This is a genomic window from Streptomyces sp. NPDC006435 (assembly GCF_040612315.1).
Taxonomy (GTDB): domain Bacteria; phylum Actinomycetota; class Actinomycetes; order Streptomycetales; family Streptomycetaceae; genus Streptomyces.
This window is the reverse complement of the sequence record NZ_JBEXPY010000010.1, coordinates 1-57,671: the sequence shown is the minus strand read 5'-3', so window position 1 is coordinate 57,671 and position 57,671 is coordinate 1. Positions and strand designations below refer to the sequence as shown.

42 protein-coding genes, 1 pseudogene and 1 riboswitch (1 of these 44 running past the window's edge) are annotated in these 57,671 nt (G+C 72.7%); of the genes and pseudogenes, 15 read left to right on the top strand and 28 right to left on the bottom strand.

The features are described from left to right. The 4 genes from ABZZ04_RS13360 to ABZZ04_RS13345 form a co-directional block, all read right to left on the bottom strand. Positions 1-654, bottom strand: the 5' portion of a protein-coding gene (locus ABZZ04_RS13360; RefSeq protein ID WP_356932322.1) for a radical SAM protein. Its footprint begins 723 nt before the window's first position; 654 of the gene's 1,377 nt are visible here — the first part of the coding sequence; its start codon is at positions 652-654; the stop codon falls past the left edge of the window. 137 nt (positions 655-791) lie between these two features. After that, positions 792-1,781, bottom strand: coding sequence for a malate dehydrogenase (locus ABZZ04_RS13355; RefSeq protein WP_356932321.1), 990 nt, complete (start codon positions 1,779-1,781; stop codon positions 792-794). Between the two features lie 651 nt (positions 1,782-2,432). After that, the gene (locus ABZZ04_RS13350) at positions 2,433-3,152 is read right to left on the bottom strand and encodes a DUF3017 domain-containing protein (protein WP_356932320.1); all 720 of its coding nucleotides are present in this window, start codon (positions 3,150-3,152) and stop codon (positions 2,433-2,435) included. Between the two features lie 30 nt (positions 3,153-3,182). Further along, on the bottom strand, positions 3,183-4,046 hold the full coding sequence (locus ABZZ04_RS13345; RefSeq protein ID WP_148838793.1) for a bifunctional methylenetetrahydrofolate dehydrogenase/methenyltetrahydrofolate cyclohydrolase: 864 nt from the start codon (positions 4,044-4,046) through the stop codon (positions 3,183-3,185). 228 nt (positions 4,047-4,274) lie between these two features. Between ABZZ04_RS13345 and ABZZ04_RS13340 the strand changes: the two genes are divergently transcribed. Beyond that, positions 4,275-4,997, top strand: coding sequence for an RDD family protein (locus ABZZ04_RS13340; RefSeq protein ID WP_356932319.1), 723 nt, complete (start codon positions 4,275-4,277; stop codon positions 4,995-4,997). A gap of 124 nt (positions 4,998-5,121) precedes the next feature. Here ABZZ04_RS13340 and purH read toward each other — a convergent pair whose 3' ends face one another. Together purH and purN are read right to left on the bottom strand one after the other, a co-directional pair. Continuing rightward, on the bottom strand, positions 5,122-6,675 hold the full coding sequence (gene purH, locus ABZZ04_RS13335; RefSeq protein ID WP_356932318.1) for a bifunctional phosphoribosylaminoimidazolecarboxamide formyltransferase/IMP cyclohydrolase: 1,554 nt from the start codon (positions 6,673-6,675) through the stop codon (positions 5,122-5,124). After that, the gene (purN, locus tag ABZZ04_RS13330) at positions 6,662-7,318 is read right to left on the bottom strand and encodes a phosphoribosylglycinamide formyltransferase (RefSeq protein WP_148838790.1); all 657 of its coding nucleotides are present in this window, start codon (positions 7,316-7,318) and stop codon (positions 6,662-6,664) included. The genes purH and purN overlap by 14 nt, the downstream gene beginning before the upstream one ends. Positions 7,319-7,625: 307 nt before the next feature. Between purN and ABZZ04_RS13325 the strand changes: the two genes are divergently transcribed. Further along, positions 7,626-8,537 (top strand): hypothetical protein, encoded by a 912-nt coding sequence (locus ABZZ04_RS13325; RefSeq protein WP_356932317.1) that lies wholly within the window; start codon positions 7,626-7,628, stop codon positions 8,535-8,537. A 74-nt stretch (positions 8,538-8,611) separates the two neighbouring features. Here ABZZ04_RS13325 and ABZZ04_RS13320 read toward each other — a convergent pair whose 3' ends face one another. Together ABZZ04_RS13320 and ABZZ04_RS13315 are read right to left on the bottom strand one after the other, a co-directional pair. Further along, positions 8,612-9,439: a hypothetical protein gene (locus ABZZ04_RS13320; protein WP_356932316.1), complete on the bottom strand. Its 828-nt coding sequence runs from the start codon at positions 9,437-9,439 to the stop codon at positions 8,612-8,614. A 283-nt stretch (positions 9,440-9,722) separates the two neighbouring features. Beyond that, positions 9,723-11,423 carry a DUF6350 family protein gene (locus ABZZ04_RS13315; RefSeq protein ID WP_356932315.1) on the bottom strand — a complete coding sequence of 567 codons (1,701 nt, stop codon included), beginning with the start codon at positions 11,421-11,423 and terminating at the stop codon, positions 9,723-9,725. 125 nt (positions 11,424-11,548) lie between these two features. On the opposite strand from ABZZ04_RS13315, the gene ABZZ04_RS13310 reads away from it, so the two are divergent. After that, positions 11,549-13,135 (top strand): sigma factor-like helix-turn-helix DNA-binding protein, encoded by a 1,587-nt coding sequence (locus ABZZ04_RS13310; RefSeq protein WP_356932314.1) that lies wholly within the window; start codon positions 11,549-11,551, stop codon positions 13,133-13,135. A gap of 107 nt (positions 13,136-13,242) precedes the next feature. Here ABZZ04_RS13310 and sucD read toward each other — a convergent pair whose 3' ends face one another. The 6 genes from sucD to ABZZ04_RS13280 form a co-directional block, all read right to left on the bottom strand. Beyond that, positions 13,243-14,127 (bottom strand): succinate--CoA ligase subunit alpha, encoded by an 885-nt coding sequence (sucD, locus tag ABZZ04_RS13305; RefSeq protein ID WP_356932313.1) that lies wholly within the window; start codon positions 14,125-14,127, stop codon positions 13,243-13,245. A 21-nt stretch (positions 14,128-14,148) separates the two neighbouring features. Continuing rightward, positions 14,149-15,330 carry an ADP-forming succinate--CoA ligase subunit beta gene (sucC, locus tag ABZZ04_RS13300; RefSeq protein ID WP_356932312.1) on the bottom strand — a complete coding sequence of 394 codons (1,182 nt, stop codon included), beginning with the start codon at positions 15,328-15,330 and terminating at the stop codon, positions 14,149-14,151. Between the two features lie 231 nt (positions 15,331-15,561). Next, positions 15,562-16,776, bottom strand: a complete 1,215-nt coding sequence (locus tag ABZZ04_RS13295; protein ID WP_356932311.1) for a VWA domain-containing protein — start codon at positions 16,774-16,776, stop codon at positions 15,562-15,564. Then, positions 16,773-19,247, bottom strand: a complete 2,475-nt coding sequence (locus ABZZ04_RS13290; RefSeq protein ID WP_356932310.1) for a DUF5682 family protein — start codon at positions 19,245-19,247, stop codon at positions 16,773-16,775. The genes ABZZ04_RS13295 and ABZZ04_RS13290 overlap by 4 nt, the downstream gene beginning before the upstream one ends. Beyond that, a complete protein-coding gene (locus ABZZ04_RS13285; protein WP_148838785.1) occupies positions 19,244-20,356 on the bottom strand; it encodes an AAA family ATPase in 1,113 nt (370 codons plus the stop codon). The genes ABZZ04_RS13290 and ABZZ04_RS13285 overlap by 4 nt, the downstream gene beginning before the upstream one ends. A 96-nt stretch (positions 20,357-20,452) precedes the next feature. Then, positions 20,453-20,917: a hypothetical protein gene (locus tag ABZZ04_RS13280; protein ID WP_356932309.1), complete on the bottom strand. Its 465-nt coding sequence runs from the start codon at positions 20,915-20,917 to the stop codon at positions 20,453-20,455. A gap of 143 nt (positions 20,918-21,060) precedes the next feature. Here ABZZ04_RS13280 and ABZZ04_RS13275 point away from each other — a divergent pair, with 143 nt between their 5' ends. Next, complete coding sequence (locus tag ABZZ04_RS13275; RefSeq protein ID WP_356932308.1) at positions 21,061-22,608, top strand: SWIM zinc finger family protein; 1,548 nt, start codon at positions 21,061-21,063, stop codon at positions 22,606-22,608. Between the two features lie 29 nt (positions 22,609-22,637). Next, complete coding sequence (locus ABZZ04_RS13270) at positions 22,638-24,263, top strand: DUF5691 domain-containing protein (protein WP_356932307.1); 1,626 nt, start codon at positions 22,638-22,640, stop codon at positions 24,261-24,263. Positions 24,264-24,373: 110 nt separating this feature from the next. On the opposite strand, the gene ABZZ04_RS13265 is transcribed toward ABZZ04_RS13270, so the two are convergent. After that, positions 24,374-24,787 (bottom strand): cobalamin B12-binding domain-containing protein, encoded by a 414-nt coding sequence (locus ABZZ04_RS13265; RefSeq protein ID WP_356932306.1) that lies wholly within the window; start codon positions 24,785-24,787, stop codon positions 24,374-24,376. Positions 24,788-25,207: 420 nt separating this feature from the next. On the opposite strand from ABZZ04_RS13265, the gene ABZZ04_RS13260 reads away from it, so the two are divergent. Continuing rightward, positions 25,208-26,281 carry an alpha/beta fold hydrolase gene (locus tag ABZZ04_RS13260; RefSeq protein WP_356932305.1) on the top strand — a complete coding sequence of 358 codons (1,074 nt, stop codon included), beginning with the start codon at positions 25,208-25,210 and terminating at the stop codon, positions 26,279-26,281. A 270-nt stretch (positions 26,282-26,551) separates the two neighbouring features. After that, positions 26,552-28,207, top strand: coding sequence for a M23 family metallopeptidase (locus ABZZ04_RS13255; RefSeq protein WP_356932304.1), 1,656 nt, complete (start codon positions 26,552-26,554; stop codon positions 28,205-28,207). Between the two features lie 94 nt (positions 28,208-28,301). Here ABZZ04_RS13255 and pcrA read toward each other — a convergent pair whose 3' ends face one another. Continuing rightward, positions 28,302-30,782 (bottom strand): DNA helicase PcrA, encoded by a 2,481-nt coding sequence (gene pcrA / locus ABZZ04_RS13250; protein WP_356932303.1) that lies wholly within the window; start codon positions 30,780-30,782, stop codon positions 28,302-28,304. A gap of 266 nt (positions 30,783-31,048) precedes the next feature. Beyond that, a riboswitch (cyclic di-AMP (ydaO/yuaA leader) is annotated at positions 31,049-31,218 on the top strand. Here pcrA and ABZZ04_RS13245 point away from each other — a divergent pair. Then, positions 31,217-32,380 carry an NlpC/P60 family protein gene (locus ABZZ04_RS13245; protein ID WP_356932302.1) on the top strand — a complete coding sequence of 388 codons (1,164 nt, stop codon included), beginning with the start codon at positions 31,217-31,219 and terminating at the stop codon, positions 32,378-32,380. (Overlaps the previous riboswitch by 2 nt.) A gap of 163 nt (positions 32,381-32,543) precedes the next feature. On the opposite strand, the gene ABZZ04_RS13240 is transcribed toward ABZZ04_RS13245, so the two are convergent. Beyond that, positions 32,544-32,897 carry a hypothetical protein gene (locus ABZZ04_RS13240; protein ID WP_356932301.1) on the bottom strand — a complete coding sequence of 118 codons (354 nt, stop codon included), beginning with the start codon at positions 32,895-32,897 and terminating at the stop codon, positions 32,544-32,546. Positions 32,898-33,254: 357 nt separating this feature from the next. On the opposite strand from ABZZ04_RS13240, the gene ABZZ04_RS13235 reads away from it, so the two are divergent. Beyond that, entirely contained in the window at positions 33,255-34,319 is a 1,065-nt protein-coding gene (locus tag ABZZ04_RS13235) for an NlpC/P60 family protein (protein WP_356932300.1), read from the top strand. Positions 34,320-34,441: 122 nt separating this feature from the next. Then, positions 34,442-35,206 carry a GNAT family N-acetyltransferase gene (locus ABZZ04_RS13230; protein ID WP_356932299.1) on the top strand — a complete coding sequence of 255 codons (765 nt, stop codon included), beginning with the start codon at positions 34,442-34,444 and terminating at the stop codon, positions 35,204-35,206. A gap of 73 nt (positions 35,207-35,279) precedes the next feature. Here the strand turns inward: ABZZ04_RS13230 and ABZZ04_RS13225 are convergent, their stop codons facing one another. Both ABZZ04_RS13225 and ABZZ04_RS13220 read right to left on the bottom strand, forming a co-directional pair. Then, a complete protein-coding gene (locus ABZZ04_RS13225; RefSeq protein ID WP_148838773.1) occupies positions 35,280-35,975 on the bottom strand; it encodes a response regulator transcription factor in 696 nt (231 codons plus the stop codon). Beyond that, positions 35,959-37,257, bottom strand: a complete 1,299-nt coding sequence (locus ABZZ04_RS13220) for a PspC domain-containing protein (protein WP_356932298.1) — start codon at positions 37,255-37,257, stop codon at positions 35,959-35,961. The genes ABZZ04_RS13225 and ABZZ04_RS13220 overlap by 17 nt, the downstream gene beginning before the upstream one ends. Positions 37,258-37,497: 240 nt before the next feature. On the opposite strand from ABZZ04_RS13220, the gene ABZZ04_RS13215 reads away from it, so the two are divergent. The 3 genes from ABZZ04_RS13215 to ABZZ04_RS13205 all read left to right on the top strand — a co-directional run bounded on the left by ABZZ04_RS13215 (position 37,498) and on the right by ABZZ04_RS13205 (position 40,446). Next, complete coding sequence (locus tag ABZZ04_RS13215) at positions 37,498-38,871, top strand: PspC domain-containing protein (RefSeq protein ID WP_356932297.1); 1,374 nt, start codon at positions 37,498-37,500, stop codon at positions 38,869-38,871. Continuing rightward, a complete protein-coding gene (locus ABZZ04_RS13210) occupies positions 38,858-39,121 on the top strand; it encodes a hypothetical protein (protein WP_356932296.1) in 264 nt (87 codons plus the stop codon). The genes ABZZ04_RS13215 and ABZZ04_RS13210 overlap by 14 nt, the downstream gene beginning before the upstream one ends. 737 nt (positions 39,122-39,858) lie before the next feature. Next, positions 39,859-40,446 (top strand): XRE family transcriptional regulator, encoded by a 588-nt coding sequence (locus ABZZ04_RS13205; protein WP_356932295.1) that lies wholly within the window; start codon positions 39,859-39,861, stop codon positions 40,444-40,446. Positions 40,447-40,464: 18 nt separating this feature from the next. On the opposite strand, the gene ABZZ04_RS13200 is transcribed toward ABZZ04_RS13205, so the two are convergent. The 4 genes from ABZZ04_RS13200 to guaA all read right to left on the bottom strand — a co-directional run bounded on the left by ABZZ04_RS13200 (position 40,465) and on the right by guaA (position 45,092). Next, positions 40,465-41,004, bottom strand: coding sequence for a DoxX family protein (locus ABZZ04_RS13200; protein ID WP_356932294.1), 540 nt, complete (start codon positions 41,002-41,004; stop codon positions 40,465-40,467). A 111-nt stretch (positions 41,005-41,115) separates the two neighbouring features. Beyond that, a complete protein-coding gene (locus tag ABZZ04_RS13195; RefSeq protein ID WP_356932293.1) occupies positions 41,116-42,384 on the bottom strand; it encodes a hypothetical protein in 1,269 nt (422 codons plus the stop codon). Between the two features lie 113 nt (positions 42,385-42,497). Beyond that, positions 42,498-43,298, bottom strand: coding sequence for a class II aldolase/adducin family protein (locus tag ABZZ04_RS13190; protein WP_356932292.1), 801 nt, complete (start codon positions 43,296-43,298; stop codon positions 42,498-42,500). Positions 43,299-43,505: 207 nt separating this feature from the next. After that, positions 43,506-45,092 (bottom strand): glutamine-hydrolyzing GMP synthase, encoded by a 1,587-nt coding sequence (gene guaA, locus ABZZ04_RS13185; RefSeq protein ID WP_148838766.1) that lies wholly within the window; start codon positions 45,090-45,092, stop codon positions 43,506-43,508. Between the two features lie 381 nt (positions 45,093-45,473). On the opposite strand from guaA, the gene ABZZ04_RS13180 reads away from it, so the two are divergent. Further along, complete coding sequence (locus ABZZ04_RS13180; protein WP_356932291.1) at positions 45,474-45,827, top strand: chorismate mutase; 354 nt, start codon at positions 45,474-45,476, stop codon at positions 45,825-45,827. Between the two features lie 681 nt (positions 45,828-46,508). Beyond that, on the top strand, positions 46,509-47,573 hold the full coding sequence (locus ABZZ04_RS13175; protein WP_356932290.1) for an LAETG motif-containing sortase-dependent surface protein: 1,065 nt from the start codon (positions 46,509-46,511) through the stop codon (positions 47,571-47,573). A 109-nt stretch (positions 47,574-47,682) separates the two neighbouring features. On the opposite strand, the gene ABZZ04_RS13170 is transcribed toward ABZZ04_RS13175, so the two are convergent. The 5 genes and pseudogenes from ABZZ04_RS13170 to ABZZ04_RS13150 form a co-directional block, all read right to left on the bottom strand. Continuing rightward, positions 47,683-49,515, bottom strand: a complete 1,833-nt coding sequence (locus ABZZ04_RS13170) for a GMC family oxidoreductase (RefSeq protein ID WP_356932289.1) — start codon at positions 49,513-49,515, stop codon at positions 47,683-47,685. Positions 49,516-49,611: 96 nt separating this feature from the next. After that, positions 49,612-51,240 carry a succinic semialdehyde dehydrogenase gene (locus ABZZ04_RS13165; protein ID WP_356932288.1) on the bottom strand — a complete coding sequence of 543 codons (1,629 nt, stop codon included), beginning with the start codon at positions 51,238-51,240 and terminating at the stop codon, positions 49,612-49,614. A gap of 237 nt (positions 51,241-51,477) precedes the next feature. Continuing rightward, positions 51,478-53,163 carry a serine/threonine-protein kinase gene (locus tag ABZZ04_RS13160; RefSeq protein ID WP_356932287.1) on the bottom strand — a complete coding sequence of 562 codons (1,686 nt, stop codon included), beginning with the start codon at positions 53,161-53,163 and terminating at the stop codon, positions 51,478-51,480. Positions 53,164-53,306: 143 nt separating this feature from the next. Beyond that, the gene (locus tag ABZZ04_RS13155; protein WP_356932286.1) at positions 53,307-56,507 is read right to left on the bottom strand and encodes a protein kinase; all 3,201 of its coding nucleotides are present in this window, start codon (positions 56,505-56,507) and stop codon (positions 53,307-53,309) included. 313 nt (positions 56,508-56,820) lie between these two features. Continuing rightward, a pseudogene (locus tag ABZZ04_RS13150) lies at positions 56,821-57,671 on the bottom strand (serine/threonine protein kinase); the annotation flags it as partial.

Here is a 57,671-nt window from a genome sequence, read left to right as displayed (position 1 = left end):
CAGGTGGTCGTCGAGGAAGTACAGGTGCCTGCCGGGCAGCCGCTCGATCTCGGCGAGCGCGTCGTCCACGGCCTGGGTGTAGAAGGACTTCCCGCCCTCGAAGAAGGCGTCCTTGTAACAGAAGTCGCAGTGGTGCGGACAGCCCCGCGAGACGACGATCGAGTTCGGCACCAGGTACAGATGACGTTTGATCAGGTCCCGGCGCACGGGCGGGAGCCCGGCCAGGGTGCGCAGCTTCGAGTCGTAGCGGCGGCCCGGCGCCCCGGCCCGGAACTCCTTGAGGAACAGCGGCCAGGTGTCCTCGCCCGGCCCGGTGAAGATCGTGTCGGCGTGCGCGGCGGCCTCGTCCGGCAGCGAGGTCACGTGCAGGCCGCCCATGGCGACGTGGACGCCCCGGGCGCGGAAGTGGTCGGCGATCTCGTAGCCGCGCCGCGCGGAGGTGATGTACGGCTGGACGACCAGGAGGTCGGGGCTGTCGAGCGCCTCGATGTCCACCCGTTCGACGTGCTCGTCGAGGAGCGTCACCTCGTCGTCCGGGTCGAGGTACCCGGCGAGGGTCGCCAGGCCCAACGGCGGGAAGAGCGAGTACTTGATGGGCCGGAACAGCGGGCTGGTCGCCTCGGTCAGTGCCGGGAGGATCATCGTCACGCGCATGAAAGCCCAGACTCGGGAAGCCGCGCAATCAGTTCCCGGCCGGGGCCGGGTTGTCCCCGGGCCCTTCCGTCACGCACGTCGCCCCCGGCAGCGGGTGCTGCCGGGGGCGACGGGGTACGCGCGAAGGGGCGTACGGATCAGATCAGGCCGAGCTCGCGAACCGCGTCGCGCTCCTCGGTGAGCTCCTTCACCGAGGCGTCGATGCGCTTGCGGGAGAACTCGTTGATGTCCAGGCCCTGGACGATCTCGTACGTGCCGTTCTTCGTGGTGACCGGGAAGGACGAGATGATGCCCTCGGGCACGCCGTAGGAGCCGTCCGACGGGATGCCCATGGAGGTCCAGTCGCCCTCGGCGGTGCCGTTGACCCAGGTGTGCACGTGGTCGATGGCGGCGTTGGCGGCGGAGGCGGCGGAGGACGCGCCACGGGCCTCGATGATCGCGGCGCCGCGCTTGGCGACGGTCGGGATGAAGGTGTCGGCCAGCCACACCTCGTCGTTGACGACCTCGGCGGCGTTCTTGCCCGCGATCTCCGCGTGGAAGATGTCCGGGTACTGGGTCGCCGAGTGGTTGCCCCAGATCGTCAGCTTCTTGATGTCGGAGACCGTGGTGCCGGTCTTCTTCGCCAGCTGCGTCAGCGCCCGGTTGTGGTCCAGCCGGGTCATCGCGGTGAAGCGCTCGGCCGGTACGTCCGGGGCGGCGGCCTGCGCGATGAGCGCGTTGGTGTTGGCCGGGTTGCCGACGACGAGGACCTTGATGTCGTCCGCGGCGTTGTCGTTGATGGCCTTGCCCTGCGGCTTGAAGATGCCACCGTTGGCGGAGAGCAGGTCACCGCGCTCCATGCCCTTGGTGCGCGGGCGGGCGCCGACCAGCAGGGCGACGTTGGCACCGTCGAACGCCTTGTTGGCGTCGTCGGTGATCTCGATGCCGCGCAGCAGCGGGAAGGCGCAGTCGTCGAGCTCCATCGCGGTGCCCTCGGCGGCCTTCAGGGCCGGGGTGATCTCCAGGAGGCGCAGGTTGACCGGCACGTCCGGGCCGAGCAGGTGGCCGGAGGCGATGCGGAAGAGCAGCGCGTAGCCGATCTGGCCGGCTGCGCCGGTCACGGTGACATTCACGGGAGTGCGGGTCATGGCGATCTCCGTTAGACAGCTGGCGGTGGGGGTCCCTGCCCCTGGTGCTGGACATCCCCGGTCTGAATCTTGACGTGAAGAGATATCCAGCGGTCAGGCTATCCGACCCGGAACCTTCCGGCGGCCCGGCCCCCTGTGGCACCGCACACAACCCGTCACACAGCGCTCACCCGGACGAATCCGGTCACTCGGAGGAGACCGGGGAAAGGCCGGGGGGAGGTTGGGGGAAGAGAGGGCGGGGAACGGGGCGCGCGGGAGTGCGCGAAACCAGGTGCATGCCCGCCGCGCACCCTTGTTCGCCACTCCGTTGCCGGACGATCACACCTTGGCGGAATGGTCACTTCCGTGCCACAGGCCCCAGCCGTCCCTTGAACCCCTTCACCCCGTCGACCAGGCTGAACGCAGGACAGGGGCAAGGCCGATCAAGTCGCCGTGGTCCGGGACGGAAGCGTTGCGGACCGGGTCTCGCCCCGGGTGTCCGTCCCTTCTCGGGGGAGGGGACGGGCACCGTCCCGAACCGCGCGACCGCCCGTACGGGCCGGGCCCGGCGGCCGGGCGAACCGGAACACCGCGACCGGCCGGTCGTGAACCGGCCGACCGCGGATCGCGGATCGGTGAGTCGGTGGATCAGCGGGTCGGTGAGTCGGTGAATCAGCGAATCGTGAAGTGGACGGCCTGTTCGAGGAACGGGATGTCCAGCCACGGCTCGGGCTGGGCCACCAGCGCCAGCATCACGATGAGGAAGCCGAGCACTCCGTAGGTCACCAGGTCGGTGAAGCGGGAACGGACCGCCAGCATGCCGACCGACCGGACCGTCATCCGCAGCACCGCGCCGCCGATGAGGGCCGCGCCGATCAGCATCGTGCCGACCCGGAACGCTTCGGCGAAGGGGTCGACGGCCACGATCAGCAGGCCGATCCCCGCCGTGCAGAGCACGGCGAGCAGCGGCCACTGCCGGGCCGGGGCGGGCGCGTCCCCGGGCGCGGCCCGGCCGCCGCCCTCGGGGCGCGCGGTGTCCTTGGTGAACAGGGGGAACCTCCGGGACGTCCGCGGAGCGGGGCCGGAGCCCCCGGCCCGGGTGCTGCCGGAGGCGACGGGCGCGTCCGCACCCGAGCCCGTACCCGCGTCGGCACCGGCGTCCGGCCGCGCCTCGCCACCGGCATCGCCGTTGGCATCGGCACCGCCGTCACCGTCACCGTCACCGGCGGCTTCGGCTCCGGCACCGGCGTCCTTCTCGGACTCCGGGCCGGTCCTCTTCCCCGGGCCCGTTCCGGTCTCCGCCCCGGTCTCCGCACCCGCGCCCGTCGCCGGGGTCTCGTCCGTACACGCGTCCTCGGCGGTCGGGTCGGCCGGACTCGTACCAGCACCCATGGGGTTCCTTCCGGATTCGGGTCGGCCGGCTCAGACGGCGGCGGCCGCGTTGCGCTCGGCCGCCTCGACCACGTTGACGAGCAGCTGCGCGCGGGTCATCGGGCCGACACCGCCCGGGTTCGGGGAGATCCAGGCGGCGACCTCGGCCACGCCCGGGTGGACGTCCCCGACGATCTTGCCGTTCTCGTCCCGGCTGACGCCGACGTCGAGCACGGCGGCGCCCGGCTTCACGTCCTCGGGCTTGATGATGTGCGGCACACCGGCGGCGGCGACGATGATGTCGGCCTGCTTGAGGTGGGCGGAGAGGTCACGCGTGCCGGTGTGGCACTGGGTGACGGTGGCGTTCTCGGACCTGCGGGTCAGCAGCAGCGGCATCGGGCGGCCGATCGTGACGCCCCGGCCCACGACCACGACGTTCGCCCCGTTGATCTCCACGCCGTGGTGACGGAGCAGCTGGACGACGCCCTGCGGGGTGCAGGGCAGCGGGCCCGTCTCGTTGAGCACCAGGCGGCCGAGGTTCATCGGGTGCAGGCCGTCGGCGTCCTTGGCCGGGTCCATCAGCTCCAGGACGCGGTTGGTGTCGATCCCCTTGGGCAGGGGGAGCTGCACGATGTAACCCGTGCAGTCGGGGTTCTCGTTGAGCTCCCGCACGACCGCCTCGATCTCCTCCTGGGTGGCGGTGTCGGGGAGTTCACGCTGAATGGAGCCGATGCCGACCTGCGCGCAGTCGCGGTGCTTGCCGTTCACGTACCAGCGGCTGCCCGGGTCGTCCCCGACCAGCAGGGTTCCCAGGCCGGGGGTGATGCCCCGTTCCTTGAGGGCCGCCACGCGGACGGTGAGATCGGACTTGATCGCGGCTGCGGTGGCCTTGCCATCGAGAATCTGGGCAGTCATGTCCCCATACTCGCGGATGACCCCGCCCCCATACCAATTCCAGGTGCCGTGAGCGGCCACGATGTTGCACTTGGGCAACATCCACCGGCCGCGACTGGACAAACTTACTTTTCATTTATAACGATTAACACCGCAGTGCCGCAGTAGTACCCGGGGGGCGGACCACTGAACTCTTCTTTCCTCCGTGCGGCCGCATCGTCCCCGCATGCACGTTGGAGGAACGCCCACATGAGTTTCGGCGCCCCGAACCCGGACCCGAACAATCCGTACGGCCAGCAGCCCCCGCAGGGCCAGCCCGGCTACGGCTACCCGCAGCAGCCCCCGCAGGGTCAGCCGGGTTACGGCTACCCGCAGCAGCCGCCGCAGGGCCAGCCGGGTTACGGCTACCCGCCCCAGGCCCCGGGCACGCTCCAGGCCAACAACGGCTACATCAACGTCCCGGTCCTCGGCACGGTCCAGGTCGCCTCGATGGGCCGCCGCTTCGGCGCGCGCCTCCTCGACGGCCTGATCATCGGTGTCCTCTACGGCATCCTCACCGCGGTCGGCGTGGCCGGTGCCCTGGGTCTCGCGGAGAGCGCCGACGACTGCGGTTCCGCCCTGGACCCGGGCTACCAGTCCTGTGTCAACGAGGCGAGCAGCGGCATCATCGTCACCATGCTCGGCATGATCGCCCTCTTCGGTCTGATCACGCTGCTCTACGAGTGGCTGATGATCGCGCTGGCCGGCGCGACCCTCGGCAAGATGGCCCTCGGCCTGAAGGTCGTCAAGGAGAACACCGGTCAGAACCCGGGCCTCGGCGGCGGCTTCATCCGCTGGATCATCCCGATCGTCGGTGCGTTCCTCTGCTACATCGGCGCCATCCTGGTCTACCTGTCGCCGTTCTTCGACAACTCCGGCAAGCTCCAGGGCTGGCACGACCGCGCCGCCGGAACCATCGTCGTCAAGAAGTAACGCGACGCCTTTTCCGTTCCACAACACGAAGGGCCGGAACTCCTCCCGGAGTTCCGGCCCTTCGTGTTGTGCGTCAGTGTTGTGCATCGATGTCGCGGAACGGTGTTGTGAACCGTCGGCGAAATCAGTGGAAGAAGTGGCGCGTGCCCGTGAAGTACATCGTCACGCCGGCCTTCTTCGCGGCCTCGACGACCAGTTCGTCACGGACCGAACCGCCCGGCTGGGCAACTGCCTTCACACCGGCCGCGGTCAGGATCTCCAGCCCGTCCGGGAACGGGAAGAACGCGTCGGAGGCGGCGTACGAACCGCGGGCGCGCTCCTCGCCGGCCCGCTCGACGGCCAGCTTCGCGGAGTCGACGCGGTTGACCTGGCCCATGCCGACGCCGACCGAGGCGCCGTCCTTGGCGAGCAGGATCGCGTTGGACTTGACCGCGCGGCACGCCTTCCACGCGAAGGCGAGCTCCTTCAGCTCGTCGGCGGTCAGGGCCTCACCGGTGGCGAGGGTCCAGTTGGCCGGGTCGTCGCCGTCGGCCTGGAGGCGGTCGGTGACCTGGAGCAGCGCACCACCGTCGATCGGCTTGACCTCGACCTCGGCGGTCGGGGCGTCGGGGCAGCGCAGCACGCGGATGTTCTTCTTGCGGGCCAGCACCTCGACGGCGCCGTCCTCGTACGCCGGGGCGACGATGACCTCGGTGAAGATCTCCGCGACCTGCTCGGCCATCGCGACGGTCACCGGGCGGTTGACGGCGATGACGCCGCCGAAGGCGGAGAGCGGGTCGCAGGCGTGGGCCTTGCGGTGGGCCTCGGCGACGTCGTCGGCGATCGCGATGCCGCACGGGTTGGCGTGCTTGATGATCGCGACGCACGGCTCGGCGTGGTCGTACGCGGCCCGGCGCGCGGCGTCGGTGTCCGTGTAGTTGTTGTACGACATCTCCTTGCCGTGCAGCTGCTCGGCCCCGGCCAGGCCGCCGGCGCCGGTGGTGTAGAGCGCGGCGGGCTGGTGCGGGTTCTCCCCGTACCGCAGGACGTTGCTGCGCTCGTACGTCGTGCCGAAGAAGTCGGGGAAGCCCGAGTCGTCGGCGGCGGCGTAGTCGTCCGCGAACCAGGACGCCACGGCGACGTCGTACGCGGCGGTGTGCTGGAACGCCTCGGCGGCCAGCCGCTTGCGGGCGGTCAGGTCGAAACCGCCCGCCCTGACGGCCGCGAGGACGTCGGCGTAGCGCCCGGGGCTGGTCACGACCGCCACGGACGGGTGGTTCTTGGCGGCGGCGCGGACCATGGACGGGCCGCCGATGTCGATCTGCTCCACGCACTCGTCGGCGGAGGCGCCGGAGGCGACGGTCTCCTTGAACGGGTAGAGGTTGACGACCACCAGGTCGAACGGCTCCACGCCCAGCTCGGCGAGCTGCTCGCGGTGGGCGTCCAGGCGCAGGTCCGCGAGGATGCCGGCGTGGACGCGCGGGTGCAGCGTCTTCACGCGGCCGTCGAGGCACTCGGGGAAGCCGGTGAGCTCCTCGACCTTGGTGACCGGGACTCCGGCGGCGGCGATCCTTCCGGCGGTGGAGCCGGTGGAGACCAGCTCGACACCCGCCTCGTGCAGACCGCGGGCGAGGTCTTCGAGCCCCGTCTTGTCGTAGACACTGACCAGGGCGCGGCGGATGGGCTTATTCACCGACATGACCGAGATGAACCTTTCGTCCCTCAATGCGATAGCCGTCGCGGGCGAGCCGGCCGACGGCCTCGACGAGCAGCTTGCGCTCGACTTGTTTGATGCGTTCGTGGAGGGCCTCTTCGCCCTCCGCCGTGTCCTCTTCGGTCACCTCGACCACGCCCTGCGCGATGATCGGGCCGGTGTCGACGCCGTCGTCGACGAAGTGGACGGTGCACCCGGTGACCTTCACGCCGTACGCGAGGGCGTCGCGCACCCCGTGGGCACCGGGAAAGCTGGGGAGCAGGGCGGGGTGGGTGTTGACGAACCGGCCGCCGAACCGGGCGAGGAACTCCTTGCCCACGATCTTCATGAATCCCGCGGACACCACGAGGTCCGGGCGGTGCTCGGCGGTCGCGGCCGCGAGCGCCGCGTCCCACTCCTCGCGGGTGGCGTGGTCCTTGACCCGGCACACGAAGGTCGGCAGTCCGGCGCGCTCCGCCCGTTCGAGACCGGCGATGCCGGAGCGGTCGGCGCCGACCGCGACGACCTGCGCGCCGAAGCCCTCGGGGTCGTCGCCGATGGCGTCGAGCAGCGCCTGGAGGTTCGTGCCCGAGCCGGAGACCAGTACGACCAGACGTGCCGGGGCGGCGGAGGGGGGCGGGGAGGCCACGGCTGGGCCCTTTCTCGCGTGATGAAGCAGAGCGGTGCTGATTTGTATGGTCGTACGAAAGAACCGAGCCCCTCGATACGGGGAACTCTACGAACAAGTCGACCGCCAGCAACGATACCGGCACCGCGGGGAACCCCCACGGGACGGGGTCGCGGGCCCCCGGACCCGCGGTGCGCGTCCGGGTGACGGATATCGGCCGTCCGCGCTCCGCTCCCCGCTTTCGGCGGCTCCTGGCCGGGAGGTAGCGTCAGGGGACAGCGATCCGTCCACAGGGCGGAAATGACGAGATGGGGAAGACGTTCACCACATGCCGGACCCACGCCGCAGCACCGCCTTCCGCCGCCCGTCGCCCGGGCGGACCTCACTGCTGATGCGGGAGGGCCAGTCCTCCACGGACTCCTCCTCCTCTTCCTCCGGCACCCCGGGGTCCGCCGGGACGCCCGGCCCCGCGAACGACAACCCGTTCGCCGCACCGCCCGAGAACCGGCCCGACCAGCCCTGGCAGCCCCGCCTCCCCTCGAACACCGGCAACGGCGGCGGGAACGGCGAGGGGTCGTCCGGGGACGGCTCCTCCGACGACCGGTCGGGCCGGGGCAGCCGGTGGAGCAGCCGGCAGCCGGGCCGCCAGGGCGGCGGCTTCGGCGGGCGTCCCGGGGGCCAGGGCGGGCCGAACGGCCAGGGCGGGTCCGAGGGCAACCCCGGCGGCCTGCGCTGGGACCCGACCGACCCCGCCCAGCGCCGGGCCCGCTACTCGCTGCTCTGCGGCATGTGGGCCTTCTTCTTCGCGATCTTCGACTTCCCGGAGATCGCCCTGCTGCTCGGCGCGCTCGCCGTGTACTGGTCGATCAGCTCGCTCCGGTCCAAGCCGGACGCGGCCACCGGGTCGGCCACCGGCCGGGCAGGCTCCGTCCCGGCCCCGGGCGCCCCGGCCGGCGGGCCGCTCCAGGGCTCCGGCTCCGGACACGTCCCGGCGGCAGCGACCGGCGCCCCCGGTGCCCCGGCGGCCCAGGGCGGCGGCAGGCAGCAGACCACGGCCGCGATCAGCGGCCTGGTGACGGCGCTGATCGCGCTCTCGATCGTCGCGACGACGTTCACGGTGCAGCTGGTCTACCGCGACTACTACACCTGCGTGAACGACGCCCTGACCAAGTCCGCCCAGCTGGCCTGCAACGACCAGCTGCCGAAGCCGCTGGAGCCGTTCTTCGGCGTGAAGAACTAGTCGCCTCGGCCGATCGCATCGGAAGATCCGTGCGACGGTGCCCGGTCGGCGGGCACCGTCGCACGGAGATGCGTTCACGACGACGTGCAGAGCGCCTCTGCGGTGACCTTCTGGGCCGTGCCCGTCGTGTTCTCGGCGGTGATCTGCCATCCGGTGCCGTCGGCGAGTGCGCGGGAGGCCCCGATGAATGCCTGGCCACTGGGGAAGGAGCCACCACCGCTGGCGACTTGGCCGGGGTCGCAATTGGCCGTCGCAACCGCCTCGTCGCCGGGCTGGACGGTGATCTGGGCGCCGAGGCGGGGCTCATGGGCGACCGCCGAGCACAGGGCGACCGCGTTGAAGTTCTGCACCGCGTTCGAGTCGTTGAACACCACTACGTTGTACGACTGGGTCGCGCCGGAGAACCGCAGGCCGACGACGTCGGTGCCGGTCGCCTCCCACCCTCCGCCGGTGGGTACCTGGCTGCCGGGGCAGCGGATGAAGCTGCTGACGCTCTGCGAGTGGGCGGGGACCGTCAGGGGGGTGTCGGCCACGCGCGTGTGGGACTGGGCCGTGCAGACGACGAAGGCCGCACCCCGCCGCTCCACGCCCGATTTGTTGCTGAACTCGACTTCCCACGCGTTGCCTCGGGGTGCGGAGCCGGTCAGGAAGAGCCCTTTGCCGGATCTCACCCCGCCGCCGCCGCTTGGTTCACGGCCGGCTGGGCACGACGCGACGGCCGTTCTGGCCTGACCTGCCGGCACGATCACCTCGGCGCCCTGGCTCCCGGTGTGGTCCGTGGGGGCCGCGACCCCGGGGCCGGAGGCGGGCGCACCGCTTGTCCGGCCGACGGCATCGGCCATTCCCGCGGTGAGGGTCAGGGCGGCGACCGCCACCATCACAGGCATCCTGTTCCACTTCACTTCGTCCTCCTGGGTGCTGTTGCTGTCGGAGGCCATGAATGCCCGACAGCCCCGGGACGAACCAGAAAGCCACTCCCCTGGAGTCGGCAGGACCCAAGAACTTCACTCGCGTGAACGGACGCCCCGGGCCGTGTCCCGGATGCGGCCACAAGAACTGGCGGATCAGGGCGAGTTGGGCTGTCGCCCCGTGGCGGACGACAGGCTTCCCGGACCCGTGGCCACGCCGCGAGCGTGCTTCGGGAAGCCCGATCCGGCCGGTCCCCCGCGCGGTGGGGCCGCTCGTTCACGGGTTTCCGGACGGTCCGCCCTCTCCCGGCCGGGCCGTCCGCTCGTGCCACGGGTCGGTCGGCAGGAAGTCGTACGGTTCGAAGCCGTCGTCCTCGTCCTCGCCCGGTCCGGGCGCGACGGCCGGGCCCGGCACCCGGGCGGAGGCGGCGGGTGCGGGGGCGGGCGCGGGGGCGGGCGCGGACACAGCCGCCCCACCGGTACCACCGGCACCGACACCGGCGTTCGACTTCGACTTCGGTGCGGGAGCCGGGGCGGCCACGGACACGGCATCCGGTACGGGCGGCTCGGCCCCGGCCGCCCCGCCGTCACCCCGACGGCCGCGCCACGGCCACCACCGCCACCCCAAGCCGTCCTCTTCCTGCTGCTCCTGCCGCTCCCGCCGCTCCCGGGCCGGCTGTTCCCCGGCCCCCTCCCCGGCCCCGTCCTCGCCCTCGTCGTGCTCCCGCAGCCGCCAGGTCCTCAGCAGCAGCGCTCCCGGAACGCCGACGAGCATCGCCCATGCCAGGGCCGCCGCCCCCGTCATCCACCACACCGGCCCGAACTCCGCCAGGGTCCGGGTCCCGAGCGGCCCTCCCGACGCAGCCGCCAGCACCGCCGCGCCGACCCCGCACCCCACCGCACCCAGGGCGGCCGTCAGCGCGGTCTCCCGCAGGCTCCACGCCTCCTCCCGCGCCGCGTGCGCGGGCGCGGCCCGGCGCACCGTGAACCAGGCGATCGTCACCCCCGCCGCGACCGGCACCGCCCCGGCCGCCCAGTTCGGGGCCGTGCCGGGGCCCTCGGCCGGTACCGCGGCGAGCAGCGGGAAGGCGGGCAGCGCCGGGCTCCCCGAGAAGGCGAACGGGGTGACCGTGGACGCCGTACCGAGCGCGAAGCCCGGCCCGAGCCCGTACGCCGCGGCCCAGACCGCCGCGTTCGGCACCAGCACCAGCGCGAGCAGCAGGACCGCGACCTGCCCCGCCCCGTCGTCCGAGAGCCGGACGAACGACTGCTGTGCGGACTCCGAGTGCCGGATCAGCGCCACCGCGACGAGCAGCGCACCGCCGCCGAGCAGCGCCGCCGTCCCGGCCGCGGCCGAGCGGCATGCCGTCCTCACCCGTTCCCCGAACCGGTCGCGCGCCAGCGCCTCGTGCAGCCGCACCGGCGCCCAGGACGGCGGCGGTCCGACCGGGCGTCCGGCCGCCGTCCAGACCCCGGCCGCCGCGGCGCCCGTCACTACGACGGCCGAGGGGAGGAGCAGCGACATCGGGCGCACGGACAGCGTGCCGCCGCCCCGCGCGTAGACCGCGACGGCCGCCCCCACCAGCAGGTACCCGCCGACGACCATGAGGAAGGCGAGCGTCGTCGAGGACACCGGGCGCTCCTCGTCCGCCAGCGCGTCCCGGACCGCCCGGTGCACGAGCCACACCGGCACCACCCCGAGCAGCAGCGGAACGAGGCCGACCGGAGCAGGGACCCCGCTGAGCGTGTCGGTCCTGATCAGCTCGGCGCCGTGCGCGAGCAGCCAGAGCCCGGCCGCCGTGTGGAGGGCGCCGCCGGGGCTGCTGTCGGGGTCCGGGGAACAGATCCACAGCACCAGGACGAGCACGGTCAGCGAGCCCAGTCCCAGCCCGGCCGCGATCGCTCCGCGCAGGAGGGCGAAGAGCGGTGCGGCGGACCGGTTGGACTCCGCCGACGACGACGGACTGCGTTCGGTCATTCGGGTCACACCGCAATGCTCCCAACGACACGCTCTTATTTCGTGTAACAGGCGAACGGCCGCTGTGTCGCTCAATATACGTTTATGTTCTTTTTCACCCGGTGTCGCTCCAACGGGGGTTCTACATGACGCGTAGTCCGGCCGACCCGGCCGCCGCCCATCCACTCCCCTCCCCCAAGGAGCGACGCAGACTGCGCGAGGCGAAGTCACTGAGTGAGGAGCAGGTGGCGACGGCCGTGGGCGTCACCCGGGCCACGGTCCGGTCCTGGGAGACGGGACGCAGTTCTCCCCGGGGGCGGAAGCGCGAGGCATACGCCAGGCTGATCGACGGAGGCAGGACGGGCCCGCAGGCCCCGCCTCCGAACTCACGGACGAAGACGGCCGCCGCGAACACCCGGCCGAAGGCCGCCGCCAAACGGGCCGCCCGGCCGACGTCGCCGACGACGGTCGCGAGACTGGCCAAACCGGTGGTGTCCACGAAGCCGGGGCCGTCCGCGCAGCCGTCGTCCCGTCCGCCGAACCCCGTCGAAGCCACCGGGAGCACCGCCATGGCCCCGACCGAGCCCGGCATCACCCCCGATCCGCCCGGCACGCCCACCACCCGCCGCGCACCCGCGGCCAAACGCGTGTCGGTCACCAAACGCACCTCCACCACCAGACGCACGTCCACCACCGAACGCGCGTCGGTCGCCGAACGCGCGCCCACGGCACCGCCCGCGGCGCCCAGGACACCCGCAGCACCCGCGGCCCCCGCGGCCCCCGCGGCGTCCTCGGCACCCGTGATGCCCTCCGCGTCCCCGGAGAACGGGACGGTCGAGGACCGGGCCGACGGGCCCTCCCCCGCCGAGGCGTTCGACGCCCTGTACCGGCACTGCGCCGAGGCCCTCTTCCGGCAGGCCTTCCTGCTGACCGGGCGCCGGGCCCTGGCCCGGGAGTCCGTCGCGCAGGCCTTCGCCCTGGCCTGGGACCGCTGGCCCGAGGTCGCGGTGGACCGGGACCCGGTGGGCTGGGTACGGGCCGCGGCGTACGAGTACGCCGTGTCGCCGTGGCACCGGCTGCGCCGCGCCCACCGCCACCCCGACCCGCCGCAGGCCGAGCCCGGTGCGCGGGCCCTGCTCGACGCGCTGCTCGAACTGCCGCCGTCGTACCGGCGCACCCTGCTGCTCCATGACGGGGTCGGCCTGGACCTGCCGGACACGGCGGCGGAGACGGAGGCGAGCACCCCGGCGGCGGCGAGCCGGCTGATGAACGCCCGCGCCGCGATCGCCGAGCGGCTCTCCGCGCCGACGGAACCCGGCACCGATGCCGCCTCCGACTCCGGGCATTCCGGGGCCGATTCCGGGCAGTCCGGGACCGAGGCGTCCGCGGACCGGGCGGCGCTCCTGCACGAACGGCTCGGCGCGCTCGCCCTGGCCCAGCCCTGCGGCTCGCTGCTTCCGCCCGCCATGGTCCGTGAGGGCAGCGAGCGCAAGGCCCAGCTGTGGACCAGGGCGGCCGTCTCCTTCACGGTGCTGATCATCGGCCTGACGCTGTTCACCCTGGCGACGGCCACGGCACGGTACGAGGCCCCGGCGTCACCCGCCCGGCAGGTCGACGGGGTGCCGCCGCACGGCGGTCCGGAGAAGCTGACACCGCAGGACCTGAAGCTGCGGAAGAAGCTGCACGGCGAACTCGTGCAGGGCCCGGCACGGCTGGTCCCCGGCGCCGACTGAGCCGGCGGTACGGACCGGACGGAACCGACAGAACGGCGCGGGCCCGTACCCCTTGACCGGGGTACGGGCCCGCGCCGTCCGTGCGGTGCCGCGATGCGATCGGGCGATCAGGCGCCGAGGATCTCGCGCGCCAGCTTGGCCGTCTCGGTCGGCGTCTTGCCGACCTTGACGCCAGCGGCCTCGAGGGCCTCCTTCTTCGCCTGGGCGGTGCCGGAGGAGCCGGAGACGATGGCGCCCGCGTGGCCCATGGTCTTGCCCTCGGGAGCGGTGAAGCCCGCGACGTAACCGACGACCGGCTTGGTGACGTTGGCCTTGATGAAGTCGGCCGCACGCTCCTCGGCGTCGCCGCCGATCTCGCCGATCATCACGATCAGGTCGGTCTCCGGGTCGGCCTCGAACGCCGCGAGGGCGTCGATGTGCGTCGTGCCGATGACCGGGTCGCCACCGATGCCGACGGCGGACGAGAAGCCGATGTCGCGGAGCTCGTACATCATCTGGTAGGTCAGCGTGCCGGACTTGGACACGAGACCGATGCGGCCGGGCTTGGTGATGTCGCCCGGGATGATGCCGGCGTTGGACTGGCCGGGGGTGATCAGGCCGGGGCAGTTCGGACCGATGATCCGGGTCTTGTTGCCCTTCGACGTCGCGTACGCCCAGAAGGCGGCCGAGTCGTGGACGGCGATGCCCTCGGTGATCACGACGGCGAGCGGGATCTCGGCGTCGATCGCCTCGACGACGGCGGCCTTGGCGAAGGCCGGCGGCACGAAGAGGACGGACACGTCCGCGCCGGTCTTCTCCATCGCCTCCGCGACGGAGCCGAAGACGGGTACCTCGGTGCCGTCGAAGTCGACGGACGTACCGGCCTTGCGCGGGTTCACGCCGCCGACGATGTTGGTGCCGTCACCGAGCATGAGCTTGGTGTGCTTCATACCGGTGGCGCCGGTCATCCCCTGGACGATGACCTTGCTGTCCTTGGTGAGGAAGATAGCCATGGTGTTGGAGTCCCTCGTCCCTTACTTCGCAGCCGCGGCGAGCTCGGCGGCCTTGTCGGCCGCGCCGTCCATGGTGTCCACACGCTGAACGAGCGGGTGGTTCGCGTCGGAGAGGATCTTGCGACCCAGCTCCGCGTTGTTGCCGTCGAGGCGCACGACCAGCGGCTTGGTGACTTCCTCGCCCTTGGACTCGAGGAGTGCGAGCGCCTGGACGATGCCGTTGGCGACCTCGTCGCAGGCGGTGATGCCACCGAAGACGTTGACGAAGACGGACTTGACGTCCGTGTCGCCGAGGATGATCTCCAGGCCGTTCGCCATGACCTCGGCGGAGGCGCCGCCACCGATGTCGAGGAAGTTGGCGGGCTTCACGTTGCCGTGGTTCTCACCGGCGTACGCGACGACGTCCAGGGTCGACATGACCAGACCGGCACCGTTGCCGATGATGCCGACCTCGCCGTCGAGCTTGACGTAGTTGAGGTTCTTGGCCTTGGCCGCGGCCTCGAGGGGGTTGGCCGCGGCCTTGTCCTCGAGGGCCTCGTGCTCGGGCTGGCGGAAGTCGGCGTTCTCGTCGAGCGAGACCTTGCCGTCCAGGGCCAGGATGCGGCCGTCCTTGGTCTTGACCAGCGGGTTGACCTCGACGAGGAGGGCGTCCTCGGCGACGAAGGTGTCCCAGAGCGTCACCAGGACCTCGGCGACCTTCTCGGCCACCTCCGCCGGGAACGCGGCCTGGGCGACGATCTCGCGGGCCTTCTCGATCGTGACGCCGTCGACGGCGTTGACCGGGACCTTCGCGAGGGCCTCGGGGGTCTTCTCCGCGACCTCCTCGATGTCCATGCCGCCCTGCACCGAGGCCATGGCCAGGAAGGTGCGGTTGGTGCGGTCGAGGAGGTACGAGACGTAGTACTCCGCCTCGATCTCCGGAGACAGCTCGGCGATCATCACCTTGTGGACCGTGTGGCCCTTGATGTCCATGCCGAGGATGTCGGTCGCGCGGGCAACCGCCTCGTCGGGGGTGGCGGCCAGCTTGACGCCACCGGCCTTGCCACGGCCGCCGACCTTCACCTGCGCCTTGACGACCGACTTGCCGCCCAGCCGCTCGGTCGCCTCGCGGGCTGCCTCAGGCGTGTCGATGACTTCACCGGCCAGCACCGGTACACCGTGCTTGGCGAAGAGGTCCCTCGCCTGGTACTCGAACAGGTCCACGCGCGTCCGTCCCTTAATCAATGGTCTCGCGGTTGGTTTTCTGCGTGGGCGTGCCGCGAGGGGCAAAACGTGACTGCTCTGTCACCAGGAAGGCGCACACGGTGAGCCCGGTACGCGGCATGTCCATCTCGCAGGTTATCCCCGCGTCCCGCAGGACCCTAAATCACAGATACCGACGGAGCGGTGATTACGGTCACAGATCACGCCGGTGGCCGGGTCGCCGTGGTGCGACTACCGGTCCGGCTCCCTGTCCGGCACGGGGAGCGGCCGCTTCTCGATGGCCGCCGCCATCACTTCGGGGAACAGGTCCGGGGTGCACGCGAACGCCGGTGCGCCCAGGGCGCCGAGCGCCGCCGCGTGCTCGCGGTCGTAGGCGGGCGCGCCCTCGTCGGACAGCGCGAGCAGGGCCACGAACTGCACACCGGACGCCTTCATCGCGGCGACCCGTTTCAGCATCTCGTCGCGTATGCCGCCCTCGTAGAGGTCGCTGATGAGAACGACGACGGTGTCCGCCGGACGGGTGATGTGCGACTGGCAGTGGGCGAGCGCCCGGTTGATGTCGGTGCCGCCGCCGAGCTGGGTGCCGAAGAGGACGTCGACGGGGTCGTCGAGCTGGTCGGTGAGATCGACCACCGCAGTGTCGAAGACCACGAGCCTGGTCCGCAGGGTGCGCATGGAGGCGAGCACCGCGCCGAAGACGGAGGCGTGGACCACGGAGGCGGCCATCGACCCCGACTGGTCGATGCAGAGGATCACGTCCTTCTTCACGGACCGGTCGGCCCGTCCGTGGCCGATGAGCCGTTCGGGGACGACGGTGCCGTGCTCGGGGAGGTAGTTCTTGAGGTTGGCCCGGATGGTGCGGTCCCAGTCGATGTCGCGGTGACGGGGCCGGCTGATCTTCGTCGAACGGTCCAGCGCGCCGGTGAGGGTCGCCCGGGTGCGGGTGGCGAGCCGCTTCTCCAGGTCCTCGACGACTTTGCGCACCACCGCCCTCGCGGTCTCCTTCGTCGTCTCGGGCATGGCCTTGTTGAGCGAGAGGAGCGTCCCGACGAGGTGGACGTCCGCCTCGACGGCCTCCAGCATCTCCGGTTCGAGGAGCAGCGCGGAGAGACCGAGCCGGTCGATCGCGTCGCGCTGCATGATCTGGACGACGGAGCTGGGGAAGTACGTGCGGATGTCGCCGAGCCAGCGGGCCACGGAGGGCGCGGAGGCCCCGAGCCCGGCCGAGCGGCTGCCCCTGCCCCGGTCGCCGGGCCTGCCCCCGCCGTACAGCGCGGTCAGCGCACCGTCCATCGCGGCGTCGCGCCCGGTGAGTGCGTGACCGGTGCCCTCGGCGCTGTCCCCGCCCAGCACCAGCCGCCACCGCCGCAGCCGCTCCCCGTCCGCCGGCCCGGCCGTACCCGTGGTGCGGGCCGTGTGCGTGGTGCGGGCCGTGTGCGTGGTCATCCCGTTGCCCCCAGCGGTTCCTCGACGTGCTCGGCGTTCTCGACGTGCTCGGTGCTTTCGGTACTTTCGGTGCTCTCGACGGTCTCCGCCGTTCCCGCGTCCCCCGTGGTGGTGCCCGCGTGCGGGGCGGCGGGCAGGCCGAGCAGGAGGCGCAGCACCGGCTCCACCGCGTCGGCCCTGGCCCCGTCCGGCACGGGGCCGAAACCGGGTGCCGTCGCACCGCCGACGGCCGCCGGGCCGCCCGCGGCCGGGCCGCGCCGCACGAGCTCGCCCAGCGTGCGCCGTACGCCCGCCTCGTACGCCGAGAACGTCCGGCGCAGCAGGGGCAGCACGTCGACGAAGGTGTCGGCGGGGACGCCGGTGAGCCAGGCGTCGACCAGGCCCAGCAGCCGCTCGTCGTGGACGAGCAGCATCCCTCCCCCGGCGGCTCCTCCGACGAACCCCTCGATCCACGCGGCGGCGTCGGCCGGGGGCGTACCGGGCGAGAGCGCCAGGCCCATCAGCCGTGCCGCGTCGTCCTCCCCGAGCCGCCCCTCGTCGAGCAGCAGCCGGGCGGCGCGGCCCCTGACGACCCCCGCGACCGTGTCCCGGGCGGCGAGCCGGTGCAGTACGGCCGCCCAGCGCTCGCGCAGCCCGTCCGCGTCCGCCACCGCCCGCGCGGTCCCGGAGAGCAGTCCGATCGCGGTGTGCACGCCGTCCACCCGGCGGCGCATCTCCTCGGCGCCGTCGGCGTCGAGCCCGGTGCAGGCGGGCGGCAGCCCGACCCGGATCCGTTCGGCGAGCCCGGCCGCGACCTCGCCGAGCGCCGTCGTGTCCGTGGACCGCACGTCGCCGTAGCGCAGGGTGCGGGCCAGCGCGGGCAGGGCGTCGGCGAGGTGGCCGACGTCGGAGTCGAGCGCGGCCCGGTCGGCGAGGGCCCGCATCACGACGGGCAGGGCCCCGGGCAGCTCCGCGAGGAGGCACTGCTCGGCGAGCGCCGTGACCTCGGCGAGCGTGGTGGCCGCCTCGGCCAGCGCCCCTGCCCTGGCCGTCGCGGCGGAGAGCACGGTGGTGCCCCAGGTCCCGGCCTCGGCGACCTGTACGTACAGCTCGGGTTCCCAGCGCAGCAGCCAGCTCTCCCGGAAGGTGCCGGTGCTCGCCCGGCCGGCCACGGGCTCGCCCCAGCCGACGGCGAGGACGCGCAGCCGGTGGAGCAGCCGGCTGCGGGCCGCGTCGTTGTCCTTGCGCAGGTCGAGCTCCAGCTCCCGCTCCTGCGCCTCCGGTTTGAGCCGGAGCGTGCGCTGCCGGCGGGTGAGGTCGCGCTGCAGGGGGACGGCGGGGGCGGTGTCCGGGACCTCGCCGAGGGTCTCGCCGACGACGAGCCGGTCCCGGACGAGGGCCAGCGGCACGTCGGAGCCCTCGCACATCACGGCCCTGATCGCGTCGGTCGTCTCGCTCAGCCCGGCGAGCGGACGGCCGCGCAGGGCGGCGAGGGTTTCGGCGAGCCGGACGGCCTCGATGACGTGGGCGGAGGACACGAACCGGTCCTCGTCGCGCATGAGTCCGGCGACCTTGGTCATCCACCGCTCGACCGGGCGGTCGGCGGCCTCGAAGAGGTGCCCGTACCAGCCGGGCGAGTCGATGCCCGCCCCGTATCCGCTGTGCCGGGCGAGCCTGCGGTGCGACCAGGGCACCCAGGTCATCTCGGTCCTGACCTTGGGCAGCCCCTTGAGCAGGGCGCGGTCGGCGGTGAGCGTGGTCGCCGCGCCGAGGGCGGGGACGTGCCAGGCACCGCAGACGACCGCGATGCCGTCGCCGAACTCCTTGACGGCCTTGCGCAGTTGGATGCGCATGTACGCCTCGCGGACGGTGTCGCGCGGGTGGCCGCCGTCCCCGTACACCTCGCGCAGGGCGGTCATCGCCTCGGCGAGCACGGCGAAGGGGGCCAGCGGGTCGGCGGGTCCGCCGTCCTGGGCGCGGTGTTCGACGACGTCCTCCCACCAGCGCTCCGGGTCGTCGTGGCCCGCCGCCCCGGCGAGCACGGCGACGGGATCGACCGGTGCCCGCGCGGTCCCGCCCTCCGTCCCGTCGCCGCTGTCACCGTCGCCCCCGCCCTCGTCGCCGTCGGCCGCCACCTGTTCCGCGGCTCGTGTCATGGCCAGGGAGTGCGCCGCGGGCAGGTCGATGAAGCGGACCGGGACGTCGTGTTCGAGGGCCCAGCGGATCGCGACCCATTCCGGCGAGAACGCGGCCAGCGGCCAGAACGCCGCCTGCCCGGGGTCGTCCACGGCGTGTGCGAGGAGCGCGACCGGTGGCCGCATCCCCTCGTCGGCGGCCAGCGGCAGCAGCGCGTCGCCCTCCGGCGGCCCCTCGACGAGCACGGCCCCCGGGCGTGCGGCGTCCAGGGCGGCGCGGACGGCCCGCGCCGAGCCGGGGCCGTGGTGCCGCACCCCCAGCAGCAGCGGCCCCGCGGGGCGCTCGGCCCGGGTCATGCGGATACCTCGCGGCAGGCGCGGTAGAAGTCCTTCCACCCGTCCCGCTCCCGGACCACCGTCTCCAGGTACTCCTGCCAGACCACCCGGTCGGCCGCGGGGTCGCGGACGACCGCGCCGAGGATGCCGGCCGCCACGTCGCCGGGGCGCAGCACTCCGTCGCCGAAGTGCGCGGCCAGGGCCAGGCCGTTGGTGACGACGGAGATCGCCTCGGCCGTCGACAGCGTCCCCGAGGGGGACTTGAGCTTGGTGCGGCCGTCGGTGGTGACGCCGTCGCGCAGCTCGCGGAAGACCGTGACGACGCGCCGGATCTCGGCCATGCCGTCGGGAGCGGCCGGGAGGTCGAGGGAACGCCCTATCTGGTCGACGCGCCGGGACACGATGTCCACCTCGGCGTCGGGGGTGGCCGGCAGCGGGAGCACGACGGTGTTGAACCGGCGGCGCAGCGCGCTGGACAGTTCGTTGACCCCGCGGTCGCGGTCGTTGGCGGTGGCGATGACGTTGAACCCGCGGACCGCCTGGACCTCCTGGCCCAGTTCGGGGACGGGGAGCGTCTTCTCCGACAGGATCGTGATGAGCGAGTCCTGGACGTCGGCGGGGATCCGGGTCAGTTCCTCGATGCGGGCGGTCATGCCGCCGGACATGGCGCGCATGAGCGGGCTGGGCACCAGTGCGTCGCGGCTGGGGCCGTGCGCGAGCAGCTGCGCGTAGTTCCACCCGTAGCGGACGGCCTCCTCGGGGGTGCCCGCCGTGCCCTGGACGAGCAGGGTCGAATCACCGCTGACGGCCGCCGCGAGGTGCTCCGAGACCCAGGTCTTGGCGGTGCCGGGAACGCCGAGGAGCAGGAGGGCCCGGTCGGTGGCGAGCGTGGTCACCGCGACCTCGACGAGGCGGCGCGGGCCCACGTACTTGGGTGTGATGACCGTGCCGTCGGGCAGGGTGCCGCCGAGCAGGTAGGTGGCGACGGCCCACGGCGAGAGCTGCCAACGGGCGGGCCGCGGGCGGTCGTCGGCCGCGGCGAGGGCCTTCAGCTCGTGGGCGAAGGCGTCCTCGGCGTGCGGGCGCAGTGCCTGCGCGCCGGTGGCGGCGGTGGTTTCGGGCACGGTCATGGATCCCCCTCCAGATCGGTCGACCTGATGTGATCCCACCGTGCACCACGGCACTGACAATCGGCCCCGCCCGCAGGTCGGAGGCCGATTCACCCGTCACGGACGCGGGGGCAGCTCCTGTATCGGGGAGCTGATCTCGCAGCCGCCCGACTTGAGCATGCCCATGCCCTCACGCTTCTTGACGATCTTGCCCTTGTACGTGATCGAGCAGCTGATTTCGAGGGTGGACCCGTCCTTCGGGAACGGCATGACGGCAGGCCGCACGGCCCCGCGCAGCGTGACGGTCTTCCGCCACGGCAGCGTGGGCGACTCGACCGTCTCGAGCTCCGGCTTCTCCGCCTCGCCCCTGCCGCCGGTGAACTGGATCTCGTCGACGTCCTTGCCGATGACCTCGTAGGTGACCTCGTACGGTTCGTCGACGGCCTGGTCGGCCGGGCCGGCGTCGCCGGAGCAGGCGGTGAGGCCCGGGCCGAGACCGAGGACCGCGGCCGCGCAGAAGGCGGTACGGATGGTGCGGAAGCGACGGACGGCGTGGATGGTGCGAGCGGTGTGACTGCTCATCGGTTGGTCCCCCCGGATCCATGGGCCTGCCGCTCGCGGCGAATCGCGAAGAACAAGCGCGGACAAGTCACGTCAAAATGTGTGCCGGACACTGAAACAGCAGGTCAGGGCGATTGTCAGTGGCGCACTTTACCGTCGTTCCCATGCTGCTATCTCACGGGGGAGAACCTTCGCGCACCGCCGCTCCGGTGGCGCGCTGGACGGTGGAGCAGGTACTGGCCCTCGCTCCTGACGACGCGTCGCGCAAGGCGGGGAGCAAGCTCGGTTCGGCGGGTCCGTGGTCGGGCGGCGGGTGCGACGGCTCGGGTGCGGTGTGGGGGCTGTGCAAGGGCAGCGGGAGCAAGCCGTACCGGACGGTCGTGGACGTCACGGGCCCCGCGTACAAGTGCAGTTGTCCGAGTCGGAAGTTCCCGTGCAAGCACGCCGTGGGGCTGCTGCTGGTCTGGGCGTCGGACGGGGCGGCGCTGCCCGGCGGCGAGGCGCCGGACTGGGCCGGGGAGTGGCTGACGGGCCGTCGCGTGCGGGCGGCCGGGAAGGCGGGGGCGGCGGGTGAGGGCGCGCCGGGCGGTGGGGCGGCGTCCGGTCCGGCCGATCCGGAGGCCGCCCGGCGCCGGGCGGAGCGGCGGGCCGAGCGGATCACCGGCGGTGCGCAGGAGTTGGAGGAGCGGCTCGCGGACCTGCTGCGCGGCGGGCTCGCGGCGGCCGGTCAGGCGGGGTACGGGCTCTGGGAGGAGACGGCGGCCCGCATGGTCGACGCCCAGGCGCCCGGGCTGGCGGCCAGGGTGCGGGAGCTGGGGTCCGTCCCGGGGTCCGGCCAGGGGTGGCCGGCTCGGCTGCTGGAGGAGTGCGCACTGCTCCATCTGCTGGACAGCGCCTGGCTGGGCATCGACCGGCTGCCGGAGCCGCTGGCGGCCACGGTCCGCACCCGGGTGGGGCTGACGGCCCACGCCGAGGGCGCGCCGGTCCGCGACCACTGGCTGGTCCTCGCCCAGTACGACACCCCGGACGGCCGAATCGTCGCACGCCGCGTCTGGCTGCACGGCAGGAGGACGGGCCGCACGGCGCTGCTGCTGTCCTTCGGTGCGGCCGGGCGCTCCCCCGCCCTGGCGCTGCCGGTGGGCGTCACGATCGACGCCGAGATCACGCCCTATCCGGGCGCCGGCCAGCTGCGGGCGGAGCTGGGCGAGCAGTTCGGGACGCCGTCGCCGGTCGGCACCCCGCCGCCCGGCGGCACCGCGGCCGATGCGATCGGGGCGTACGGACGGGCCCTGCGGGACGATCCCTGGCTGGACTCCTGGCCGGTGACGCTGGGCGAGGTCATACCCGTGCCGTCCGGGGACGGCTGGCAGTTGGTGGACGCGGCGGGCGGGGCGGCCCTGCCCGTCGCCCCGGCGGCGCTGTCCCGGCCCGGTCTGTGGAAGCTCGTCGCGCTCTCCGGCGGCGCCCCGGTCACCGTCTTCGGCGAGTGCGGCCACCGCGGCTTCGACCCGCTCGCGGCCTGGTCCACCGACGCCGAAACCGGGACAGGGACCGGGACGGGGACGGGGAACGGGACCGGAACCTGGACGGGGAACGGGACCGGGGCCGATACCGGTGCGGACACGGGTCCGGGCACGGGCGGCGCGGGCGGTACCGAGGGGCTCGGGGCCGATCCCGCCGACGCGACGTACGGGACCGTACCGCTCATCTGACGTCGGATTCGAAGTACGAAGGGGGAGCAATGCCTCGCACGATTACACCCGCGGCCTGGGAGGAGCTCGTCACCACGGCGCTCCTGGGCACCGACCGACGCCCGGCGGGGGCCGACGGGCCGACCGGCCTGCTGGACACGGCGGCGCTGCACACCGTGCGCCGCCGGGCGGGGCTGCTGCCCGCGGCCCCTGCGGCCCGGCCCGCCCCGGCCCCCTCCGACCCCCGGCCACCGCTGCCGCCGGCCGCGCGGCGCAGACTCGCGCAGCTGCTCGCGGACCGGTCGGCGTCGGGCGGCTCCGGCGGCCGCCGCGGCACGGCCCCCGACCTCACCGAGCTGATCCCTCAGTGGCTGGCCGTCGCCAACCGGTACGGTTTCCGGGCCCCGGCCCCACTGCTCCCGGCCCTGCTGGACGCGGCCCGGGCCCGCACCGATCTGCGGCCGCAGGCCCTGGCCTTCGCCGGACCGCGCGGGCTGTGGCTGGCCGGGCTGAACCCCGAGTGGAAGTTCGCGCTGCGCGGCTCGTCGGGCGGTTCGTCGCTGCCCGACGTGACGGACCCGGAGGCGGTCACGCAGCTGTGGGAGGAGGGGCTGTTCGCGGAACGGGTCGCCCTGCTCGGGGCCGTCCGGGAGCACGCCCCCGCCGAGGCGCTCGCCCTGCTCGCGTCCACGTGGTGCACCGAGCGCGCCGAGGACCGGCTGATGTTCCTCGACTCGCTGCGCTCCGGGCTCTCCGCGGCCGACGAGCCCTTCCTGGAACAGGCCCTCTCCGACCGCAGCCGCAACGTCCGCTCCACGGCCGCCGAACTCCTCTCCGCACTGCCGGAGTCGGCGCTCGCCGGACGGATGGCGGCCCGCGCGCTGTCGTGCGTGGGCCCGGACCTCACCGGTGACGGCGCCTCGGTCGCCGTGGAGGCACCGCACGAGTGCGACGCCTCGATGGAGCGCGACGGCGTGGTGGCGGTGCCGCCGTCCGGCCGGGGCGAACGGTCCTGGTGGCTCGGCCAGTTGGTGGAGGCGACCCCGCTCGCGACCTGGTCGGCGCGGTTCGGCGACCGCGGCGCGCGGGAGATCGTCGGCCTTCCGGTGTCCGACGGCTGGGGCGAGGAACTGCACGCGGCGTGGTGCCGGGCGGCGGTGCGGCAGCGGGACCCGGAGTGGGCCCGCGCACTGCTCGGCGCCCCTTCCGTCCCGCCGTCGAACGGCCCCGGCACGGCCTCGCTCGCCGAACGCTCGAAGCTCCTCTCGGTGCTCCCCGCACCCGAACGGGCCGCGTGGGTCGCCGACTTCGTTGCCGCGCACGGCCTGTCCGAGGCGTTCCAGCTGCTGGGGGTCTGCCCGACCCCCTGGGCCGAACCCCTCGGCCGCGCGGTCGTCGACGCCCTGGACATCGCCCGGGACGCGGGCAGTTACCCCTGGAGCTTCAGCGGTGTGATGGGACTCGCCGAACGCTGCCTGAACCCGGCCGAGGCCGACCGCCTGGAGGTCCTCACCACCACCCCGGACGAACCGGAGGACGCCTCGCCGGGTGCGAACGGCTACTGGTCGGAGGCGTTCCAGCGGCTGGTCTCCACACTGCGGCTGCGCGCGGCGATGGAACGGGAACTGATACCGGTGTCGACACCGGCACCGGTACCCACGTCGACACCGGGCTGACGGACCGGACTGTCGAGGCCGGAGGCAGGGCCGGGGGGCGGGCCGGGAGGAGCGGCCCGCCGCCACGTGGGCGCCGGAAGGGGCCGGGAGGAAGAGGAAGGGCGGGGCGGTCAGGCTTCGGCGGGGTGGCGCACGTTCGCGTTGACCCATTCGACGATCGAGACCGTCGTGGCGCCCGGGGTGAAGATCTCCGCGACCCCCTGCTCCTTCAGCGGGGCGATGTCCGCCTCCGGGATGATGCCGCCGCCGAAGACCTTGATGTCCTCCGCCTCGCGCTCCTTCAACAGCTCGATCACCTTGGCGAAGAGCGTGTTGTGCGCACCGGAGAGGATCGAGAGGCCGATCGCGTCGGCGTCCTCCTGGATCGCGGTGTCCACGATCTGCTCGGGCGTCTGGTGGAGCCCGGTGTAGATGACCTCCATCCCTGCGTCGCGCAGGGCCCGCGCGATCACCTTGGCGCCGCGATCATGGCCGTCCAGGCCCGGCTTCGCCACCACCACACGGATCGGACCGGTCACACCCATCACTGCCTCCACATGCGTCTCCCGTGCCTGAAGGGCCGGGGATGTGAACGAACGTTATCTACAGCATCCCGCAAGCCGTCGTTTCGCGGTGGACGGGGAGGGGGAAATCACACCTGGGACATGTTCACCGGGCGGCGGCCCCTCGGGACACGGCAGGTCTGCCGTGCGGGACCGGCCGCCGGGGGAGCCGCTACGAGGTCGCCGTACCACCGCGCCGCCAGCCGCGCGGCACGGTGGTACGGCCAGCCCCGCCCGTCCGGCCCGTCGGCCGTTCCTCGGTCACCGCCGGTGAGCAGGGGTACGCGCGCCGGGGCCGATCCCCGGCCGGCCGGTCCGGCCGCCCGCAGCCTCGCCCGGCACCCCATGAGGGCATCCGGGCCGCGACGGCCTCCCCCGGATGCCGGAGCAAGGAGGTCGGCCATGAAGGTCCCGCCTTTCCTTCCCGCGCTGCTGTGCCGGCCGTACCCGGCCCCCGCCCGGCCGTCGCCCGCCCTGCTGAAGGCCGAAGTACTGGAGCTGGTGGTCCTCGCCGGACACGTACTGCTCTACCCCACCGGCATCACCGGAGAGCGCCACCCCGCATCGGACGCCACAGACGCCACGGACCCCACGGATCACCCTGACCCCGCGGGCCGGGCAGGCTCCGCGGGCCGGACGGGGGCTGCCGGGCCACGTACCGTCCCCGCCGTTCCCCCGCCCGCCGTCCCCGTCGAGCCCGGCGCCCCGGCCGGGGTCCCCGTCCTCCCCGTGGAGGGCGACGAACGGCCGCCCGTCGTGCTCCTGCACGGTTTCGTCGACAACCGCTCGGTCTTCGTCCTGTTGCGCCGCTCCCTCGTCAGGCACGGCTGGCACCATCTGGAGTCGCTCAACTACTCGCCGCTGACCTGCGACATCCGTACGGCGGCCGAGCTGCTCGGGCGGCACGTCGAGGAGATCTGCGCCCGCACCGGGCACCACGAGGTCGACATCGTCGGGCACAGCCTCGGCGGCCTGATCGCCCGCTACTACGTGCAGCGGCTGGGCGGCGACCAGCGGGTCCGCACCCTGGTCACCCTCGGCACCCCGCACCAGGGCACCGCCGTCGCCCCGTTGGCGAGCGCTCACCCCATCGTGCGGCAGATGCGCACGGATTCCGCCCCGATCGAGGAGCTGCGCAGGCCCGCGCCCGGCTGCCGCACCCGGTTCGTGAGCTTCTGGAGCGAGCTGGACCGGGTGGTCGTCCCGACCGAGGCGGCCCGCATCGACCATCCGGACCTCGACGCGCTGAACGTACGGGTCACCGGAATCGGCCACCTCGCACTGCCGGTGCACCCGTCGGTCGTCGCCGCGGTCCGCCAGGCACTGGAATCCGGCGAGCCGACGGCCGGAACCGAAGGAACCGAAGGATCCGAAGAAACTGAAGGGCCCGAGGGGCCCGAAGAGTCCGAAGGGCCCGGAGAGGCCAGAGGGGCCGATGAGACCGGGGGGACCGGCGGAACCGTCTCGGCGGCCTGACCCCGGGTACCACGGGCACCCCGTTCCACGCTCCCCAATATCGCGTCCGCCGACGCCCCACAAATAGAACAAACTTCGAACATAGAGCCAAGGCTATGCGTCCAGGCCGTCGAAAGGCGGCCGATTGCCCGTTTCCTGAGCCGTCCGGGCCCGCCGAAGATTGTCGGCGTCGCATACCGCCGGGTACAGTCGCGGCCACTGCTCCCCCCTGGGATCCCCCCACCGGAACCCGGGCCCACAGGTCCTGCTGCCGAGGCGAGAGAGAAGTTGGTGAACGACCAGCACCCCCACGCCGGGTATGCCGGGTACGACAGCGATGCCACCGGCAGCTTCCACAGCGACCCCCTCTTCGGCTCGCTCCCCGGCGGCCACGACGGCGCCTACGGCAACGGTTACGGCGCCGGACAGATGGGGCACAGCGGCCAGTACGACTCCACGCAGTGGGACACGGGCGCGCACCCGACCGCCTCGTACGACGGGTACGACGCGTACGCGGCACAGCCCCAGCAGCAGTACGAGGCGGCGCCGACGTACTCGACCACGGCCACCTGGACGCCCGTCGCCGACTACGGCACGACCGCGACCGCGCTCACCGACACCTCCGGCTTCATGGGCGTCCCGGCCCAGGCCGGCTCCCCGGACGCCACGGGCCAGTGGGACACCGGCGGCTGGCAGCCGGGCAACCAGTGGGCGGCGACCGACACGGCCTCGTACGACTCCGGCGTGTACGACGCCACGGCCTGGAACACCGGCGCCGAGCACGGGCACGAGCAGCAGACCGCGCAGATGGCGCAGCCCCTGCAGAGCGAACAGGTGTTGCACGAGGCGCCGACGGCGCACGACGCGTACGGGGTCCAGGAGACCCACGCGGCGCATGAGACCCACGCGGCGCACGAGCCGTACGAGTTCTACACCGGTGAGGGCTCCTACGACCCGTACGACCCCTACCGCACCGACGGGCACGACACCGCCGAGCACCAGCACGACGCCGAGCACGGGCACGGCTTCGCGGCCGGTCCGGACGGCGACACCGACGGCGACGCCGACCGCGGTCCCTCGATCCACAACGCCCCGACCCGCGACTTCCCGGTCCTGGACGCGGATCTGCCCGCCCCGGCGAACGACTCGCACCGCCCGCTCGGCCGCACCTCCGCCCGGGGCAACGGCGGCAACGGGGGCAACAGCCGCAGGCGGCGCTCCCCCGCGAAGCGTTCCGCGCTCCTCACCGTCGCCATTCCCTCCGCCTGCGTGATGAGCGTGGCCGGCATCGCGGCCGCCTCCGTCGGCGGACTGGGCGGCGAGGACAAGAAGGACGACGGCAAGACCACGATGGCGGCTCCCGACGCCGAAACCGTCAAGCCGGGCGTGGCCAACAACAAGCTGGACACCCAGCTGGCCAACCTCAGCGCCGACGCCGAGAACTTCGCCGACCGCGCCAGCCGCACCCAGGAACGCATCGACCTGCGGGAGCGGCAGGCCGCCGAGAAGAAGAAGCGCGAGGAGGAGGCCGCCCGCAAGGAGGCGCTGCGGCCCAAGTTCGTCATGCCGGTCGCCCAGCACACCCTCAGCGCGTACTTCGGCCAGTCGGGCGTCAACTGGATGTCCCGGCACACCGGCATCGACTTCCCCGTCCTCCAGGGCACGCCGGTGATGGCCGCGACGGACGGCACCGTGCGCACCCAGCTGAACAGCGCCTACGGGAACATGGCCATCGTCACCGCGGCCGACGGCACCGAGACCTGGTACTGCCACCTCAGCAGCACCAAGATCCGCTCGGGCCCGGTCAAGGCCGGTGACGTCATCGCCTACTCCGGCGACTCCGGGAACTCGACCGGCCCGCACCTGCACTTCGAGGTGCGTCCCGGCGGCGGCGCGGCGATCGACCCGCTGCCCTGGCTCCGCAGCCACGGCGTCGACCCGACCTGAGCCCGGAGCCCGCGGCCCGGGACATGGACACGAAATGGTTCTGCCCGCCACACCGTCGGTGTGGCGGGCAGAACCATTTCGTGCGGGTCCGGTGCTACAGCTTCTCGACCGGCGCGTACCGCAGCAGCAGCTTCTTCGGCCGGTCGTCCCCGAAGTCGACCGTGGCCTTCGCCTGGTCGCCGAAGCCCTCGACCGCCGTCACCGTGCCGAGGCCGAACTGGTCGTGCGTGACCCGGTCCCCGACGGCCAGCGTGACCGTCGGCTTGCTGTCCGAGGCCCGCCGCGTGGCGAAGCCCGAGGGGCCGGAGCGCGCGCGGGAGGAGGACAGCGACGAGGTGATCCCCGTCGTCGGCCCGGCCGGAGCCGCCATCGGCCCGGTCCGCTTCCACTCCAGGTGCTGGTCCGGGATCTCCTCCAGGAACCTCGACGGCGGGTTGTACGAGGGCTGCCCCCACGCGCTGCGCATCGCCGCCCGGGTCAGGTAGAGCCGCTCGCGGGCCCGGGTGATGCCGACGTAGGCGAGCCGCCGCTCCTCCTCCAGCTCCTTCGTCTGGCCCAGCGCCCGCATGTGCGGGAAGACGCCGTCCTCCAGGCCGGTCAGGAAGACCACCGGGAATTCGAGGCCCTTCGCGGTGTGCAGCGTCATGAGCGTGATGACGCCGGAGCCGTCCTCGTCCTCGTCGGGGATCTGGTCGGAGTCGGCGACGAGGGCCACCTTCTCCAGGAACTCGGCGAGCGTGCCCGTACCGGTGGCGACCGCGGGGGTGCCGTCCTCCGCGCCCTCCCCGGCCGCCGCCGCGCGCTCCTGCTCGAATTCGAGGGCCACCGAGGCGAGTTCCTGGAGGTTCTCGATCCGGGTCTCGTCCTGCGGGTCGGTGGACGCCTGGAGTTCGGCCAGGTAGCCCGTGCGTTCCAGGACGGCCTCCAGGACCACCGCGGGGCCCGCGCCGGACTCGACGATCGTGCGCAGCTCCTCCATCAGCGTGTTGAACCGCTTGACGGCGTTGGCCGACCGGGCCGCCATGCCGTACGCCTCGTCGACCCGGCGCAGCGCCTGCGGGAAGGTGATCCGCTCCCGCAGGGACAGGGCGTCGATCATCGCCTCGGCGCGGTCGCCGATGCCGCGCTTGGGCACGTTGAGGATGCGGCGCAGCGGGACGGTGTCCTCCGGATTGGCGAGGACGCGCAGGTAGGCCAGGATGTCCCGGACCTCCTTGCGCTCGTAGAAGCGCACGCCGCCGACGACCTTGTAGGGCAGGCCGACGCGGATGAAGATCTCCTCGAAGACACGGGACTGGGCGTTCGTGCGGTAGAAGATCGCGACGTCACCGGCTTTGGCGTCGCCCGCGTCGGTGAGCCGGTCGATCTCGTCCGCGACGAACTGCGCCTCGTCGTGCTCGGTGTCGGCGACGTAGCCGGTGATCCGGGCACCCGTACCGGCGTTCGTCCACAGGTTCTTGGGACGGCGGCTCTCGTTGCGTTCGATGACCGCGTTGGCGGCGGACAGGATCGTCTGCGTGGAGCGGTAGTTCTGCTCCAGGAGGATCGTGGTCGCGTCCGGGTAGTCCTCCTCGAACTGGAGGATGTTGCGGATGGTCGCGCCGCGGAAGGCGTAGATCGACTGGTCGGCGTCGCCCACGACGCACAGCTCGGCCGGGGCGTCGTTCTCGCCCGTCGGCCCGACCAGTTCCCGCACGAGGGTGTACTGGGCGTGGTTGGTGTCCTGGTACTCGTCGACCAGGACGTGCCGGAAGCGGCGGCGGTAGTGCTCGGCGACGTCGGGGAACGCCTGGAGCAGGTGGACCGTCGTCATGATGATGTCGTCGAAGTCCAGCGCGTTGGCCTCGCGCAGCCGGGACTGGTACATCGTGTACGCCTGGGCGAGCGTCTTCTCGAAACCGTCGGCTGCCTGGCCGGCGAAGGTCTCCTCGTCGATCAGCTCGTTCTTCAGGTTGGAGACCTTGGCCGTGAACGACTTCGGCGGGAAGCGCTTCGGGTCCAGGTCGAGATCGCGGCAGACCAGCGCCATCAGCCGCTTGGAGTCGGCCGCGTCGTAGATCGAGAACGACGAGGTGAAGCCGAGCTTCTTCGACTCGCGGCGCAGGATGCGCACGCACGCGCTGTGGAAAGTCATGACCCACATGGCGTTGGCGCGCGGTCCGACGAGCTGCTCGACGCGCTCCTTCATCTCGCCCGCGGCCTTGTTGGTGAAGGTGATCGCCAGGATCTGGCCGGGGTGCACCCCGCGCTCGGCCAGGAGGTGGGCGATCCGGTGGGTCAGCACCCGGGTCTTCCCGGAGCCGGCCCCGGCGACGATGAGCAGCGGGGAGCCCGCGTGCACGACGGCGGCGCGCTGCTCGGTGTTCAGCCCGTCGAGGAGCGCCGCGGGGTCGATGACGGGGCGGGGGGCACCGTCGCGGTAGTACGCGTCCCTGGGCTGCGGCGGCCCGTCGAACACGTCCCCGAAGAGCCCCTCCGGCACCTCTTCGGGTGCGGCGTCCTCGGGGGGCGGCGGGGGCTCTTCCTCCGAGTGCTGGAGGCCGGCCAGGAAACTGTCGTCAAAGAGGCTGCTCATCGCTTGTCGAGTCTAAGCCGCCGCACAGACACCCGGCGGGCCCTTGCCCAACCGCCCCCCGGCACCCGCACGCCGGACACACACCGGACACGCACCGGGAGCGGGTGCGCACACCGCGTGAGGGGTTCCGGCCCCCGGCCGCCCCCGCCACCCAGGTCACGAAAATGTATCGGGCATATCGAACATCGACCTTCCCAGCGGCACACCGGTTGGCTAGCGTGCACGACCGGGCCGCCCGTACCCCCTTTGCGGCGAACCACGCCGAGCGGGCGCCCGCGCCGAATCCGGACTGCCCTCGCGGGCGTTCGGAGCCGGGGACCCAACAGGCAGCACCGGGGTGAATCGGTCCTCATCCCCCACTGAACGGACCGTAGGGCAACCTTCCGTTCCGCCCGAACCCGACAGCTAACCCGGCAGGCGGTCCACGGAAGGAGATGCCCGACTTGGCATCGCACCGCAAACCGCGCCCCCGGACGTTCAGCAACGCACCGGCCGTCGGGCTCACCACGGCGGCGCTGGCGTCCGTGACCCTGCTCTCCACGCAGAGCGCCACGGCCGCGCCCGACCCGAAGCCCGGCATCGAGGACGTCCAGAAGAAGGTCGACGACCTCTACCGGCAGGCGGGCACCGCGACCCAGAAGTACAACCTGGCCAAGGAGGCCTCCACCGCCCAGCGCGCCAAGGTCCGGGCCCTGCTGGACGACGTGGCCGAGCGCGCCGACGAGCTCAACGAAGCGCGCCGGACGCTCGGCGCCTACGCCGCCGCGCAGTACCGCAACGGCTCCATCGCGCCGACCGCCACCTTCTTCCTGGCCGACGACCCGCAGGCGTACTTCGACCAGAGCCGGCTGATGGACCGGATGACCAGCCGGCAGCAGAAGGCGGTCACCGACTTCCAGGCCCAGCAGGCCAGGGCGGCGAAGAAGCGCTCCGAGGCGGTACGGAGCCTGGAGACCCTGACGACGACCCAGGCCACGCTGCGCACCAGCAAGCAGGACGTCCAGAAGAAGCTGGGCGAGGCGCGCACGCTGCTGTCGAAGCTGACCGCCGAGGAGAAGGCGCGGCTCGCGGCGCTGGAGCGGGAGAAGGAGGCGGAGGCCGGGCGCAAGGCCGAGGAGCTGGCGAAGCAGCAGGCCGCCGCCAAGGCAGAGGCGGACCGCAAGGCCGAGGAGGCCGCGAAGGAGGCGGGTTCCGGCAGCGGTACGGGTACAGGTACGGGCACCGGGACCGGCTCGGACAGCGACGCCACCAGCAGGACGGACAAGGTGCTCGCCTTCGCCAGGGCCCAGATAGGCAAGCCGTACGTCTGGGGCGCGACCGGCCCGGACTCGTACGACTGCTCCGGGCTCACCCAGGCGGCGTGGAAGGCGGCGGGCGTCGACCTCCCGCGCACCACCTGGGACCAGGTGAAGGTCGGCACCCGGGTCGCCACGGCGGACCTGCGGCCGGGCGACCTCGTCTTCTTCTACGACGACATCAGCCACGTCGGCATCTACAAGGGCGACGGGATGATGATCCACGCGCCGAAGCCCGGGGCCGACGTGCGCGAGGAGTCGATCTACTACATGCCGATCTACGGCAGCGTGCGCCCGGCGTAGCGGCCGTACCGCCCGGCCTCCGGCCGCCGGACGGGCTCGCCGCTCCGAGCCCGTCCGGCACACCGGGGCCCCCGCCCAGTGCGGCGGGGCAGCGACCGGGCCCGGGGCCGTGCGAACTCAGGGCCCCCGGGCGGGCCCGGGGCCGGGCAGGTTCAGGGCCGGCTCAGGTCCAGAGCGTGGCGATGAAGATGTTGGCGAGCGTCAGGCCGCCGACCGCCGCGAAGGCACCCTTGTCGACCGTCTCCTCGTCCCGCTTGACGTAGACGAGCGCGAGGATGGCGACCAGGATCAGCGTCTTGACCCCGATCTTGATGTTGTTCACGTGGCCGCCGTCGGCCTCGTTCAGCCCGACCAGCGCGACGCCGGTGACCAGCATGGTCAGCGCACCGTGCAGCATCGCCGGCACGAACCGGGCCGTGCCCGCGCCCATCGCCTTCATCTGGGTCAGGAAACCACCCAGCAGCGAGGCGATGCCGATGATGTGCAGGGCGACGAAGACATGAATGAGTACGTCCATGAGGCCGCAGCCTAGCCCCGCCCATATCACCACCCTGCAGGCAGGTGCGACTTCCCGGCTGCTTCACTCGTGTCTGTACCCAATGCCTCACTCTGGTGCATTTTTCTCGATCACTCGACGACATCGCCGCGCCAAATTAAGACAATAAGCGTCATTACGACTCCTGCCCGTGCCCCGGGTCTAGCGTCCCTGACGAGGTGACCGGCTCCATCGCCGCTCCGTCCGCGGACGGCGCACCGGTCGCCCCGCCGGGCGGTCCGGCGGCGGGCCGCTCCCCCGTGGCGCCCCGTCGCCGGTCCGTCGGTGGGCCCGTCGGTAGTCCCCGACGGGCAGTCATCAGGAAGGACGCACGCCCTCGTGGCAGCGCATCGAAAACCCAAGCAGCGCCCGTTCTCCGGCTCTGCTGCCCGCACCGCGGCCGGTCTCGCCCTCACCGGCGCCGCCACCGCCGTCGTGCTGCCGGGATCGGCCCACGCCGACCCCGACCTCACCCCCGCCCAGGTCAAGGCCGAGGTGAACCGGCTGTACCACGACGCGGAGGTCGCCACCGAGAAGTACAACGGCGCGAAGGAGAAGGCGACCGCCGCGACCAAGGAACTGAACGCCCTGCGCGACGAGGCCGCCCGCCGCACCGAGCGCCTCAACACCGCGCGCGACGAGCTGGGCTCGTACGCCGCCGCGCAGTACCGCGCCGGCGGCATCAGCCCGTCCGTGCAGTTGGCGCTCTCCTCCGACCCCGACCAGTACCTGGAGCGCGCGGCGTTCGTGGACCGGGTCGGCGACCGCCGGGCCGCCGCGATCGACCGGGTCCGCAAGCAGGTCGCCCGGATCGCCGAGGTGCGCTCGCGGGCCGACGGGAAGCTGACCGTGCTGGCCGCCCGACAGGCCGAGCTGAAGAAGCAGCGGGCCACGATCAGGGCCAAGCTGGCCGACGCGCAGCGGCTCCTCGCCCGGCTGACCCCGCCCGAGCGCGCCGCGTACGAGGAGTCGTCCGGCCACGGCGGGTCCGGCGGTACGGACACCGCCGCCCGGGCCGACCGCGCCACCGCGCGCGGCCCCGTCCGGGCCCCGAACGCCCGCGCCGCCGCGGCCGTCGCGTTCGCCTACGGGGCGATCGGCAAGCCGTACGTCTGGGGCTCGACCGGCCCCTCCTCGTTCGACTGCTCCGGGCTCACCCAGGCCGCCTGGCGCTCCGCCGGGGTCTCCCTCCCCCGGACCACGTACACCCAGATCAACGCCGGACAGCGCGTCCCGCGCTCCCAACTCGCCCCGGGCGACCTGGTGTTCTTCTACTCCGGGATCAGCCACGTCGGGCTGTACATCGGCAACGGGCAGATGATCCACGCGCCGCGCACCGGATCGACGGTCCGGATCGCGCCGATCGACCAAATGCCCTTCGCCGGGGCGACGCGCGTGGCATAGGCTCCCGATTCCGATCCGGAGCGGGCGCCGTCAAGCGACCGCGCCCGGGTCGGACCGTCACCGGGTCGGCCCGCCGCCGGGAGCGACCCGCCACCGACCAACCGGCCCGAGGACACCCACACATGCCCATGGACGTCGATGTCCAGACCCATGCCCGCACCCTCGCCCTGCGCTCCCCCGACCATCTCCGGGTCGGGCCGTTCACCGTGCGGTACAACCCCGACTGGTCCATCAAGTACGCCAATTACGCCATACCCGACCAGGACGCCGAACCGACGCCCGGCGAACTCGACGCCCTGATCACGGCGTTCCGCGAGCACGACCGGCTGCCGCGGCTGGAGTTCCTGACCGGCTGGGCGCCCGCGGTCGAACCCGCGCTGCTCGCCGCCGGGTTCACCGTCGAGAACCGGGCCCCGATCATGGCCTGCGCCCCCGGCGACCTGCGCTCCCCGAAGCCGGTGGAGGCCCTCGCGATCGCCGAACCGGCCACCGACGCGGAGTTCGCCGCCGCCGCGCTCGTCCAGCACCACGGGTACGGCGGGACGGGCGAGCCCGAGGACGGCACGGAACGGTGGCTGCGCACGGCGGTCGAGGGCGGCGGGGTCGCGGCCCTCGCCACCGTCGACGGCACGCCGGCGGGCGCGGGCGGCTGCTCGGTCCCCGTCGACGGCCTCACCGAACTGGCCGGACTCGCCGTCGCCGAGGACTTCCGGCGCCGGGGCATCGGCGCCGCGCTCTCCGCCCACCTCACCGCGACCGCCTTCGAACGCGGCTGCCGGGTGGTCTGGCTGGAGCCGGGCGACGCCGACGTGGAGCGGATCTACGCGGGCATCGGCTACCGCCGGATCGGCGAGAAGCTGAACATCTCGCTCGACCCGGCAGCCTGACGAAACTTCCCGGCGAAGCTTCCCGGCCAGGAAGCCTGACCAGGCGGCCTGACGGGGCCTGCGGCCCGGCGGCTCAGACCAGCCGTCGGGCCGTGGCCCACCGGGTCAGCTCGTGCCGGTTCGACAGCTGGAGCTTGCGCAGCACCGCCGAGACGTGCGACTCGACCGTCTTCACCGAGATGAACAGCTGCTTGGCGATCTCCTTGTACGCGTAGCCGCGGGCGATCAGCCGCAGCACCTCGCGCTCGCGCTGGGTCAGCCGGTCCAGGTCCTCGTCGACCGGCGGCGCGTCCGTGGAGGCGAAGGCGTCGAGGACGAAGCCGGCCAGCCGGGGCGAGAACACCGCGTCGCCCTCCTGGACCCGGAAGACCGAGTCGATCAGGTCGGTGCCGGTGATCGTCTTGGTGACGTAGCCGCGGGCGCCGCCCCGGATGACACCGATGACGTCCTCGGCGGCGTCCGAGACGGACAGCGCCAGGAACCGCACCGGGTTCTCCGCCGCGCCCATCAGCGGCGCGCAGCGGCGCAGCACCTCGACGCCGCCGCCCCCGGGCAGGTGCACGTCGAGGAGGACGACCTCGGGGCGCGTCGCCGTGATGACGGTGACCGCCTGGTCGACGTCCGCGGCCTCGCCGACGACCTCGACGCCGGTCTCCTCGGTGCGGCCGATCTCGGCCTGGACGCCGGTGCGGAACATCCGGTGGTCGTCGACGAGCACGACCCGTACCCGGCGTTCCGGGTCCCCGCCCGGTTCAGTGGTCCTGGTCATCGCTCGCCCTCTCCATCTCCAGCTCGACCTCCGTGCCCCCGTCGGGCACCGAACGCAGCCGTGCCGTGCCGCCGTTGCGCTGCATCCGGCCGATGATCGATTCTCGTACGCCCATTCTGTCCCCCGGTACGGAGTCCAGGTCGAATCCCGGCCCCCGGTCGCGCACCGACACGAAGACCGTGCGGCCCTCGACCTCGGCGTACACCTGCACTGCGCCGCCCTCGCCACCGTACTTGGCCGCGTTGACCATCGCCTCGCGCGCGGCCTGCATCTGTGCGGCCAGCTTCTCGTCCAGCGGGCAGTCGCCGACGACGACCACCTCCAGCGGGACGCCGTGCTTGTCCTCGACCTCGGCGGCGGCGCGCTTGACGGCCTCGGCGAGGGTCTCGGGTTCGTCGTCCTCGTCCTTGCCGGTGCCCTCGGGGTTGTACAGCCAGTTGCGCAGTTCGCGTTCCTGGGCGCGGGCGAGCCTGCGGACCTCTCCGGCGTCCTCCGCGTTGCGCTGGATCAGGGTGAGGGTGTGCAGCACCGAGTCGTGGACGTGGGCGGCGACCTCGGCGCGTTCCTGGGCCCGGATGCGCATGGTGCGCTCCTCGGACAGGTCCTGGGTCATGCGCACGAGGTAGGGGCCGGCCAGCAGCGCGATGCCGGTGAGTACCGCTATCGCCGCCGTCAGGACGTTGCCGAGCTGGGCGGCGGAGCCGCGCACCACCATGAAGACGGCCAGTCCGAGGCCGACCAGCGCGACCCCGGCCAGGCCCCGGGCCAGGTGCAGGACCCGGCGGCGGCTGCCGACCTCCATCCAGCGGGCGCGCCGGGCGTTGTCGGCCTGCCGCCACACCAGTACGGAACCGGCGCCGATCAGCAGCGTCGGCCAGATGTAGCGGTTGGCCTTGCTGCCCATGTCGACGTTGCCGACGAAGATCATGGCGCCGATGAACAGCGCGATCAGGGCGAAGACCTGGCCCTTGTCGGGCTTGCGGAGCCGGCGGGTGCCGTCCGGGGCGGTCTCGAAGAGCGAGCGCGGCGGTTCGACGCCGCCGACGCCGAGCGGGACGACGATCCAGAACACGGCGTAGAGCAGTGCGCCGAGGCCGTCCGCGAAGAACAGGCCGAGGAAGACGAACCGCACCCAGGCGACCGGCAGCCCTATGTGCCCGGCGAGGCCGCGCGCGACACCGCCGAGCATCCGTCCGTCCGCGCTGCGGTACAGCCGCCGCAGCGGCGGCTCGTCCGGGTCGGCGGTGCGGGAGCCCGGGGCTCGGGGCGTGGCGGCTGGCATGCATCGATCGTCACATGCCCGCGCGGGTGGTGGCATCAGGGTCGGTCCCCCACTCGACCCTGAGAGCCCCGCGCCGGGGAGCGGCGGGCTCCGGTTCCGGGCCGACCGGGCCGGGCCCCGGGCTGCCGGGTTCCCGGGGCCTTCGAGGTCCCGGGCCCCGAGGGCCTCGGGGCCAATATCAGGGATCGGCCAGGGTCGGGGCGGGTCCCGGACCGGCGTCCGGCCCGTCACCATGGAGCCATGACCGTTCCCCAGGACGCCGCTCCCGGTGTCGCCCAGCCCCCCGAACCGGCGCCGCAGCTGCGACGCAGCCCTCGGCACAAGGTCGTGGCCGGGGTGTGCGGCGGACTCGGCCGCTACTGCGACGTCGATCCGGTCATCTTCCGGATCGTGCTCGGCGTGCTGTCGGTGACCGGCGGCATCGGGCTGATCTTCTACGGCTTCGCCTGGCTGCTGATCCCCGCGGACGGCGAGGAGGAGAACGAGGCACGCCGGCTGCTGTCCGGCCGGGTGGACGGCGCGTCGCTGATCGCGGTGCTCCTCGCGCTGATCGGCTGCGGGCTGTTCCTCTCCATGCTGAACAACGGCGGGACGCTGGCGTTCTCCGCGATGCTGTCGCTCGCGGTCGTGGGCTTCGCCGTGTGGACGCAGCAGCGCAGGACGGTGGCGCCCGCGGACCCGCTGCACCCGGCGGCCGCGCAGGCGGTGGCCGACGCACCCCCCGAGGTGAAGGCGCCGCCGTCGCCGGGCAGCCCGTCGTGGTGGCGCGACCCGATCGTCAAGGACGGCACGACGGGGCCGGTGGGCCTCGGCTATCTGTGGGGTCCGGACGACGCGCTGCCCCCGGACCGGCCGGACGGGCAGGGCGCACCTGGCAAGCCGTGCCGGTCGACCCGTCCCGCGTGGGGGAACCCGGACAATCCGTTCCGCGTGCCCCGGCGGGAGCCCGGCACCCGGGGGCCGGTCCCGATCGGTGGCCCCGTGTTCCTGTTCGCGCTGATCGCGGGCGGTCTGGGCACGGGGCTGAGCTGGGACTCCCAGCCGCTCGGCACGAGTCTGCAGTTCGGCCTGGCCGCCGCACTCGCGGTGTTCGGGCTGGGCATGCTGGTCAGCTCGTTCCTCGGCCGGACCGGGTTCGGCACGGTCATGCTGGCGATGATCACGGCCGTTCTGCTGGCGGGCGCCTCCGCGCTGCCCAAGGAGATCTCCACGCAGTGGGTGCGCGAGGGCTGGCGCCCGGCCTCGGCGTCCGCCGTCCGGTCCGACTACCACCTGGGCACCGGTGTGGCCCGGCTGGACCTCACCGGGATCACGGTCCCCCGGGGCGACACCGTCACGACGAAGGTGGACGTCGGGGCCGGCCGCGTGGTCGTCGTCGTGCCGAAGGAGGTGACGGTGGAGGTGGCCGCGCGGGCGACCCTCGGGGACATCTCGCTGCCGGTCGCCCGTCCCGCCGACGGACCGGCCGACCAGCCGGTCGACGTGAACATCAGGCCGTCGCAGAACGAACACCGGACGCTGCCCCCGGCCCCGGGCAGCAAGCCGGCCGGCACGGTCGAGCTCACTCTCGAAGTCGGCATCGGACAGGTGGAGGTCACCCGTGCTGCGTCATGAGTTCCGTCCGGGACGTGCGGTGACGGGCGTGGTCGTGCTCGCCCTGGCCGCGGGGTACGCGGCGGACGCCGCGGGCTCCTGGAACGCCCCCTGGACCTTCTTCTTCCCGCTGTTCTTCGGCGGCCTCTGGCTGGCCGCCACCGTGACCTGGGTGAACTACATGATCCGCCGTCGCCGCGCCGCGAGGAGGGCATCCACGGAGAACGAAGCGGCCCCGGCCGGCACGAGTGGCGGCCGGGCCACGAGGTAGGCGGGAGGCCTGGCCCTCTTCAGGCCTCCCTGGTCACTCTCGCGTGGTCGGTCACCTGCCTCCGGAACAGTGTGTGTTCCGGGTTCCTGCCGGTGTGGGCAAGAGCCCAGTCCTGGGCTGCCTCCTGGTCGAAATGTGGCCCGCTGCCGGCTTCGCAACCGGGCGTCGAGCAGAACGTCTCGAACAGCCGGCCGCTCTCTTCGGCATGCCGGATGGTGTGGTTCACGAATCTGACGACGGAACGGGTCACTGCCGACCCCTGTGGGGATGGCTCCGGATTTCACGACTGGTCTCGTAGGCCCATTTCATGTCTCCGCGCCCGAGAGCGGCTTTGCGTTCCCGGGCCAGTGCCATGCACACCTTGCAGCCGCTGACCGGCACGCCTTCCAGGAGCCAGGGGTCCAGGGGGAGATCGATGGGGGGAGCGTGGTATCGAGTGGGTTCGGTCATGGCTCGACCATGGCGCCCCCCGGGGGACGTATCTCCCCACTGAGCAGGGACAGTTGGGCTGTAGAGGTCTAGGGTTCGGAGAAGGCCCAAACGTCTACGCCAGGGGGGTTGACTTGAACGCCGCACTTAGGTCCGCCATGAAGGGTGCGAACCTGTCCTCCCGACAACTGGCATACCGAGTGGGGGTATCTCCGAAGCAGGTGGAACGATGGCTTTCGAACGGAGATCTGACACCGCACGCGAGAAACCGCACGGACGCTGCCCGCGCCCTGGGAGTGGATGAAGAGATGTTGTGGCCATCGGTCGTAAAGGAACGGATCAAGACCGGCACCGACCGGGAGATCGTGCACAGTTACCCCTACCGGTCCGCATGCCCGTCGACCGCGTGGGTCGACCTGGTCCGGTCGGCACAGTCGGAGATCACCCTGTGCGGCTTCACGAACTACTTCTTCTGGACCCAGCTTCCCAACTTCTCGGGGATGCTGAAGGAGAGGGCCGCGGCTGGTTGCCGCGTCCGATTCCTCCTGGGTGATCCCGATGGAGAGGTGACACGGCAGCGTGAGCTCGTCGAAGACGTACCCCTGACCGTCTCCACCCGCATCCGAATGACATTGGGGGAACTGGCCAAGCTCGGCCCCCTGGACGGCCTGGAGACCCGGTACAGCGCAGCCGAGGACGCGGTGAACCATGTCAGCCTCTCCGTCTTCCGGTTCGACTCGGAGGCCCTGGTGACGCCCCACCTGGCTCGGCTGGTGGGCCACGACTCCCCCCTGCTGCACCTGCGCCGGCAGGGGGACGGCGGCATGTTCTCCCGGTTCGCCGAGCACGCGGAGGAGCTGTGGTCCAGGGGTGTGCCCGTCCCTCTCGGGTCCTGATGTCGGCCCGACGCCGGACTAACGGAAACTCCCCCGCCTGCGTCCCTTGAGCAGGGCATCCACCGAAAACGTGGGTGCCCCGGCCAGGAGCAGTGGCAGCCAGGCCATGAGATAGGCCAGGTCGTTGCCCAGGTAGTACGGCTCGACCTGCCAGCTGACGGTCAGCCACAGGCTCAGCAAGATCAGCGCCCCGCCGAGCGCGGCGATCCGGGCCCACAGGCCGAGGAGGGTGCCGAGGCCGACGAGGAGTTCCCCGATGGCGATGGCGTAGCCGAAGCCGCCGGGGCTCTTCAGCGCGAGGTCGACCAGGGCCGGGATCGCGGACGAGTCGCGCACCGCGTGCAGGGTCTCGCCGATGGAGCCCTGGCCGCTCGCGTGGAAGAACGAGCCGTCCGTCAGCTTGTCGAGCCCGGCGTAGACGAAGGTGACGCCGAGGAAGATCCGCAACGGCAGCAGGGCGTGCCGCCGCGCCAGTTCGCGGATCCCGTGCGCCCCGTTCGATCCGTTCAGTCCGTTCGGGCCGCCCGCACCTCGTACGTACAAGCCGTGATCCCGCATGTGGCCACCTCACCTCTCGTCGTCCCCGCCATCAGACGATACGTACGCGGTGCACGCGCCGGTCACCCGGTGGGGCCGTCCGAACGGCAGGCGGGTGGCGAGGGGCGGTGGTCAGTCCGTCACGTCGATCTCGACCCGGTTCGTCTCCACCCCGGCTGCGGTCACGACCTGCACCTCCACCACCCCCGGTTCGACCTCGACGGGCACCGGCACGGTGAGGACGCCGTCCGTCGGGTTGGCGAAACCGCCGGTGACCGGGATCAGCGGTACGTGCACGTGGACCCGCCCTATCCGGACGACCAGCCGGGCCAGCCGGTCCGGCGTCCCGGCGCCGGGCGGCACGAAGCCCGCGCCGCGGATCTCGATGTCGTCGCCGGTGCGAACCGACGCGTCCAGGTCCCCGGCCTCGCGGGCCCGCACCACCGAGAGGATCACCGGACGGCCGCCCTCCGTGTACTTCCCGGCGAAGTACGCGAGCGCCGAGACGGTGACCAGCAGTGCCAGTCCCCAGGGCAGGTCGGGCAGTTGCTCGGGTCTGCGGGCCAGCCGAACCGCGGCGAACAGCACGGCGACGGTGCTCACCAGCACGTACTGCACGTCCGTGAAGCTGCCCCGCCCGGAGTCGTCGGTGAGCAGGTCGGCGGCGCGCGGCCGGACGGCCCGCAGCTTCTGGAGCCGGCCGGCCAGGGTCCGTACGGTCACCACCCGGCGCACGACCACGGCGACGGCGCACACCAGCGCCAGCACCGTCACCACCCCGGCGCCCCTCGCCAGGTCGAGTCCCTCGATCAGTTCGTCCCGCTCGGCGTGGTCGGAGGCGCCCGCCAGCTGGAGCGCCAGCACGAGTACCGAGAAGACCGCGAGCAGCACCCAGGAGGCGGCGACCGCCCGGGAGGTGGAGAGCCGGTTGTCCTCGCCGATCACGGGGGCGAGGAGGCCGCCGCGGGCGCGGTGGACGTGGGCGGCGCCGGTGAGCAGCCCGGCGGTGACGAGTCCGGCGATCAGCCCCGCCGTACGGGCGTTGGTCCAGCCCCCGCCGACGGCGGTGACGGCCTCGCCGACGACCAGCAGGACGACACCGCCCCACACCGCGATCAGGGTGCGCCGCCACACCCGGTACAGCCAGGCGTCACCCGCCTCCCGGCCCCGCTCGGCGACGGTCCTGGCGGACTGGGTCAGCTCGTCGGAGACCCACTGGCGGGTCGCGGACGCGGAGTGGGCGACCCCGGACGGCAGGCCCTGGCCCGCCGCGAACTCGTCCCGTCTGGCCAGGAAGGCGGCCACCGCACGCCGATGTCCCTCGCGCGCCCCGTGCGGGCAGCCACCGCACGTGCAGCCGCCCGTGTGCGTGCTGCCCGCACTCGCCTCGTCCAATGCCACGGAGAACGCCGCCCTTTCCCACTCCGGTCGATTCAACTCGACTGTTATTGCTGCGAATTGTGCCGCACGGAGAGGCTTCGGACCGCATCGGGGCGGACCGACGGCGCGTATCGTCAGAATGTGCGACTGATCCGGCGCCACAGGGGCTGGTAGTTGATCCACGCCACCAGGTCGCTGCCCAGCTGTTCCCGGGTGGCGACCGCGTCCCGATGCTCGATCGTCACCGGCTTCCCGGCCGCCCGCGCGGCCAGTTGCACCTGGCACGAGCGGTCCAGCGCGATGAACCACCATGCTGCCGCGTCCACCGAGTCGCCAACGGTCAGCAGCCCGTGGTTGCGCAGCACGATCGCCTTGTGCCCGCCGAGCGCGGCGGCGATCCGGCGCCCCTCGTCCTCGTCGACGACGACCCCGGTGTAGGCGTCGTACAGGACGTGGTCCTCGTAGAAGGCGCAGGACTCCTGGGTGATCGGTTCGACGAGTTCGCCGAGCGCGGCCAGGGCCCGCCCGTGCACGGAGTGGGTGTGGGCGACGGCGACGACGTCCGGGCGGGCCCGGTGCACCTGGGCGTGCACGGCGAACGCGGCCTGGTTGACGTGGTAACGCCCCTCGACGACCTGCCCGTCGCCGTTGACCATGATCAGCTCGTCCGGCGCGAGCCCCTCGAAGGGGATCCCGAAGGGGTTGACCCAGAAGCAGTCGGTGAACTCCGGGTCCCGCGCGGTGATGTGGCCGGACACGCCGTCCTCGTACCCGTACTCCCCGAACAGCCGCAGCGCCCCGGCCAGCCGTTCCTTGCGGTGCGCGCGCTCGTCGGCCGCGGACGCGTGGACGGGCGGCATCGCGAAGTGGAGCCGGTCCACGGGTACGGGCGCGGGGGCGGGGACGGACGCGGGGGCGGGGGCGGGTTCGGACATGGCGGCTCCTCGGGACTCCCAGGACGTACGGGATCGGAAGTTACCGCCGGTCGCCACAAGTGGCCAGGGGTACGGGCCCGCGCCTTCGGCGTCGCCCGCCGCCGCCATCGCCGGCCGATCGCGGTGCTGCCGGTTCCCGGCGGGACGCGACGATGCCGCCGCCCGGACGGATGGGCGGCGGCATCGGCATCGGTCTGCGGGAAGGGGTCACTCCCACTCGATGGTGCCCGGCGGCTTGCTCGTCACGTCGAGCACGACACGGTTGACGTCGGCGACCTCGTTGGTGATGCGGGTCGAGATCCTGGCGAGCGTCTCGTAGGGCAGGCGCGACCAGTCGGCCGTCATGGCGTCCTCGGAGGAGACCGGGCGCAGGACGATCGGGTGGCCGTAGGTGCGGCCGTCGCCCTGGACGCCGACCGAGCGGACGTCGGCGAGCAGGACCACCGGGCACTGCCAGATGTCGCGGTCCAGGCCGGCCGCGGTCAGTTCCTCGCGGGCGATGGCGTCGGCCTCGCGGAGCAGGTCGAGCCGCTCCTCGGTGACCTCGCCGACGATGCGGATGCCCAGGCCGGGGCCGGGGAACGGCTGGCGCTGGACGATCTCGTCCGGCAGGCCGAGCTCCTGGCCGACCATCCGGACCTCGTCCTTGAACAGCTGGCGCAGCGGCTCGACGAGCTGGAACTCGATGTCGTCGGGGAGACCGCCGACGTTGTGGTGCGACTTGATGTTGGCGGTGCCGGTGCCGCCGCCGGACTCGACGATGTCCGGGTAGAGCGTGCCCTGCACGAGGAACGCGACCTCGGGGCCGTCCTCCTGGAGGATCTCCAGCTGGGCCTGCTCGAAGACGCGGATGAACTCACGGCCGATGATCTTGCGCTTGGCCTCCGGGTCGGAGACCCCGGCGAGGGCCTTCAGGAAGCGCTCGCTGGCGTCGACGACCTTCAGGTTGGCGCCGGTGGCCGCGACGAAGTCCTTCTCGACCTGCTCGGTCTCGCCCTTGCGCATCAGGCCGTGGTCGACGTAGACGCAGGTCAGCTGGGAGCCGATGGCCTTCTGGACCAGGGCGGCGGCCACGGCGGAGTCGACGCCGCCGGACAGGCCGCAGATCGCGCGCTTGTCGCCGACCTGGGCGCGGATCGCCTCGACCTGCTCCTCGATCACATTGCCCGTGGTCCAGTTCGGCTCGATGCCGGCGCCGCGGTAGAGGAAGTGCTCCAGGACCTGCTGGCCGTGCGTGGAGTGCAGGACCTCGGGGTGGTACTGGACGCCGTAGAGCTTCTTCTCGTCGTTCTCGAAGGCGGCGACCGGTACGACGTCGGTGGACGCGGTGACGGTGAAGCCCTCGGGGGCGGCGGAGCAGGCGTCGCCGTGCGACATCCAGACCGACTGCTCGGCGGGGGTGCCCTCGAAGAGCGTGGAGCCGGCCTTGCTGACCGTGAGCGGCGTGCGGCCGTACTCGCGGGCACCGTTGTCGTCGACCGTGCCGCCGAGCGTGGTGGCCATCAGCTGGAAGCCGTAGCACATGCCGAAGACCGGCACCCCGGCCTCGAACAGCGCGCGGTCGAGGGAGGGCGCGCCCTCCGCGTACACCGAGGAGGGGCCGCCGGACAGGATGATCGCCCGGGGGTTCTTGGCCAGCATCTCGGCCACCGGCATGGTGGACGGGACGATCTCGCTGTAGACCCGGGCCTCACGGACGCGTCGGGCGATGAGCTGGGCGTACTGCGCGCCGAAGTCGACGACCAGGACCACGTCGGTGGTGCTGTCGGCGGCGGCGGGGGGTGCTGCTGGCACGGGGCGGCCTTCCGGCGGTGGAAAAAGGGGTCGGTTCTGTCGATTCTACCGGGGTCGCCGAGCCACCCGGCGTCATGCTCAGGTCATGCCCGCGGGGTCGTCGGGGCGCTCCGGACACCGGCGGGGAGCGGCGAGAGGGCGGGGCGTCTCAGCATCCGGGCCCCGTGTTGGTCCGCCCGCGCGGGCGGGGCCATACTGAAGCCATGCGTCAGCACACGACCTTCGTCTTTACCTATGGCATCCGGCCCGCCGGCTGCCATGGTCGTGCTGCTTGATCCACTGACGAGCAACGTTCCAGGCGCCCCGGGCCGAAAGGCCCGGGGCGTCTCGGCGTTCACGGACCGGTCGGCTCGGGGACCACATCCACGAGGAGTCACCACCATGACCAGCACCGCTCCCACCAGCACCGCCACCGCCGGCACCGCCACCGCCCGGACCCCCGCCCGGGCCGGGGCGTCGGCCGCCGAACGGACGGGCGCGCACACCGACGAGGCCGCCGCGCTGATCGCCGACGCGCGCGCCCGCATCGACTCCCTCGACGACCGGATCATCGGGCTCGTCCAGGAGCGGATGGCCGTCTCGGCGGTCGTCCAGGAGGCCCGGATCACCTCCGGCGGCCGGCGCATCAACCTCTCCCGCGAGATGGAGATCCTCGGCCAGTACCGGGACGCCCTCGGCAAGCCCGGCACCTCCCTCGCCATGACCCTGCTGGAGCTGTGCCGCGGCCGGGCCTGACGCCCGGCACTCCCGTGGCCCCGCGGCCCCCGCGGGCTCGTCGCGGCAGCCCGCGGGCCGGGGGTACTCCGACGTATCCCAGTTCGGGCCGACTCTCACCCGTACGGCGCGTGACCGGGTTCGCGGCGGCTTCGTTGGTCCCGATGTCCGTGCCAGCCAGGGGCGGCTCCGGAAGAAAAGAAACCACGCGTGGCTCCGCTGGAGCGTGTGGCGTGCCTCCGGCACGCCGTGGGACCGCGCACCAGCGTGTGTGACCGGTCGGCAGGGGACAGCAGTCCGGTCACTCCAGGAGCGGTCGGCCCGGGGACGCCCGGAGCCGACCGCTTCCATCACGACGGTCCGTGATCCGAACGGACCGGGACCAGGCCGGGCCCCGCGCGGAGCCCGGCCTCGTCCGTTCCGGCCCCGGGACCGCGCACCGGCGCCGACGCAGGGGCGAGGGCCCCACAGCCCGTTCCCCCCTCCGGTTCCTGCCCCCCGACCTCCGGGTGGGCCATCGGTGCAATTGGGGACACATGGGCGTGATTGGTCTCACATAAGGGTTCTGTGAGTGCCCGGACAACCATTGCGGTGGATCACGGGTCAACCATGCGAGACCCCGGGCCCGCCCCGTGCCCCGGCACGGCGGGCCCGTCCGAACCCGTGCCGCTCACGGCGGTACGCCCCATTTCCGAGGTCACCATGAAGCTTCGCCGCGCCATGGCGTTCGCCGCCGCCACGGCAGTCATCGCCCCCGCCGCGGTCCTGGCCGCCCCGGTCGCGCTCGCCGTGACGACGGACGGGACCACCGCCGCCGAGACCACCGCCTCCCCCTCGCCGAGCGGCTCCGACGCCACGGGGACCGACGGGCAGCCGACCCCCGGGACGTCGAGTTCCGCACCCGCCGGGGAGACCGGCGAGGAGACGGGCGAGGAGCCCGGCGGTTCCGGCGAGCCCGGCGGTTCCGGCGAGGGAGAGGGCGAGGACACCGACCCGGCCCCGGGCGACAAGCCCGGTGCGACCCCGAGCGGCTCGGCGAGCGCCTCGGCCTCCGCGTCCGCCTCCGCGTCCCCGTCCCCCTCGGGCTCCGAGGACCCGGCGGACCCGACGGAGTGCGCCACGTCCGACCTGGACACCTCCATCAACGGCCTGCCCGGGAAGATCGCCCGGGGCAGCGGCTGGCACAAGTTCAAGATGAACGTCTACAACTCCTCGAAGTCCACCGTGAAGAACGTCGACTACTTCGCGGGCGCCTCCTCCGACGAGGCGGGCAACGACCTCTTCCGCTCGAAGCAGGTCCGTCTCCAGGCCCTCGACCCGGAGACCGGCACGTGGGAGGAGCTCAGCGAGGACGGCCGCGCGGTCGGCTACGTCGGCCAGTCCGACGAGATCCCCGCGGGCTACGAGGTGGACATCCCGCTGCGCATCAACGTGCGGTCGAGCGCCCCGGTCGGCTCCGGCTTCACCCTCGGCGCCGGTCTGTACGTGGGCGACAAGGACTGCCAGGGCGTCACCGACGTGGCGTACAAGTTCAAGATCGTGGAGGCGGGCGGAAGCGGTTCCACGCCGCAGACCGGCGGGCGTGCCCCGGTCCCGTCCACGAAGCCGGCGGACAACCGGACGGGCCGGGTGACCGGCAGCCTCGCGGAGACCGGTTCGTCCTCCGCCCTGCCGGTGTTCGCCACCGCGGGCGGGGCGGCCGTGGTGCTCGGCGCGGGCGCGATGTTCGTCGTGCGGCGCCGCAGGAACGGTGACGCCGGCGCCTGACACGTCCGAATCATCGTGAGCACGGAGGGGCTGCACTCGGAGGGGGGTGCAGCCCCTTCGGCCGTCACGGCTGCTTCCACTACAGCTGCTTCCACTACAGCTGCTTCCGTTACGGCTGCGGCTTCTTCGGCGGGACGGTCGGCATGCCCAGGAACGGCAGCCGCAGCGCGCCGAACGCCTCCTTCGGCACGGCCGGCGAGCACGGCTCGACCGCGGCCAGCCGCTCGTACGCCTCGCCCTGCGCCGGGCGCGGGTCCGCCTCGCCCTTGTTGGGCCAGAAGGACATCGCGCGCTCGGCCTGGGCGGTGATGGTGAGCGACGGGTTGACGCCGAGGTTCGCGGAGACCGCCGCACCGTCGACCACCGAGATGCCGGGGTGTCCGTGGAGCCGGTGGTACGGGTCGATCACCCCGTCCTCGGCGGTGGCGCCGATGGGGCAGCCGCCGAGGAAGTGCGCGGTGAGCGGGGTGCCCATCAGCTCGCCCACGTTCGACCCCGCGAAACCGTTGATCTCCTCGGCGAGGAGCGAGGCGCCCCGGGTCGCCGCCTCGATCTGGGTCGGGTTGGGCGCACCGTGCCCCTGCCGGGCGGTGAGCAGGCCCTTTCCGATGCCGCCGGGCTTGCGGTACGTCGTCAGGGAGTTGTCGAGCGACTGCATGACGAGCCCGATGATGGTCCGCTCCGACCAGCGGCGGTTGGAGAGCGAACGCAGGGCGAGCGCGGGGTGCTTGGCCAGTTCGAGCAGCCACCTGCGCACCCGGTGCGCGCCGTACGGCACCTGGAGGACGGTCAGCGCGCCCATCGAGTTGGAGCCCTTGCCGTACCGGACCGGCTCGATGTGGGTGTTCTCGTCCGGGTGGATCGAGGAGGTGATGGCGACGCCGCGGGTGAAGTCGACCCGCTCGGCCCCGTGCTTCCTGCGGTAGCGGCGGTCGGTGGTCTGCGAGCCGACCAGGCCCTCGGAGTTGGTACGGGTCAGCTCGCCGAGCCGGGGCGAGATCCGGGGCAGCAGGCCGGTGTCCTTCATCCGGTGCAGCAGTGTCTGGGTGCCGTACGTGCCCGCGGCGACGACCACCTTGCGGGCGGTGAACGTACGCCCCTTGCCCTTCTTCCGGTTGTCGGTGGGGAGGGTCTTGACCGCGTAGCCGCCCCGGGAGTCCTCGACGACCGCGACGACCGAGGTCATCGGGTGGACGACCGCGCCCGCCTGCTGGGCGAGGTGGAGGTAGTTCTCGTTGAGGGTGTTCTTCGCGCCGTGCCGGCAGCCGGTCATGCACTCGCCGCACTCGGTGCAGGCCTTGCGGGAGGGGCCCGCACCGCCGAAGAACGGGTCGGCGACCTCGCCGCCCGGCCGGGCCCTCGCCGAGCCGTCGCCGTCCTCGCCGTCCCCGAAGAAGACGCCCACCGGCGCCATGTGGAACGTGTCGCCGATGCCCATGGCCTGCGCGGTCGCCTTCAGATGGACGTCCGACGGGGTCATGGTCGGGTTGAGCCGGACCCCCAGCATCCGCTTGGCCTGGTCGTAGTACGGGCCCAGCTCCTCGCGCCAGTCGGTGATGTCCTTCCACTGCGGGTCGTCGAAGAACGGCGCGAGCGGCTCGTACAGGGTGTTGGCGTAGTTCAGCGAACCGCCGCCGACGCCCGCGCCCGCCAGCACCATGACGTTGCCCAGCAGGTGGATGCGCTGGATGCCGTACAGGCCGAGCGCCGGGGCCCACAGGAAGTTCTTCAGGTCCCAGGAGTTTTTGGGCAGTTCGGAGCGGGTGAAGCGGCGGCCCGCCTCCAGCACCCCGACCCGGTACCCCTTCTCGGTCAGCCGCAGGGCCGAGACCGCACCGCCGAAGCCCGAGCCGACGACGAGCACGTCGTAGTCGTACGCGGCGTCGTCGTCGGCCGTTTCCCGGCCGGCGGGCCGATTCTGGGCAGGGCTGTCCTGGGACATGGCTCTCCTCGGTGCGAAACGGACGGAAGGTGCCGCGGTGCCAGCGCGGACGGAAGGCGCTGCGACGTCACCGGCGGCGGTGCGGACGGAACGGGGTCAGCGCAGACGGAACGCCTTCATCGCCTTGAGGCTGGCGCTCATGAACGCGGCGTACTTCTCGTCGTCCATGCCGAAGGACGGGGCGAGCGGGATCAGTCGCTGCTGGGCGACGGTCTGCGCCTCGGTGTACTTGAGGATGCCCTCGGAGCCGTGCCGCCGGCCGAGCCCGGAGTCCTTCATGCCGCCCATCGGGGACTGCACGCTGCCGTACGCGGGGGCGTACCCCTCGTTGATGTTGACCGTGCCGGTGCGCAGCCGGGCGGCGACCCGGTGGCCGCGCCGGGAGTCCTTCGTCCAGACGCTGGAGTTCAGGCCGTACGGGGTGGCGTTGGCCAGCGCGACGACCTCGTCCTCGTCGGTGAAGCGGTAGACGGAGACGACCGGGCCGAAGGTCTCCTCGGTGCACACGGCCATCGGCGCCTCGACGCCGTCGAGGATGGTCGGCTCGTAGAACAGCGGGCCGATGTCGGGCCGGGCGACCCCGCCCGCGACGAGCCTGGCGCCCTTCTCGACGGCCTCCGCGACGTGCCGGTCGACGGTCTCCAGCTGGCGCTCGCCGACCAGGGAGCCCATGTCGGCGCCGTAGGCGAGGGAGCTGCCGAGTCGCATGGCCTTGGTGCGGGCGGCGAAGCGGGCCACGAAGTCGTCGGCGATCGACTCGTGGACGTACAGCCGCTCGATGGAGATGCAGAGCTGCCCGGCGGAGGAGAAGCAGGCGCGGACGGCGCCCGCGGCGGCCTTCTCCACGTCGGCGTCCTCCAGGACCAGCATGGCGTTCTTGCCGCCGAGCTCCAGCGAGACGCCGACCAGCCGGGCCGCGGCGCCCTGTGCGACCTCGCGGCCGGTGCGGGTGGAGCCGGTGAACGAGACGTAGTCGGCGTGCTTGACGACCTCGGGGCCGACGACGGGGCCCTCGCCGAGGACGACCTGGAAGACCTCGGCGGGCAGTCCGGCCTCGATCAGCAGGTCACGGGCCCACAGCGCGGTCAGCGCGGTCTCCGTGTCGGGCTTCATCACGACGGCGTTGCCGGAGACGAACGCGGGCAGCGCGTCGCCGACGGACAGCTCCAGCGGGTAGTTCCACGGCGCGATCTGGCCGACGACGCCGCGCGGCTGGCGCAGCTCGGTGACCTTGGTGAGGGTCGGCACGACGCCGGTGTGCCGCTTCGGCTTCAGGTACGCGGCGGCCCTGCGCCCGTAATGACGGGCCGCGACGGCGACGGCCTGCACCTCCTCGTGGGCGTGCAGCCGGGCCTTGCCGGTCTCCAGCTGGATCAGGTCGAGCACCTCGGCCTGGCGGCTGAGCACCAGGTCGTGGAAGCGGAGCAGCACGGCGGCGCGGGCGCGGACGGGGGTCGCGGCCCAGGCGGACTGGGCGGCTCGGGCCCGCTCGAAGGCGGTCGCCACGTCCTCGGGGGTGGACTCCGGCAGGTCGGCCAGCTTCTCCCCGGTGAAGGGGGTGTGGTTGGCCGTGCGGCCCGAGCCGACCACGCCCCGGGTGAGCTGGGCGATCACTTCGGGTGTCACCACATCGGCGGCGGTGCGCACCCCTGCGGGGGCGGCGGCCACGGGGTTGGTGCCGAGCTGGGCCGCGGAGGTGGACGTGGAGGCCTGCGAGTCCGTCATGAGGGCGAGAGTACGTCCAGCCGCACACTTTGGGTACCCGTGGGTAACGGGTTTTCACAGTCCTCACAAACAAGCCAGCGATCACTGGCAACAAAGCCCCTGATCAGCGGCCTTCCACCCCGGCGGTCGACGCGACTTCACCGGAGCCCTCCGGTCCGGCTGCACCGGTACCGCCCGGCGCGACACGCCCGGAACCGTCGCCTCCGGCCCGGTCCCGCCGAAGCCGTCCGGTCCGGCTCAGTCGGCGGACTCGCCCGGCGCCCGCCAGCTGCGCAGCATCGTGTCGAACTGCGCCCGGGTCGTCTCCCAGTCCTCCTCCGGGCCCGTCATGTACAGCGCGTACTCGGGTCCGCCCGTCTCCCCGAAGTACATCTGGTCGATCGCGTGCCGGGGCCCCGGGTGCTGCTTGGTCTCGGTCCAGGTGAACTCCCAGAGCGATCCCGGCCGGTCCCGGTACGTGTTGGAGTGCAGGGTCTGGCGCTGGTAGCCGGGAAGCCGCTCGGAGAGCTGCTTCTCCAGGCTCAGCGTGTGCATGTACGGGTTCTCGAAGTCGGGCGCCGGGTCGATGCTGATCCGGATGTAGTGCACACCGCCGTCCGGGGTGTAGTCGATCTGGTTGCCGTCCATCCGGCGCTCCCAGCCGTCGGGCACGGTCAGGCTGAAGCCCTCGGGGTCCTCCACCCGGTGCCAGCCGTCGGGCACGTCCTTCACCGGGTCGACGGCCTTCGGCGAGGACGGGGCGCCGGGGTCGGTCCCGGGTTCGCCGGGATCGGTCTTGGACTTGCCGGGATCGGTGGCGCCCTTGGTCGATTCGGTCTGCCCGATGGACTTCTCCGTGCGGTCCCCGTACTTCATCGCGGCGAGTCCCGCGCCGCCGCCGACCAGTGCCGCGATCGCGACGACCAGGACCGCGGTGCGCCAGCGTCCGCGACTGCGGCGGGCCACCGGGGCCGTGGCGGGCGGCTGGGCGGCCGGCCGGGGCGCCGGGACGGGGGCCGTGGGGCCGGCGGTGCCGTCCTGACCCAGGGAGTGCAGCATCTCGCCGGTGACCCGCTGCGTCGGTACGAACGCCTGCGCGGCCACGGGTTCGCGGCCCTCCATGGCGTCCAGCAGCATCCGTTCGGCCTCCGCCGCCGTCGGACGCTCGTCCGGCTCCTTGCGGAGCAGCGCGGTGATCACGGGGGCCAGCGGGCCCGCCCGGTCGGGCGTCGGCGGCTCGTCGGTGACGACCGCCTGCATGGTGGAGATCGGGGACGTGCGGCGGAAGGGCGAGCGCCCCTCGACCGCGGTGTAGAGCGTGGCGCCGAGCGACCACAGGTCGGAGGCGGGGCCCGGGTCGGCGCCGCGGACCCGTTCGGGCGCCAGGTAGTCGATGGAGCCGACCAGTTCGCCGGTCCTGGTGATGGTCGAGTCGCCCTCGATGGCGGCGATCCCGAAGTCGGTGAGCAGCACCTGGCCGTCCCCGGCGAGCAGGACGTTGCCGGGCTTCACGTCGCGGTGCAGGACCCCCGCCGCGTGCGCGGCGCGCAGGGCGCCCAGGACGTGGAGGCCGATCCTGGCCGCCTCGCGCGGCTCCATCTCGCCGGACTCCTTGGCCGCGTCGGCGAGTGACGGACCGTCGACGTACTGCATGACGATCCAGGGCCGGTTGTCGTACTCGAGCACGTCGTGGACGGTGACCACGCCCGGGTGCGTGATCCGGGCGGCGGCCCGCGCCTCCTTCTGCGTCCGGGCGTGCAGGACGACCCGGTCCGCCTCGGCGACGTACTGCCCGGCGGTCAGCTCCTTGACCGCGACCGTGCGGTGCAGCACCTCGTCGTGGGCCCGCCAAACCTTGCCCATGCCGCCACGTCCCAGGACCTCGCCCAACCGGTACCTTCCGGCCAGCAACAGTCCCGCTTCCGTGCCCTGTGATCGCTCCACGTGTCCCCGCCCCGTGTCCCCGCCCCGTACCTCGGATGCCAGATTACGGAGCGGATGCGCGGCCACGGAACCTCGCACCGCCCACGAGACCGCACTGTGATGCTTGTCGCTCCGTCACATGCCGACCGGTGCACGGAGCGGGGTCAGGACGTCACGCGGTAGGAAGCGATGGCTTGTTCGTAGATGTCCGAAACCTTGTCACGCCGGTCCTCCGGGCCGATGACCTGGATGACGTGGTAGCGACCCTCGACGATCATCACGAGGTTGCGGGCGTACACCTCGCGCCCCGAGGCGTCCTGCCAGGTGAACTGGCCCTCCGCCATGGCCTGTCGGCCCACGTCGATCCGGCGCAGCCCGCTCGACCCCGACCACTCGGAGTCGCGGAACTGCTGCAGCTCCAGCTCCTTGTCGGCCTGGTACGCCAGCGGGTCGCCGCCGCTCGCCTCGACCGTGTCACGGCCAGGGACGATCAGCAGGCTGAAACCGTCGCCGCCGTAACGGATCTGACGGTCGGCGTTGGCCGGGGTGCGCCGCCAGTCCTTGGGCGCGCCGACCTCGAAGCCCTCGGCGTCCTTGCGCAGGGTGTAGCCGGGGGCGAGCGCGACCGCGGAACGGCTGGTCTGCGGCTGCTGGGAACCGGGCGAATCCTGGCCGCCGGTCTCCCCCGTGCCGGGCTCCGGCGAACCGGACGTCGACACCCCCGGCCCCGACGAGCCGTTGCCCCGTTCGTCGTCCGACCTGGGCATGAACATCACGGCGTACGCGATGGCGGCGACCATGGCCAGCAGTATCAGCAGCAGAAGCATCCGCCCGAGCCTGCGCGGCGCCCGGCCCTCGCCGGACCGGGGCGGGGTGCGCAGCGCCTTGGGCTCGCGCGGCGCCCTGGGGGCCTTGGTGGCCCGGGGTGCCTTGGGGGCCTTGGTGGTTCTGGGGGCCCGCTCGGCCCTGGGGGCCCGCTCGGCCCTGGGCCCGTCCGGCCGGTCGAACCCGTCCTGCCGGTCGTAGTGGTCCTGCCGGTCGAATCCGCCCAGCAGGTCGAGCCCGGCGTCCTGCTGCTCCGGCTGCGCCTGCCGGCCGGACCTGTTCTTGGTGTGGCGGTGACGGCCGTGGGCCGCGTTGCGACCGCGGCGACGGCGGACCAGCTCGCCCCGGCGGCGCACGATGGGGAGCCGGGCGCTGTCCGCGGCCGGCAGGGGCACGACGTCCAGCCCGGCCTCGGGCTCGGGCGCCGAACGCACCAGGGAGCGCAGCCAGCCGCTCAGCTCCTCGAAGTCCGGCCGCTCGGTGGGGTCCTGGCGCAGCAGCGACTCGACGACGGGGCGCAGCGGACCGCACTCCTCGGCGAACGCGGGCGGCTCGGCGCACACCATCTGCACCAGCTCGGCCGCGTTCTCCTCGGGATAGGGGGCGTGGCCCTGGACGGCGCGGTAGAGCAGCGCGCCCAGCGCCCAGAGGTCGGTGGCGGGGCCGATCGGCGGCGCCAGCTGCCAGTTCTCGTGGACGGGGCCGGCCTGCTCGGGCGCCCAGCGCTCGGTGACCGCGCCCACGACGGCGATCCGGGTCTGCCGGGCGCGCTCGGCGGCGAGGGGGGTGGCGGGGCCCCGGTAGCCGGAGCCCGTGCGGCCGTCCTCGTCGTCCTCGTCCCAGCGGCCCGCCGAGTGCTGCTCCGGCAGGTTCGCGGGAAGGGCCGGCACACCGCCGCCGCGCCGGGACTCGGCCCGCAGCGCGTCCTGCCCCGATCCTCCGGCGGGAACGGGGCGCCCCGCTCCGGGCCCGTCGTTCCACGAACCGATGAGATACGCCCGCCGAGGGGGAGACGCGGGGCCCGGAGGCGTGCGGCCGTCCCCGTCGTGGTCACGGTCGGCGTCGTGGTCACGGTCGGCGTCGTGGTCACGGTCGGCGTCGTGGACGCTCTCGGCCTCGTGGACGCTCTCGGCCTCGTGGATGTCCTCGTCGTGGACGCGCCCGTCGTCCTCGTCGTCGTACGGGTCCTCGGCGTGCGGGATGTCGTCGCCGTACGGGCCCTTGGACCAGGGGGATCCGGCGTACGGGGCCGTCGTCCCGGTGGTGGTGCCGATCCCCTTCGCACCGATGCCGGTACCGGTGTCGGCACTGGCGTCCGTGTCGGCGTCGGCGTCCGTGTCCGCGTGGCGCTGGACCGGCAGGCCGCCGGTGTCCTCCACCTCGGCACGACGCCGGTCCTCGCTGAGGCGCGCGCCGGCGCGGGCGCCCTCGCGGTAGGCGACGATCGCGTCGGAGTGCCCGGTCCGCGACTGCGTGAAGTCCCTGGACGGGGCGGACGGGAAGGCGTGGCTCACCGGGCGCGGCACGGCCTCCAGATCACCCGGCAGACCGGGCGCCGCTCCCCTCCGCACGTCACCGGAGCGCACGTCACCGGAGCGGCCGTCATCGCCGCGGTCGTCGTCCTCGTGCGGATCATCGGCGTACGGATCGTCGTCGGCATCCGTGTCCGCGTCCGCGTCCGCGTACGGGTCGTCGGCGTACGGATCGTCGTCACCGTCGCCGTCGTACGGACCGTCGTCCTCCCGGCCCGTCCCTATCGCCATCCGGCCGCGCGAGGCCGGGACCTCGGCCATGGGCGCGGGCGTCGGAGGCACGGCGGGCCGGGGCGGCGCGAACACCCCGGCCTCGGAACGGTCGTACCCGCCGTGGCCGTACCCGTCCCCGTCGTCGTACCCGTCGTCGTACCCGTCGTCGTACCCGTCGTCGTGGTCGTCGTCCTCGTCGTCGGGCCGCGGCGTGGTCACGTACCCGCAGAGCGCCTCCTCCGCCGCCCCGGCCGCCAGGCCGGTCAGCATGACGCGGCCGTCGTCGCAGATCAGCACCGTGCGGGCGGTGATGTTCCGGTGGGTCCAGCCGTGGGCGTGCAGCGCCCGCAGCGCGGCCAGCACGTCGGAGCCGATCTCGGCGGCCCGGAAGGGACTGAGCGGGCGCTCCGCGAGGAGGCTCGCGAGCGGGCGGGCCGCGACGAACTCGCTCACGATCCAGAGCGAACCCGCCTCGGCGAACACGTCGAAGACCTGGCCGAGCCGGGGGTGGTCGGGCACCTGGGCCGCCGCCTGCGCCGCCTCGACGGCACGCCGCACCACCGGGTCCGCCGGCTGCCGCACCGCCCCTCCGGCGCCCCGGAAACCGGTCGGCACCGGGTCGTCGGCGCCGAGCACCTCGGCGTCCACCACCTCGGGCAACGGCACCTGCCGGACCAGGACTTCCTGCCCGCTGTAGGTGTCGAACGCCCGGGTCTCGACCGGTTCGTACTCGTCCGACCGGGACAACGGAAGGCGGTAGCGGTCGGCAAGCACCCGACCCGCGTAGTCGTCCACGACGCCTCCCCAGAGCGCGTTGTCCCCCGGCCACGAGGGACCGCATCAACCCGTCAATTGCGGTCGCCCACCGTGCAACTGACCCATCGTTCCGGCTGCGTACGGTCTTCAGGCTCTCACGATACGTGGCACGTGACGGCCACGCGCCGGGGTCGGTCCAACCCGGCCCCATTCCCCGCGGAGTCAGACGGACCGGCCGGATCGTCCGGTTCCACCGGAGCCGCGAGTTCCGCCTGCCCGACCGGACCGACCGCCTCGGCCGCCCCCATCGGTCCCATCGGTCCCGTCGGTCCCGCCGGTCCCGCCGGTCCCGTCAGTCGACGGGCTTGAACGTGTCGAACGCGACCTTGCGCAGCTCCCGGCACTCCGCGCCGTTCCACTCGTCCGCCTTGCAGCTGATCATGATCGCGTAGCCGTGGGTGGCGTCGATCTTGAAGCCCCGGTTGAGCACCCGGACCGTCTTGCCCTGCTGGGTGCGCTCGAACTGCCAGTCGGCGACGGTCGGGTAGCCGTTGTACTCGACCTTCTTGATACCGAAGTGCTGGTAGCCCCTGCTGGTGGCGGCGACGGCGGCCCTCGCGGCGTTCCAGGCCGCGGCTGCGTCACCACCGGGCGAGTCGGTGTAGTCGATCTGGATGCGCGGGAAGCCGCCGTCGACGTTGTAGATCGCCCCGGAGTTGCTGCCGGCCGTCGTGTCGAACCGGAAGTTCTCGGGCATGGCCACCGTGAAGTGGAAGCGCTTGTTCGTGACCTTCCGGAACCCGGCGGGCAGGGCGTCACCGGGCTTGTCGCCCTTCTTGGAGCCGTCCGCCCCCTCGGCCGAACCGTCGCCCTTGCCCTTGTCCGTGCCCTGGGCGCCGTTCTGGTCCTTGCCCTGGTCCTTGCCGCTGCTCCCGCCGTTGCCGCTGTCGGTGTCCGTGGAGGAGCCCCCGGTGGCCGTCGAGGACCCGGCCGAGGTGGACCTGTCGTCCTTGCCGTTGTCGCCGCCCGCGTCGTTCTTGTCGTCCCCGCCGAGCGTGAGCGCGAGGATCGTGCCGATCAGGACGAGCGCGATCACCGCGGCGATGATCGCCAGGGTGCGGCGCGGCACCACGTCCGTGATGGACGCGCGCGGCGGGGCGGCCGGCGACGTGGCCTCCGCCTCCGTGCCGCCGCCCCGCCCGG

Bases quoted from the DNA above. Each gene is read 5' to 3' on its own strand.
- ABZZ04_RS13345 (WP_148838793.1), bottom strand. From the start codon at position 4,046: ATGACTGCCCAGATTCTCGATGGCAAGGCCACCGCAGCCGCGATCAAG.
- ABZZ04_RS13285 (WP_148838785.1), bottom strand. From the start codon at position 20,356: ATGACCGTGCCCGAAACCACCGCCGCCACCGGCGCGCAGGCACTGCGC.
- ABZZ04_RS13175 (WP_356932290.1), top strand. From the start codon at position 46,509: ATGAAGCTTCGCCGCGCCATGGCGTTCGCCGCCGCCACGGCAGTCATC.
- ABZZ04_RS13260 (WP_356932305.1), top strand. From the start codon at position 25,208: ATGAAGGTCCCGCCTTTCCTTCCCGCGCTGCTGTGCCGGCCGTACCCG.
- ABZZ04_RS13265 (WP_356932306.1), bottom strand. From the start codon at position 24,787: ATGGGTGTGACCGGTCCGATCCGTGTGGTGGTGGCGAAGCCGGGCCTG.
- ABZZ04_RS13355 (WP_356932321.1), bottom strand. From the start codon at position 1,781: ATGACCCGCACTCCCGTGAATGTCACCGTGACCGGCGCAGCCGGCCAG.
- pcrA (WP_356932303.1), bottom strand. From the start codon at position 30,782: ATGAGCAGCCTCTTTGACGACAGTTTCCTGGCCGGCCTCCAGCACTCG.
- ABZZ04_RS13270 (WP_356932307.1), top strand. From the start codon at position 22,638: ATGCCTCGCACGATTACACCCGCGGCCTGGGAGGAGCTCGTCACCACG.
- ABZZ04_RS13350 (WP_356932320.1), bottom strand. From the start codon at position 3,152: ATGGGTGCTGGTACGAGTCCGGCCGACCCGACCGCCGAGGACGCGTGT.
- ABZZ04_RS13325 (WP_356932317.1), top strand. From the start codon at position 7,626: ATGCCGGACCCACGCCGCAGCACCGCCTTCCGCCGCCCGTCGCCCGGG.
- ABZZ04_RS13230 (WP_356932299.1), top strand. From the start codon at position 34,442: ATGCCCATGGACGTCGATGTCCAGACCCATGCCCGCACCCTCGCCCTG.
- ABZZ04_RS13290 (WP_356932310.1), bottom strand. From the start codon at position 19,247: ATGACCCGGGCCGAGCGCCCCGCGGGGCCGCTGCTGCTGGGGGTGCGG.
- ABZZ04_RS13215 (WP_356932297.1), top strand. From the start codon at position 37,498: ATGACCGTTCCCCAGGACGCCGCTCCCGGTGTCGCCCAGCCCCCCGAA.
- ABZZ04_RS13165 (WP_356932288.1), bottom strand. From the start codon at position 51,240: ATGACGGACTCGCAGGCCTCCACGTCCACCTCCGCGGCCCAGCTCGGC.
- ABZZ04_RS13340 (WP_356932319.1), top strand. From the start codon at position 4,275: ATGAGTTTCGGCGCCCCGAACCCGGACCCGAACAATCCGTACGGCCAG.
- ABZZ04_RS13190 (WP_356932292.1), bottom strand. From the start codon at position 43,298: ATGTCCGAACCCGCCCCCGCCCCCGCGTCCGTCCCCGCCCCCGCGCCC.
- ABZZ04_RS13280 (WP_356932309.1), bottom strand. From the start codon at position 20,917: ATGAGCAGTCACACCGCTCGCACCATCCACGCCGTCCGTCGCTTCCGC.
- ABZZ04_RS13315 (WP_356932315.1), bottom strand. From the start codon at position 11,423: ATGACCGAACGCAGTCCGTCGTCGTCGGCGGAGTCCAACCGGTCCGCC.
- ABZZ04_RS13200 (WP_356932294.1), bottom strand. From the start codon at position 41,004: ATGCGGGATCACGGCTTGTACGTACGAGGTGCGGGCGGCCCGAACGGA.
- ABZZ04_RS13205 (WP_356932295.1), top strand. From the start codon at position 39,859: ATGTTGTGGCCATCGGTCGTAAAGGAACGGATCAAGACCGGCACCGAC.
- sucD (WP_356932313.1), bottom strand. From the start codon at position 14,127: ATGGCTATCTTCCTCACCAAGGACAGCAAGGTCATCGTCCAGGGGATG.
- ABZZ04_RS13275 (WP_356932308.1), top strand. From the start codon at position 21,061: ATGCTGCTATCTCACGGGGGAGAACCTTCGCGCACCGCCGCTCCGGTG.
- ABZZ04_RS13295 (WP_356932311.1), bottom strand. From the start codon at position 16,776: ATGACCACGCACACGGCCCGCACCACGCACACGGCCCGCACCACGGGT.
- ABZZ04_RS13310 (WP_356932314.1), top strand. From the start codon at position 11,549: ATGACGCGTAGTCCGGCCGACCCGGCCGCCGCCCATCCACTCCCCTCC.
- ABZZ04_RS13225 (WP_148838773.1), bottom strand. From the start codon at position 35,975: ATGACCAGGACCACTGAACCGGGCGGGGACCCGGAACGCCGGGTACGG.
- ABZZ04_RS13220 (WP_356932298.1), bottom strand. From the start codon at position 37,257: ATGCCAGCCGCCACGCCCCGAGCCCCGGGCTCCCGCACCGCCGACCCG.
- ABZZ04_RS13245 (WP_356932302.1), top strand. From the start codon at position 31,217: ATGCCCGACTTGGCATCGCACCGCAAACCGCGCCCCCGGACGTTCAGC.
- ABZZ04_RS13170 (WP_356932289.1), bottom strand. From the start codon at position 49,515: ATGTCCCAGGACAGCCCTGCCCAGAATCGGCCCGCCGGCCGGGAAACG.
- ABZZ04_RS13240 (WP_356932301.1), bottom strand. From the start codon at position 32,897: ATGGACGTACTCATTCATGTCTTCGTCGCCCTGCACATCATCGGCATC.
- purH (WP_356932318.1), bottom strand. From the start codon at position 6,675: ATGTCGGTGAATAAGCCCATCCGCCGCGCCCTGGTCAGTGTCTACGAC.
- ABZZ04_RS13180 (WP_356932291.1), top strand. From the start codon at position 45,474: ATGACCAGCACCGCTCCCACCAGCACCGCCACCGCCGGCACCGCCACC.